The 55,668-nt window shown below is 61.8% G+C and carries 55 protein-coding genes (2 of these 55 only partly in view); 30 read left to right on the plus strand and 25 right to left on the minus strand.

All coding sequences use genetic code 11. The features are described 5' to 3' along the window. From rodA to M5B98_RS19325, 8 genes are all read left to right on the plus strand, one after another. A protein-coding gene (gene rodA, locus M5B98_RS19290) for a rod shape-determining protein RodA (protein ID WP_085712360.1) crosses the window boundary here: on the plus strand, window positions 1-172 show its final stretch. 932 nt of this gene lie to the left of the window's left edge; 172 of the gene's 1,104 nt are visible here — the last part of the coding sequence; the start codon falls outside the window, past its left edge; its stop codon occupies window positions 170-172. Between the two features lie 17 nt (window positions 173-189). Further along, the gene (gene mltB / locus M5B98_RS19295; RefSeq protein ID WP_248743661.1) at window positions 190-1,200 is read left to right on the plus strand and encodes a lytic murein transglycosylase B; all 1,011 of its coding nucleotides are present in this window, start codon (window positions 190-192) and stop codon (window positions 1,198-1,200) included. Continuing rightward, entirely contained in the window at window positions 1,200-2,210 is a 1,011-nt protein-coding gene (locus M5B98_RS19300) for a septal ring lytic transglycosylase RlpA family protein (protein WP_248743662.1), read from the plus strand. The genes mltB and M5B98_RS19300 overlap by 1 nt, the downstream gene beginning before the upstream one ends. Window positions 2,211-2,399: 189 nt before the next feature. Continuing rightward, the gene (locus tag M5B98_RS19305; protein WP_065259591.1) at window positions 2,400-3,557 is read left to right on the plus strand and encodes a D-alanyl-D-alanine carboxypeptidase family protein; all 1,158 of its coding nucleotides are present in this window, start codon (window positions 2,400-2,402) and stop codon (window positions 3,555-3,557) included. Between the two features lie 84 nt (window positions 3,558-3,641). Next, window positions 3,642-3,917 (plus strand): DUF493 domain-containing protein, encoded by a 276-nt coding sequence (locus M5B98_RS19310; RefSeq protein ID WP_007958664.1) that lies wholly within the window; start codon window positions 3,642-3,644, stop codon window positions 3,915-3,917. Beyond that, the gene (gene lipB, locus M5B98_RS19315) at window positions 3,917-4,564 is read left to right on the plus strand and encodes a lipoyl(octanoyl) transferase LipB (RefSeq protein WP_085712280.1); all 648 of its coding nucleotides are present in this window, start codon (window positions 3,917-3,919) and stop codon (window positions 4,562-4,564) included. The genes M5B98_RS19310 and lipB overlap by 1 nt, the downstream gene beginning before the upstream one ends. Before the next feature lie 25 nt (window positions 4,565-4,589). After that, window positions 4,590-5,588, plus strand: a complete 999-nt coding sequence (gene lipA / locus M5B98_RS19320; protein ID WP_162803535.1) for a lipoyl synthase — start codon at window positions 4,590-4,592, stop codon at window positions 5,586-5,588. A 174-nt stretch (window positions 5,589-5,762) separates the two neighbouring features. Continuing rightward, window positions 5,763-6,710, plus strand: coding sequence for a S66 peptidase family protein (locus M5B98_RS19325; RefSeq protein WP_248743663.1), 948 nt, complete (start codon window positions 5,763-5,765; stop codon window positions 6,708-6,710). A 42-nt stretch (window positions 6,711-6,752) separates the two neighbouring features. Here M5B98_RS19325 and M5B98_RS19330 read toward each other — a convergent pair whose 3' ends face one another. From M5B98_RS19330 to leuS, 5 genes are all read right to left on the minus strand, one after another. Next, complete coding sequence (locus M5B98_RS19330) at window positions 6,753-8,075, minus strand: lytic murein transglycosylase (RefSeq protein WP_248743664.1); 1,323 nt, start codon at window positions 8,073-8,075, stop codon at window positions 6,753-6,755. 61 nt (window positions 8,076-8,136) lie between these two features. After that, window positions 8,137-8,301 carry an alternative ribosome rescue factor ArfA gene (arfA, locus tag M5B98_RS19335; protein WP_007958672.1) on the minus strand — a complete coding sequence of 55 codons (165 nt, stop codon included), beginning with the start codon at window positions 8,299-8,301 and terminating at the stop codon, window positions 8,137-8,139. Window positions 8,302-8,443: 142 nt separating this feature from the next. Next, on the minus strand, window positions 8,444-9,481 hold the full coding sequence (gene holA, locus M5B98_RS19340) for a DNA polymerase III subunit delta (protein WP_085712276.1): 1,038 nt from the start codon (window positions 9,479-9,481) through the stop codon (window positions 8,444-8,446). A 39-nt stretch (window positions 9,482-9,520) separates the two neighbouring features. Beyond that, a complete protein-coding gene (lptE, locus tag M5B98_RS19345) occupies window positions 9,521-10,126 on the minus strand; it encodes an LPS assembly lipoprotein LptE (RefSeq protein WP_248743665.1) in 606 nt (201 codons plus the stop codon). Window positions 10,127-10,213: 87 nt separating this feature from the next. Then, window positions 10,214-12,820, minus strand: coding sequence for a leucine--tRNA ligase (gene leuS, locus M5B98_RS19350; RefSeq protein ID WP_248743666.1), 2,607 nt, complete (start codon window positions 12,818-12,820; stop codon window positions 10,214-10,216). A gap of 254 nt (window positions 12,821-13,074) precedes the next feature. On the opposite strand from leuS, the gene M5B98_RS19355 reads away from it, so the two are divergent. Together M5B98_RS19355 and M5B98_RS19360 are read left to right on the plus strand one after the other, a co-directional pair. Next, the gene (locus M5B98_RS19355) at window positions 13,075-13,398 is read left to right on the plus strand and encodes a hypothetical protein (RefSeq protein ID WP_085712273.1); all 324 of its coding nucleotides are present in this window, start codon (window positions 13,075-13,077) and stop codon (window positions 13,396-13,398) included. Window positions 13,399-13,503: 105 nt separating this feature from the next. After that, on the plus strand, window positions 13,504-14,283 hold the full coding sequence (locus M5B98_RS19360) for a YdcF family protein (protein WP_248743667.1): 780 nt from the start codon (window positions 13,504-13,506) through the stop codon (window positions 14,281-14,283). A 35-nt stretch (window positions 14,284-14,318) separates the two neighbouring features. Here the strand turns inward: M5B98_RS19360 and lnt are convergent, their stop codons facing one another. The 5 genes from lnt to miaB form a co-directional block, all read right to left on the minus strand. Further along, window positions 14,319-15,842 carry an apolipoprotein N-acyltransferase gene (gene lnt, locus M5B98_RS19365; RefSeq protein ID WP_248743668.1) on the minus strand — a complete coding sequence of 508 codons (1,524 nt, stop codon included), beginning with the start codon at window positions 15,840-15,842 and terminating at the stop codon, window positions 14,319-14,321. Window positions 15,843-15,857: 15 nt separating this feature from the next. Then, on the minus strand, window positions 15,858-16,697 hold the full coding sequence (locus M5B98_RS19370) for an HlyC/CorC family transporter (RefSeq protein WP_007909641.1): 840 nt from the start codon (window positions 16,695-16,697) through the stop codon (window positions 15,858-15,860). Between the two features lie 5 nt (window positions 16,698-16,702). Next, entirely contained in the window at window positions 16,703-17,197 is a 495-nt protein-coding gene (ybeY, locus tag M5B98_RS19375) for an rRNA maturation RNase YbeY (protein ID WP_085712270.1), read from the minus strand. Then, window positions 17,190-18,194 carry a PhoH family protein gene (locus tag M5B98_RS19380; protein ID WP_011336084.1) on the minus strand — a complete coding sequence of 335 codons (1,005 nt, stop codon included), beginning with the start codon at window positions 18,192-18,194 and terminating at the stop codon, window positions 17,190-17,192. Before M5B98_RS19380 ends, ybeY begins: the two co-directional genes overlap by 8 nt. Before the next feature lie 123 nt (window positions 18,195-18,317). Further along, window positions 18,318-19,646: a tRNA (N6-isopentenyl adenosine(37)-C2)-methylthiotransferase MiaB gene (gene miaB / locus M5B98_RS19385; protein WP_248743669.1), complete on the minus strand. Its 1,329-nt coding sequence runs from the start codon at window positions 19,644-19,646 to the stop codon at window positions 18,318-18,320. A gap of 134 nt (window positions 19,647-19,780) precedes the next feature. Between miaB and M5B98_RS19390 the strand changes: the two genes are divergently transcribed. Continuing rightward, window positions 19,781-20,110: a DUF1820 family protein gene (locus M5B98_RS19390; RefSeq protein ID WP_007958692.1), complete on the plus strand. Its 330-nt coding sequence runs from the start codon at window positions 19,781-19,783 to the stop codon at window positions 20,108-20,110. 30 nt (window positions 20,111-20,140) lie between these two features. Here M5B98_RS19390 and M5B98_RS19395 read toward each other — a convergent pair whose 3' ends face one another. From M5B98_RS19395 to M5B98_RS19410, 4 genes are all read right to left on the minus strand, one after another. Beyond that, window positions 20,141-20,695, minus strand: coding sequence for a tetratricopeptide repeat protein (locus M5B98_RS19395; protein ID WP_248743670.1), 555 nt, complete (start codon window positions 20,693-20,695; stop codon window positions 20,141-20,143). Between the two features lie 225 nt (window positions 20,696-20,920). Further along, the gene (hemL, locus tag M5B98_RS19400; RefSeq protein WP_085712269.1) at window positions 20,921-22,204 is read right to left on the minus strand and encodes a glutamate-1-semialdehyde 2,1-aminomutase; all 1,284 of its coding nucleotides are present in this window, start codon (window positions 22,202-22,204) and stop codon (window positions 20,921-20,923) included. A 10-nt stretch (window positions 22,205-22,214) separates the two neighbouring features. Next, window positions 22,215-22,838: a thiamine phosphate synthase gene (thiE, locus tag M5B98_RS19405; RefSeq protein ID WP_248743671.1), complete on the minus strand. Its 624-nt coding sequence runs from the start codon at window positions 22,836-22,838 to the stop codon at window positions 22,215-22,217. Between the two features lie 18 nt (window positions 22,839-22,856). Continuing rightward, the gene (locus tag M5B98_RS19410; RefSeq protein WP_085712267.1) at window positions 22,857-23,654 is read right to left on the minus strand and encodes a hydroxymethylpyrimidine/phosphomethylpyrimidine kinase; all 798 of its coding nucleotides are present in this window, start codon (window positions 23,652-23,654) and stop codon (window positions 22,857-22,859) included. Window positions 23,655-23,958: 304 nt separating this feature from the next. Between M5B98_RS19410 and M5B98_RS19415 the strand changes: the two genes are divergently transcribed. The 4 genes from M5B98_RS19415 (at window position 23,959) to M5B98_RS19430 (ending at window position 30,429) form a co-directional block, all read left to right on the plus strand. Then, window positions 23,959-26,307 carry a hybrid sensor histidine kinase/response regulator gene (locus M5B98_RS19415; protein ID WP_248743672.1) on the plus strand — a complete coding sequence of 783 codons (2,349 nt, stop codon included), beginning with the start codon at window positions 23,959-23,961 and terminating at the stop codon, window positions 26,305-26,307. A gap of 95 nt (window positions 26,308-26,402) precedes the next feature. Continuing rightward, complete coding sequence (locus M5B98_RS19420) at window positions 26,403-28,052, plus strand: acyl-CoA dehydrogenase family protein (RefSeq protein WP_114885722.1); 1,650 nt, start codon at window positions 26,403-26,405, stop codon at window positions 28,050-28,052. Between the two features lie 171 nt (window positions 28,053-28,223). Then, window positions 28,224-29,723 carry an AMP nucleosidase gene (gene amn, locus M5B98_RS19425; protein WP_162130486.1) on the plus strand — a complete coding sequence of 500 codons (1,500 nt, stop codon included), beginning with the start codon at window positions 28,224-28,226 and terminating at the stop codon, window positions 29,721-29,723. A gap of 70 nt (window positions 29,724-29,793) precedes the next feature. Further along, on the plus strand, window positions 29,794-30,429 hold the full coding sequence (locus M5B98_RS19430) for a pseudouridine synthase (RefSeq protein ID WP_248740497.1): 636 nt from the start codon (window positions 29,794-29,796) through the stop codon (window positions 30,427-30,429). Here the strand turns inward: M5B98_RS19430 and M5B98_RS19435 are convergent. Continuing rightward, the gene (locus tag M5B98_RS19435) at window positions 30,424-30,633 is read right to left on the minus strand and encodes a DUF2788 domain-containing protein (protein WP_003228500.1); all 210 of its coding nucleotides are present in this window, start codon (window positions 30,631-30,633) and stop codon (window positions 30,424-30,426) included. The genes M5B98_RS19430 and M5B98_RS19435 overlap by 6 nt on opposite strands. Before the next feature lie 106 nt (window positions 30,634-30,739). After that, complete coding sequence (locus M5B98_RS19440; RefSeq protein ID WP_007909658.1) at window positions 30,740-31,219, minus strand: Lrp/AsnC family transcriptional regulator; 480 nt, start codon at window positions 31,217-31,219, stop codon at window positions 30,740-30,742. 455 nt (window positions 31,220-31,674) lie between these two features. Here M5B98_RS19440 and M5B98_RS19445 point away from each other — a divergent pair, with 455 nt between their 5' ends. Beyond that, on the plus strand, window positions 31,675-32,727 hold the full coding sequence (locus tag M5B98_RS19445) for a DUF6515 family protein (protein ID WP_248743673.1): 1,053 nt from the start codon (window positions 31,675-31,677) through the stop codon (window positions 32,725-32,727). On the opposite strand, the gene M5B98_RS19450 is transcribed toward M5B98_RS19445, so the two are convergent. Both M5B98_RS19450 and M5B98_RS19455 read right to left on the minus strand, forming a co-directional pair. Next, window positions 32,721-33,617: a cation diffusion facilitator family transporter gene (locus tag M5B98_RS19450; protein ID WP_248743674.1), complete on the minus strand. Its 897-nt coding sequence runs from the start codon at window positions 33,615-33,617 to the stop codon at window positions 32,721-32,723. The genes M5B98_RS19445 and M5B98_RS19450 overlap by 7 nt on opposite strands. Window positions 33,618-33,632: 15 nt before the next feature. Continuing rightward, window positions 33,633-34,052 (minus strand): polyribonucleotide nucleotidyltransferase, encoded by a 420-nt coding sequence (locus M5B98_RS19455; protein WP_192552408.1) that lies wholly within the window; start codon window positions 34,050-34,052, stop codon window positions 33,633-33,635. 108 nt (window positions 34,053-34,160) lie between these two features. Here M5B98_RS19455 and hrpB point away from each other — a divergent pair, with 108 nt between their 5' ends. Continuing rightward, a complete protein-coding gene (hrpB, locus tag M5B98_RS19460; protein ID WP_248743675.1) occupies window positions 34,161-36,680 on the plus strand; it encodes an ATP-dependent helicase HrpB in 2,520 nt (839 codons plus the stop codon). A gap of 79 nt (window positions 36,681-36,759) precedes the next feature. On the opposite strand, the gene M5B98_RS19465 is transcribed toward hrpB, so the two are convergent. Both M5B98_RS19465 and M5B98_RS19470 read right to left on the minus strand, forming a co-directional pair. Further along, a complete protein-coding gene (locus tag M5B98_RS19465) occupies window positions 36,760-37,086 on the minus strand; it encodes a hypothetical protein (protein ID WP_248743676.1) in 327 nt (108 codons plus the stop codon). Between the two features lie 185 nt (window positions 37,087-37,271). After that, complete coding sequence (locus M5B98_RS19470) at window positions 37,272-38,186, minus strand: LysR family transcriptional regulator (RefSeq protein WP_248743677.1); 915 nt, start codon at window positions 38,184-38,186, stop codon at window positions 37,272-37,274. A gap of 237 nt (window positions 38,187-38,423) precedes the next feature. Here M5B98_RS19470 and M5B98_RS19475 point away from each other — a divergent pair, with 237 nt between their 5' ends. From M5B98_RS19475 to M5B98_RS19495, 5 genes are all read left to right on the plus strand, one after another. Beyond that, window positions 38,424-39,917, plus strand: coding sequence for an aldehyde dehydrogenase (locus M5B98_RS19475; protein ID WP_248743678.1), 1,494 nt, complete (start codon window positions 38,424-38,426; stop codon window positions 39,915-39,917). Between the two features lie 32 nt (window positions 39,918-39,949). Next, the gene (locus M5B98_RS19480) at window positions 39,950-41,320 is read left to right on the plus strand and encodes an aspartate aminotransferase family protein (RefSeq protein WP_248743679.1); all 1,371 of its coding nucleotides are present in this window, start codon (window positions 39,950-39,952) and stop codon (window positions 41,318-41,320) included. 390 nt (window positions 41,321-41,710) lie between these two features. After that, window positions 41,711-42,688 (plus strand): ABC transporter substrate-binding protein, encoded by a 978-nt coding sequence (locus tag M5B98_RS19485; protein WP_085712255.1) that lies wholly within the window; start codon window positions 41,711-41,713, stop codon window positions 42,686-42,688. A 10-nt stretch (window positions 42,689-42,698) separates the two neighbouring features. Next, on the plus strand, window positions 42,699-43,502 hold the full coding sequence (locus M5B98_RS19490; RefSeq protein ID WP_065259616.1) for an ABC transporter permease: 804 nt from the start codon (window positions 42,699-42,701) through the stop codon (window positions 43,500-43,502). Continuing rightward, entirely contained in the window at window positions 43,490-44,326 is an 837-nt protein-coding gene (locus M5B98_RS19495; RefSeq protein WP_248743680.1) for an ABC transporter ATP-binding protein, read from the plus strand. The genes M5B98_RS19490 and M5B98_RS19495 overlap by 13 nt, the downstream gene beginning before the upstream one ends. 2 nt (window positions 44,327-44,328) lie before the next feature. Here the strand turns inward: M5B98_RS19495 and M5B98_RS19500 are convergent, their stop codons facing one another. After that, window positions 44,329-45,405 carry an endonuclease/exonuclease/phosphatase family protein gene (locus M5B98_RS19500; RefSeq protein ID WP_248743681.1) on the minus strand — a complete coding sequence of 359 codons (1,077 nt, stop codon included), beginning with the start codon at window positions 45,403-45,405 and terminating at the stop codon, window positions 44,329-44,331. A gap of 73 nt (window positions 45,406-45,478) precedes the next feature. Then, complete coding sequence (locus M5B98_RS19505; RefSeq protein ID WP_248743682.1) at window positions 45,479-46,153, minus strand: YciC family protein; 675 nt, start codon at window positions 46,151-46,153, stop codon at window positions 45,479-45,481. Window positions 46,154-46,331: 178 nt separating this feature from the next. Between M5B98_RS19505 and M5B98_RS19510 the strand changes: the two genes are divergently transcribed. The 3 genes from M5B98_RS19510 (at window position 46,332) to M5B98_RS19520 (ending at window position 48,354) form a co-directional block, all read left to right on the plus strand. After that, a complete protein-coding gene (locus M5B98_RS19510; RefSeq protein WP_248743683.1) occupies window positions 46,332-47,090 on the plus strand; it encodes a DUF2076 domain-containing protein in 759 nt (252 codons plus the stop codon). A gap of 137 nt (window positions 47,091-47,227) precedes the next feature. Beyond that, on the plus strand, window positions 47,228-47,707 hold the full coding sequence (locus tag M5B98_RS19515; protein WP_007958730.1) for an NYN domain-containing protein: 480 nt from the start codon (window positions 47,228-47,230) through the stop codon (window positions 47,705-47,707). A 41-nt stretch (window positions 47,708-47,748) separates the two neighbouring features. After that, window positions 47,749-48,354, plus strand: a complete 606-nt coding sequence (locus tag M5B98_RS19520; protein ID WP_248743684.1) for a PolC-type DNA polymerase III — start codon at window positions 47,749-47,751, stop codon at window positions 48,352-48,354. 61 nt (window positions 48,355-48,415) lie between these two features. Here M5B98_RS19520 and M5B98_RS19525 read toward each other — a convergent pair whose 3' ends face one another. Beyond that, entirely contained in the window at window positions 48,416-48,871 is a 456-nt protein-coding gene (locus tag M5B98_RS19525; protein WP_248743685.1) for an Lrp/AsnC family transcriptional regulator, read from the minus strand. Between the two features lie 163 nt (window positions 48,872-49,034). Between M5B98_RS19525 and yedA the strand changes: the two genes are divergently transcribed. Together yedA and M5B98_RS19535 are read left to right on the plus strand one after the other, a co-directional pair. Continuing rightward, complete coding sequence (yedA, locus tag M5B98_RS19530) at window positions 49,035-49,973, plus strand: drug/metabolite exporter YedA (protein ID WP_248743686.1); 939 nt, start codon at window positions 49,035-49,037, stop codon at window positions 49,971-49,973. 53 nt (window positions 49,974-50,026) lie between these two features. Then, window positions 50,027-51,367: a DEAD/DEAH box helicase gene (locus M5B98_RS19535; RefSeq protein ID WP_248743687.1), complete on the plus strand. Its 1,341-nt coding sequence runs from the start codon at window positions 50,027-50,029 to the stop codon at window positions 51,365-51,367. Between the two features lie 215 nt (window positions 51,368-51,582). On the opposite strand, the gene M5B98_RS19540 is transcribed toward M5B98_RS19535, so the two are convergent. Both M5B98_RS19540 and M5B98_RS19545 read right to left on the minus strand, forming a co-directional pair. Next, a complete protein-coding gene (locus M5B98_RS19540; RefSeq protein ID WP_248743688.1) occupies window positions 51,583-52,818 on the minus strand; it encodes a TIGR03862 family flavoprotein in 1,236 nt (411 codons plus the stop codon). Window positions 52,819-52,993: 175 nt separating this feature from the next. After that, window positions 52,994-53,914, minus strand: a complete 921-nt coding sequence (locus tag M5B98_RS19545) for a histone deacetylase (RefSeq protein WP_085712243.1) — start codon at window positions 53,912-53,914, stop codon at window positions 52,994-52,996. Between the two features lie 83 nt (window positions 53,915-53,997). Between M5B98_RS19545 and M5B98_RS19550 the strand changes: the two genes are divergently transcribed. The 3 genes from M5B98_RS19550 to M5B98_RS19560 form a co-directional block, all read left to right on the plus strand. After that, window positions 53,998-54,567, plus strand: coding sequence for a GNAT family N-acetyltransferase (locus M5B98_RS19550; RefSeq protein ID WP_248743689.1), 570 nt, complete (start codon window positions 53,998-54,000; stop codon window positions 54,565-54,567). A 105-nt stretch (window positions 54,568-54,672) separates the two neighbouring features. Next, window positions 54,673-55,542, plus strand: coding sequence for an acyl-CoA thioesterase II (tesB, locus tag M5B98_RS19555; RefSeq protein WP_085712241.1), 870 nt, complete (start codon window positions 54,673-54,675; stop codon window positions 55,540-55,542). After that, a protein-coding gene (locus tag M5B98_RS19560) for an HAD family hydrolase (protein ID WP_248743690.1) crosses the window boundary here: on the plus strand, window positions 55,539-55,668 show its beginning. The gene runs 464 nt beyond the window's last position; the window shows 130 of its 594 coding nt (coding positions 1-130); it begins with the start codon at window positions 55,539-55,541; its stop codon lies off the right edge, out of view. Before tesB ends, M5B98_RS19560 begins: the two co-directional genes overlap by 4 nt.

The raw sequence follows: 55,668 nt of genomic DNA on the forward strand, positions 1-55,668 counted from the left end.
GTTTTTTGTTTATGTTTTCGTCAACATCGGTATGGTCAGTGGCCTGTTGCCGGTGGTGGGGGTGCCGTTGCCGTTCATTAGCTACGGCGGAACTTCGCTGGTGACGCTGCTGTCAGCGTTTGGGGTTTTGATGTCGATCCATACGCATCGCAAGTGGATCGCACAGGTTTGAATAAGGTGAAGAGTTCAATGCAAGTAATGCGTGACTGGGCGACACGATACGCACCGTGGCTCGGCCTGGTAGGCATCCTTGGCAGCGCGCAGGAAGTGCTGGCCGGCGATTACGAAGGCTCGCCCCAGGTGGCCGAATTCGTCGGTGAAATGACCCGCGACTACGGTTTCGCCGGCGAGCAACTGATGGCGGTGTTCCGCGAGGCCCAGCGCAAGCAGGCGATTCTCGACGCGATTTCCAAACCCGCCGAACGGGTCAAGCAGTGGAAAGAATACCGGCCGATGTTCATCACCGATGCGCGCATCGCCCGTGGTGTGGACTTCTGGCGCCAGCACGAGGCGGTACTGGCCCGCGCCGAGCAGGAATACGGCGTTCCGGCACAGGTGATCGTGTCGATCATCGGCGTCGAGACCTTTTTCGGACGTAATACCGGTAATTACCGGGTGATCGATGCCTTGTCCACGCTGGGTTTCGACTATCCTCCCCGTGCCGAATTTTTCCGCAAGGAACTGCGTGAGTTCCTGCTGCTGGCTCGCGAAGAACAGGTCGACCCACTGACCCTCAAGGGTTCCTACGCCGGGGCGATGGGCCTGCCGCAGTTCATGCCGAGCAGTTTTCGCGCCTATGCGGTGGATTTCGACGGCGATGGCCACATCAATATCTGGAACAACCCGGATGATGCGATCGGCAGTGTCGCCAGCTACTTCAAGCGTCACGGCTGGGTGGCCGGCGAACCGGTGGTCAGTCGTGCGGATGTGCGCGGCGAGCAGGTGGATGAAGGCCTGACCACGGGCATCGAACCGACGAAAACCGTCGGGGAGTTGCGAGCGCTGGGCTGGTCAAGTCATGATGCGCTGCGCGATGATATGCCGGTTACTGCATTTCGCCTGGAAGGCGACAATGGCCCGGAATACTGGATGGGCCTGAAGAATTTCTACGCGATCACGCGTTATAACCGCAGCGTGATGTACGCCATGGCTGTACATCAACTGTCTGAAGAGCTGGTAAAAGCACGGGGCGTCAAGTAATGCAGGCATTGCCTATCAACAAACCCCTGAAGCTGGTGGCATTCGCTGCGTTGGCGGTGCTGGTCGCCAGTTGCTCGACCAGCCGGGCGCCGACCCAGAAATACGCCTCGAACACCGTTCGTACCCAGCCGGGTCTGGACATCAACCGGGCCCACAAAGACGGCGCGCCATGGTGGGACGTCGATGTGTCGCGTATTCCGGATGCCACGCCGACCCTGCACACCGGCCCGTACAAGGCCAACCCGTACACCGTACTGGGCAAGACCTACTTTCCATTGCAGGAATCCAAGACCTACGTGGCCTCGGGCACCGCATCCTGGTACGGCACCAAGTTCCACGGTCAGAACACCGCCAATGGCGAGGTCTATGACCTGTACGGCATGAGTGCCGCCCACAAGACCTTACCGCTGCCAAGTTACGTTCGGGTGACCAACCTGGACAACAACAAGAGCGTGATCCTGCGGGTCAACGACCGTGGGCCGTTCTATTCGGACCGGATCATCGACCTGTCTTACGCCGCAGCCAAAAAGCTCGGTTATGCCGAAATCGGCACCGCGCGGGTCAAGGTCGAGGGTATCGACCCGCAACAATGGTGGGCCGCGAAAGGCCGTCCGGCGCCTCTGATGCTCAACGAGCCGCAAGTCGCGCAGAATACTGCGCCGGTGATCACGGCCTCGGCCGGTACCATCGAGCAGTGGACTCCACCGCCGCAACAGCATGCCTCCGACACTGTACCTGTACAGATCGGCGCAAAAAAAAACGCTTCTGCACCAGCGTCTGGCCAGTATCTGCAGGTGGGCGCGTTCGCCAACCCGGACGCTGCAGAACTCCTGAGGTCGAAGCTCAGCGGGATGGTGAGCGCTCCGGTGTTCATCAGCTCGATCGTGCGCAATCAGCAGACCCTGCACCGGGTACGCCTGGGACCGATCGGTTCGCCGGGTGAAATTGCCCAGGTGCAGAACAGCGTGCGCCTGGCCAACCTTGGTTCGCCAAGTGTGGTCACCGAGTAAGTAATACGTAGCACTTGATTGACGGTTCGCCAGCGATTGGGGGGTGAATCAGGTTGTTGGCTCGTCGAAGAACAAAAGCCCGGCAAAGGGTGACTGGAGTGAGCAACTGAACACGCGATGACTCGTTAGAAAGTCATCTGATTAATTTTGCCTGCAAGGGCAGTTTCCATTAGCGATTTCGAGAGACGGATGAACATCACCACCTTTGCCAAACGCCTGTGTCTGCTAGTCCCGCTGCTCCTCTCGCCTGCCGCCTTCGCGGCCGAGATGATGCCGTCGCCACCACAACTGGCCGCCAAGGCCTACGTGCTCATGGACGCCAGCAGCGGCAACGTGCTGGTGGAGAACAACGGTGACCAGCGTCTGCCACCGGCCAGCCTGACCAAACTGATGACCGCGTACATTGCCACGCTGGAAATCCGTCGTGGCCAAATCGGTGAAAACGATCCGGTGACCGTCAGCGAAAACGCCTGGCGTACCGGCGGTTCGCGGATGTTCATCAAGGTCGGCTCGCAAGTGACCGTCAGCGACCTGCTGCACGGCATCATCATCCAGTCCGGCAACGACGCCAGCGTCGCGGTGGCCGAGCACATCGCCGGCAGCGAAGATGCCTTCGCCGACCTGATGAACAAGACTGTCGCCGATCTGGGCATGACCAATACCCACTTCATGAACCCGACCGGTCTGCCGAACCCAGAGCACTACTCGTCGGCTCACGACATGGCGATCCTGGCGCGCGCGATCATCCACGAAGACCCGGCTCACTACGCGATCTACTCGCAGAAAGAGTTCTTCTGGAACGGCATCAAGCAACCGAACCGCAACCTGCTGCTGTGGCGCGACAAGACCGTCGACGGTCTGAAAACCGGTCACACCGACGAAGCCGGCTACTGCATGGTGTCCTCGGCCGTACGTGACGGCATGCGCCTGATTGCCGTGGTGTTCGGCACCAACAGCGAAGTGGCTCGTGCTGCCGAAACCCAGAAACTGCTGACCTACGGTTTCCGTTTCTTCGAAACCCAGACCTTCTATCAGAAGGGCACCGAACTGGCTCAGGCCCCGGTGTGGAAAGGCACCACCAGCCAAGTCAAGGCCGGCCTGGCTGAAGACCTGACCATGACCTTGCCGAAAGGCCAGCTGAAGAAGCTCGCTGCCAGCATGACCATGAACCCGCAACTGACCGCGCCAATCGCCAAGGGCGACGTGATCGGTAAAGTCGAAGTGAAACTGGACGACAAGGTGGTGCACAGCGCCGACTTGATCGCCCTGGACGCTGTCGAGGAGGGTGGTATCTTCCGCCGCATGTGGGATAGCATCCGTCTATTCTTCTACGGCTTGTTCAACTGATACGAGTTGACCCGCATGGCCCCGTTCCCTTCCGGAGCGGGGCCTTGTTCGTTACCGGGCTTACGCTTACGAGGCCGTTACGCCATGACCGATACCGAAGTAAAGGCGCCAAAGATCGAATTTCCGCAGGTTGATTATCCGGTTAAGGTGATCAGCGATACGGGCGTCGGCAACAAAGACAAGATCATCGACATCGTCAAGAAACACGCAAAGATCAATGATGAGCGTGTCGACGAGCGTCAAAGCAGCAACGGCAAGTACACCACCATCCAGTTGCACATCGTCGCGACCGACCAGGATCAGCTGTACAACATCAACAGCGAACTGCGGGCGACCGGCTTCGTACACATGGTGTTGTGATGCCGGGCACGCTGGGCTTTCGCGAACTTGGCCAGATGGCTTACGAGCCGGTCTGGCATGCCATGCAACGCTTTACCAACGAACGCGGCAGTGATGCCGCCGACGAAATCTGGCTCGTCGAACACCCGCCGGTGTTCACTCAGGGTCAGGCCGGCAAGGCCGAACATCTGTTGCTGCCGGGAGATATCCCGGTGGTTCAGGTCGACCGCGGCGGGCAGGTGACTTACCATGGCCCCGGCCAATTGGTGGCGTACCTGTTGCTGGATGTGCGCAAACTGGGTTTTGGCGTACGCGACCTGGTCACACGCATGGAGCGGTGCCTGATCGAACTGCTGGCCAGCTACGGCGTCACCGCTGTGGCCAAGCCAGATGCTCCCGGCGTCTATGTCGACGGAGCGAAAATCGCTTCTCTGGGTTTGCGGATTCGCCACGGTTGTTCCTTTCATGGCCTGGCCCTGAACGTGGATATGAACCTGGAACCGTTTCGACGGATTAATCCCTGCGGCTATGCCGGGCTGGCGATGACCCAGCTGAGCGATCACGCAGGATCGATTGAATTTGCCGAGGTAAGTGCCCGGCTGCGCGCGCAGCTCGTCAAACACCTCGACTATGCTGAGCAGACGACCCTGACGGGCGGAATCGACTGATATGACTACTGATGCAGTGCAAACCATGATCCCGACGCTCGACGTGACCGAGCGCCCGGCCCCGCGTCCCAAGGTTGAAGCCGGCGTCAAGCTGCGCGGCGCCGAGAAGGTTGCACGCATTCCGGTAAAGATCATTCCGACCACCGAACTGCCGAAGAAACCCGACTGGATCCGCGTGCGCATCCCGGTTTCGCCGGAAGTCGAGCGCATCAAGAGCCTGCTGCGCAAGCACAAGCTGCACAGCGTCTGCGAAGAAGCGTCCTGCCCTAACCTGGGCGAGTGCTTCTCCGGCGGCACTGCCACCTTCATGATCATGGGCGACATCTGCACCCGTCGCTGTCCGTTCTGCGACGTCGGCCACGGTCGTCCGAAACCACTGGACGTCAACGAGCCGGAAAGCCTGGCCATCGCCATCGCCGACCTGAAACTCAAGTATGTGGTGATCACCTCGGTTGACCGCGACGACCTGCGTGACGGCGGTGCCCAGCACTTTGCCGACTGCATCCGCGAAATCCGCAAACTGTCTCCGAACGTGCAGCTCGAGACCCTGGTCCCGGACTACCGTGGCCGCATGGACATCGCCCTGGAAATCACCGCCGCCGAGCCGCCGGATGTGTTCAACCACAACCTGGAAACCGTACCGCGCCTGTACAAGGCTGCGCGTCCGGGTTCGGACTACCAGTGGTCGCTGACCCTGCTGCAACGCTTCAAGCAGATGATGCCGCACATTCCGACCAAGTCCGGCCTGATGCTGGGTCTGGGCGAGACCGACGACGAAGTCATCGAAGTCATGAAGCGTATGCGCGAACACGACATCGACATGCTGACCCTGGGCCAGTACCTGCAACCGTCCCGCAGCCACTTGCCGGTGCAGCGTTTCGTGCACCCGGACACCTTCGCCTGGTTCGCCGAGGAAGGTTACAAGATGGGCTTCAAGAACGTCGCGTCCGGCCCGCTGGTGCGTTCGTCGTACCACGCCGACGAGCAGGCGAAACTGGTCAAGGCCGAGCTGCTCGGTTCCTGATTCAGCGCTGAATGAGAAAATGCCCGCCGGGGTTTACCGCCCGGCGGGCATTTTTTTGTCCGGCCTACACTCGTTACTGACTTTTCCTGCAATCTGCGGCGCAGCCGGACCTCTTCTGTTTGTCGCCGTTCCTGACTACTGTGTGTGCATGACTTCACACAGGGAGATCCATGGATGACCGTTCGACCGACCCACACCCTTTTTCCGCACAAGCCTGTGCCGGCGCTGCCGTCGGAAGGGCTGATAGGCGTCATTGCGCCCGCCGGTCCCGGTGCGCTGGATACCGAAAAGGCTGTTCAATGGATGCGCGCCCGGGGTTACGGTTTGCGGGTGTTTCCTGGTGTCTATGAGAAGGATGGCTATCTGGCCGGCAGCGACGAGGTGCGGCTCAATGATCTGCACGCGGCGTTCACTGATCCCGAGGTTGACGCAATCATCTGTCTGCGTGGCGGTTACGGTACGCCGCGCCTGCTGGATCAAATCGACTACGATCTGCTGGCGCGCCATGCCAAGCCGTTCGTCGGCTACAGCGACATCACCGCGTTGCACCTGGCCATCAGTCGCTACGCCGGGTTCGTGACCTTTCACGGGCCACTGTTGAACGCCGACCTGCTGGGGGACAAGGAGCCGCCGACGGTGACGTCGTTCTTCGCCATGCTGCGCGGTCAATTGAAGGCCGGCAGTGTGCTGAGTCATCCAGTGGCTTATCCACTGACCACGGTTGAGCCCGGCATCGCTCACGGGCGTTTGCTGGGCGGCAATCTGGCGATGATCGCCTCGACGCTGGGCACGCCTTACGAAATCGATGTCGAAGGGGTGATCCTGCTCATCGAGGACGTCAATGAGCCGCTGTATCGGATCGACCGCTTGCTGACCCAGATGCGTCTGGCCGGCAAGCTGGCCCGATTGCGTGGCGTGTTGGTCGGGGATATCGCGGGGGTGGATGTCGATGCGCTGAATCGCCTGCTCAAGCAGACCTTCGAGCCGTTGCGGATTCCGGTGTTGTCGGGCTGGCGCAGCGGGCACTGTGATCCGAACCTGACGCTGCCGTTGGGCGCGCTGGTTCGACTGGATGCAGGGAAGAAGGAGTTGATGCTGGAGCAGGATGTGGTGATTCGCTGACCGAGCCGCAAAAAAAACGCCGCCTCTTCAGGCGGCGTTTTTTTATTGGTTACGCAGGCTTTCGAGCAGCTTGTGCGTCGGGTAGCCATCCGCCGGCCAGCCGAATGACTGTTGTGCACTGCGGATCGCCTTGCGCGTATTGGCACCGATGATGCCGTCTGCGGTGCCCGCGTCGTAGTTGCGCGCGGTCAGCAGGTTCTGCAACTCGATGCGTTCGGTACGGCTCAGCGGCAGATCATCCTTCGGCCAGGTGCCGTTGATCAGGCCGGCACCGTTGAAGCGCTCGGACAACAGGCTTACCGCCAGGGCATAGGACGACGAGTTGTTGTACTTGAGGATCGCCCGGAAGTTGTCGAGGATCAGGAACGCCGGGCCACGATAGCCGGCCGGCAACAGCAGGGCGGCCGACAGTTGCTCGGAGCCGGCAGGGGCCTGGCCGCCGTTGGGCAGAATCACGCCCAGTTGCCGCCATTCGGCGACGCTCTTGCGAATCGCGCCATCTGCCAGGGTGTAGTTGAAACCGCTCGGCAGCTGCACTTCGAAGCCCCACGGTTGGCCACGTTGCCAGCCGGAGCTTTGCAGGTAGTGCGCAGTCGAGGCCAGAGCGTCAGCCGGGCTGCCCCAGATGTCTCGGCGCCCGTCACCGTCGAAATCCACCGCGTGGGTGTTATAAGTGGTCGGGATGAACTGGGTCTGGCCCATTGCACCGGCCCAGGAACCGAGCATTTTCTCCGGCGTGATGTCGCCCTGTTGCAGGATCTGCAGCGCCGCGATCAGTTGCGCGTGAGCAAAGGCCGGGCGGCGACCTTCATAGGCCAGGGTCGCCAGGGAGTTGATCACCGACTTGGTGCCCTGGAACTGGCCGAAATTGCTTTCCATCCCCCACACCGATACCAGCGCCTGGCGGTCGACGCCGTAACGTTGCTCGATGCGTTGCAGGATATCGGCGTACTGGTTGATCAGCGCCTGGCCTTTGCGCACCCGCAGCGGCGACAGGGCACCGTCCAGGTATTCCCACACCGGGCGGGCGAACTCCGGCTGGCTACGGTCGGCGCGGATCACGCTGGCATCGAAGCTCACGTTGGCAAAGGCGCGGTCAAACACGTCGGGGCGAATACCGGCGGCCAGGGCGTCCTTGCGGAAACCTGCCTGCCACTCGGCGAAAGTCTGGGTCGGTTGCAGGTCGAGGTCGTCACCGGACGGCACTACCGGCGGGATGACCGCAGGGGCCGTGGCAACGGGAGCAGCCTGAAGCGGTTGCGCGTCGGCGGCGGTGGGTTTCTCCGCGCAGGCGACAAGCAGTATGAAACTTGTGGCAGCGATCAGTTGGCGAACGGGCCAACGACGGGAAAGGCTGAGGGGCATGCACAGGTCCAGGGGATACGAATCAGGTGCAGACCTTAACATGAGGAAGGGGTGCTGCGCTTCAAGCGGCCAGAAAGTAAGAAGCCTCCCAGCTGTCAGACTGGAAGGCTTCGCGGCGGTAGCTGCCTTTGCCCTTGGTTGGTCGTTCCTGGCGGCTGCGGAACAGGGGTTGGGCGACGATGGATTTGGCCTTGTTGTGGCCATGTTTCGATGGCTTTTTGCTCATGAGGGTTCTCGCGAGTGAGTGGGTTTTGCGCGGCAAATGATCTGCCGATGTCGAGCGTCTGTCTATAGGACTGAAGGCGCGATGTTCTGTAGGAAATGGTCTGGGCAAAAAAAAACGGGATCGCAGTGTGCGATCCCGGGTTTCATTCGGCAGGTAACGTCAGACGCTGACCCGCCATTAACAGCGCCAAACGGCTCAGGCTCATCCACGGCGAACCGGCCGCCTGGCCCTTGATCTGCGCATCGATGCGCTGGGCTTCGAGCAACAACTGCGCCCAGCGCTGTGCCGAGTAGCGTTGCAGGGCCTTGCTCATCAGCGGTTTGCGTTTGTCCCAGACCGGCGGTTTCGCCTGACTGAAGCACTTGTCCAGCGGCGTTCCCTGACTGTACTGCAGCGAGATATTGGCCAACAGACGCAGTTCCCGAGCCAGAGCCCAGAGGATCACCGGCGGCTCGACACCTTCACCGCGCAGCCCTTCGAGCATGCGCAGCGCGTGAGCCGGTTCGCCGTTGAGGACCGCGTCGGTCAGGCCGAACACGTCAAAACGCGCACTGTCGGCCACGGCCGCCTGTACGGTTTCGACAGTGATCTGTCCGCCTTCGGCCATCAGCTTGAGCTTCTCGATCTCCTGCGCGGCGGCAAGCAAATTGCCTTCGACCCGCGCAGCAATCAGCTCCACCGCGTCCTGACTGGCCGAAAGACCGGCCTGGGACAGTCGCTGACGAATCCAGCTCGGCAACTGGTTTGCGTCCACCGGCCAGATCTGGATGAACTGGGTCTGCTGACCTTCGACCAGCGCCTTGCCCCACTTGGTCTTCTGCGCGCTGCCGTCCAGCTTGGGCAAGCTGATCAGCAACACCGTGTCTTCGGCGGGGCGTGAGCAGTATTCGATCAGTGCCGCAGCACCCTTGTCACCGGGCTTGCCGGAAGGCAGGCGCAGTTCCAGCAGGCGCTTTTCAGCGAACAGCGACATGCTGGCGCCGGCCAGCAGCAACGTACCCCAATCGAAATTGGCGTCGGCGGCGAACACCTGGCGTTCGTCGAAACCTTGCTGACGGGCAGCGGAACGAATGGCGTCGGCAGCTTCCTGGCACAGCAGCGGGTCATCGCCGCTGATGATGTAGACCGGCGCAAGGGCGCCTTGCAGGTGTTTGCCGAGTTGGGCGGGAGCGAGCTTCATAAGAGAGGGCGAACGGGGCGCCTGAGCGCCCCGGGCGTCTTACTGCTGCGGCAGTTCGAGCGGCGACTGACGCGGGGTTTCCGCTTCAGCCTTCTGCGCCGCTTCCAGGGCGTCGGCTTCTGCCTTGGCCCGGGCGTTGGCGGTCTGCTGCAGGGCATCCAGCTGGGCCGGCGTCAGTTGCTGCAGGCGCAGCATCATGCGCTGTACCAGTTCACGGCGTGTTTCGGCACGGGCATCGTTGGCTTCCTGGTCGGAACCCACCAGGTTGTTGCCGTCGTGGATGAACACTTTCTGCACTTCAAGCTTGTCGCTTTTGAGCAGCAGGTCTTTTTCGCCACGGATGTCGTAATTGAGCACGGTGGTCACCTGGTATTCGCCAGTACGACCGGCACCGGCGTAGCTGAGGATGCGCTGGTTTTCCTGCTCATCGGCCAGATAAAGCTTGTACGGTGCGCCGGAAACGATCCTGACGCCGCTGGCCTCCAGCACCTGGCGCAGTTGCGTCACGGTTTCGCCGTAGGCGTTGCGGGCGCTCAGATCGAGCTCCTTGATCGCCAGTTCGGTGGTGCCGGTGCCGCGCAGCTGGAAACCGCAGGCGCTCAACAGGACTGCGAGGCCCATCACCAGCAGATTGCGTTTGATCATTGTGTTGCTCCCCTTGAAACCATGTGGGCCGACCCTGCGGCCCGAAAGGTTTTACTGGACGCCAGGCAGACCCGGCGTCCGATCCAATTAGCTGGCGACGATATTGACCAGTTTCCCGGGCACTACGATCACTTTGCGAATAGTCAGGCCGTCGACGAAGCGCAGCACGTTTTCGTTGGCACGAGCAGCGGCTTCGACTTCTTCACGGGTCGCGGCGGCCGGCATTTCGATCTGGCCGCGCAGTTTGCCGTTGACCTGAATGACCAGGGTCAGGCTGTCCTGCACCAGCGCGCTTTCGTCCAGCACTGGCCAGCCGGCGTCGATCACCGGATCGGCGTGGCCCAGGCGATTCCACAGTTCATGGCTGATGTGCGGTGTGATCGGTGCCAGCAGCAGGGTCACGGCCTCAAGGCCTTCGTGGATCAGCGCGCGGTCCTGCTCGGTGGCTTGGGCGGCTTTCTCCAGCACGTTCATCAGCGTCATCACCTGGGCGATGGCGGTGTTGAATTTGTGGTTCTGGCCGACGTCATGGCTGGCCTGCTTGATCGCCTGGTGGATCGCACGACGAACGACTTTCTGCTCGTCATTCAGGCCGGCGATGTCCAGTTTGCCCGGCAGGCCCTGGGTGACGTGGGCCTGAGCCAGACGCCAGACGCGCTTGAGGAAGCGGTGCGAGCCTTCCACGCCGGAGTCGGACCATTCAGCGCTCATGTCAGGTGGCGAAGCGAACATCATGAACAGGCGGCAGGTGTCGGCGCCGAACTGATCGATCATCGATTGCGGGTCGACGCCGTTGTTCTTCGACTTGGCCATCTTCTCGGTGCCGCCGATTTCCACCGGCAGGCCGTCGGATTTCAGTTTGGCACTGATGACCTTGGCCTTGCTGTCGCGTTCGAGTTCCACGTCCGCCGGGTTGAACCAGGTGTAGGCGCCGTTGGCTTCACGACGATAGTAGGTCTCGGCGACCACCATGCCCTGGGTCAGCAGGTTCTTGAACGGCTCGTTGGAACTCACCAGACCTTCGTCGCGCATCAGCTTGTGGAAGAAGCGCGCGTACAGCAGGTGAAGAATGGCGTGTTCGATACCGCCGATGTACTGATCCACCGGCAACCAGTGGTCGGCTGCGGATTTTTCCACCAGGCCGCCTTCGAAGTGCGGCGAGGCGTAACGGGCGTAGTACCAGGACGACTCGACGAAGGTGTCCATGGTGTCGGTTTCACGCTTGGCAGGCTGGCCGCATTTCGGGCAGCTGCATTCGTAAAACTCGGGCATGCGCGCCAACGGCGAACCGGCGCCGTCCGGCACCACGTCTTCCGGCAGTACGACAGGCAACTGGTCTTCCGGCACCGGCACGTCACCGCAGGCATCGCAGTGGATGATCGGGATCGGGCAGCCCCAGTAACGCTGACGGCTGATGCCCCAGTCGCGCAGACGGAACTGGGTGCGCGAGGCGCCAAGGTTTTTCTTGATCAGCGCGACTTCCATGGCGTCGAAGGCGCCAGCGAAGTCCAGGCCGTCGAACTCGCCGGAGTTGATCAGCGTGCCGTGCTCGCCGTAGGCGTCCTGCCACGGAGCCGGGTTGGTTTCACCGGAGCTGGTGCGAACCACGGATTTGACCGGCAGGTTGTACTTGTGAGCGAACTCGAAGTCGCGCTCGTCGTGAGCCGGCACAGCCATGACCGCGCCATCGCCGTAGTGCATCAGCACATAGTTGGCGACCCACACCGGCAGTTTTTCACCGGTCAGCGGGTGCTCGACGAACAGGCCGGTCGGCAGGCCTTTCTTCTCTTGAGTGGCGACGTCGGCTTCGGCGACGCTGCCGCCCTTGCATTCGGCGATGAACGCTTGCAGCTCAGGGTTGTTCTTCGCGGCGAGAGCGGCCAGGTGGTGCTCGGCGGCCACCGCAACATAGGTTGCGCCCATCAGGGTGTCCGGACGGGTGGTGAAGACTTTCAGGGTGCCGCTTTCACCGATCGAATCGACGTTGTACGGGAACTGCACTTCCATCCCGCGGGACTTGCCGATCCAGTTGCGCTGCATGGTCTTGACCTGTTCCGGCCAGCCGGTCAGTTCGTCGAGACTCTCCAGCAACTCATCCGCATAAGCGGTGATCTTGAAGTAGTACATCGGGATTTCGCGCTTTTCGATCAGCGCGCCGGAACGCCAGCCGCGACCGTCGATCACCTGTTCGTTGGCCAGAACGGTCTGGTCGATCGGGTCCCAGTTCACGGTCCCGTTCTTGCGGTAGATCACGCCTTTTTCGAACAGGCGGGTGAACAGCCACTGCTCCCAACGGTAGTAATCAGGCTTGCAGGTGGTGACTTCGCGGGACCAGTCCACCGCCAGGCCCAGGCTGCGCAGCTGGGATTTCATGTAGGCGATGTTTTCGTAGGTCCACTTGGCGGGGGCCACGTTGTTCTTCATCGCGGCGTTTTCCGCCGGCATGCCGAAGGCGTCCCAGCCCATCGGTTGCAGAACGTTCTTGCCGAGCATGCGCTGGTAGCGGGAGATCACGTCGCCGATGGTGTAGTTGCGCACGTGCCCCATGTGTAGCTTGCCGCTGGGGTAAGGGAACATCGACAGGCAGTAGTAAGTCTCCTTGCCTGGCTGTTCACTGACTTCAAAGGACTTTTGCTCGTCCCAGAACGACTGGGCGGCGGCTTCGATTTCACGGGGCTGATATTGTTCGTGCATGGCTACTTTTGTACTGGATAGGGGTGGCCTAATCCTCTTCAATGCGACATCCGGAGCGGGCCGGACGGGCTGGAAGTGGAGTTACAGGAAGCGCCGTAGCATACATGACCGCGCTTGGCCTAGGGAAACCCTGATTGCAGCCGTTTGACCCGTTGAAATCGCGGCGAGGGCCGTTGGTCGCGGCGTGCAGCCGGTTTGTGCAGCGAAGCTAAGCTCTAACTGGGGAGTGAGTCTTATCTTCAATGAGGTGAGGGATGGTGGAGTCACAGCAAAGAAACATAACCAAACCCGAGTTGTACGAGCGGTTGATCGATCGTCTGGGAATGGCCCTGGACGCGGCAAAAACCGCTGGACGGCTGCGCGACGAGCGCCCCCTGGAGCTGGAATTGCGTGGCTTGAGCCCCGCCGAGTTCAATCTGGTCAAGGCTTATCTGGATCGCAGTGAGCGTGAAACCCACGGATACCTGTCACAGGCAGTGAAGCAACTCGATGCAGCCCATTCGGCCAAGGTCATCTGGCTCAAGGACAAGGCACCGGGCAGAGAGACCGTAAAAGTACGAACCCTGCAGGCCAAGTAAACGCATGGCAGGTCAAAAAACGGATCTTTTTCAACGGGATCCGACCCTACTGGTTGTCGCGTCGTATCAACCCACTTAGGCTTCGGGCATCTCTGGAGATGCTCGATGCCTTTTCGTTATTTCATTAAACAACTTCTGTTGCCGCCCGGCCTTCTTTTGCTGCTGTTGCTCGCCGCCTGGTGGTTGCGACGTTCGCGGCCGCGACTGGCCGGGCTGTGCTTCGTTCTGGGTTTTGGCGGCTTCCTGCTGATGAGCCTGCCGGTGGTCGTGCAATGGGGCGCCAAGGCCCTGGAACGCGAGCCGCCGCTGGCCCGGGACTCATGGACAAGCCTTGCGCAACGCGCTGATGCGATTGTGGTGCTGGGCTCAGGTCGCGAGCGCGGAGATCTGGCCTGGGGCGACGATCAGCCAACCGGTGTCGGACTTGAGCGACAGCGTTATGCAGCGCGGCTGGCCAAGGCCTCGGGGTTGCCGATTCTGACCAGCGGCGGCCTGCATTACGGTACACCGCCGACTGAAGCCAAGTTGATGGCCGATTCGTTACGCGATGATTTCGGTGTGACCGTGCGTTGGCAGGAAGGGGAGAGCCGCACCACCTGGGAAAACGCTGCCTTCAGCGCCAAGATGCTGCTGCCGGAAGGCGTCAAACGCATCGTGCTGGTGACCCAGGCCTGGCACATGCCGCGTGCGGTGTGGAGTTATCAACAGGCTGGATTCGAAGTGGTGCCGGCACCGGTCGGTTTTCTTGGCACCGACAATGCCCGGCCGTTCGGCGGCTGGCTGCCGGAGTTCAAGTCGATCTGGCAGAGCGGGCAGTTGTTGAACGAGGCGGTGGGGCAGATCGGTTATTCGCTGTTCTACCGAGGGGATGACAGCGCCGATTGATCACTCCCGCGCAGAACGCGGGAGTGAGCAGGTTTTCAGAGGGTCTTGGACATCCGGTTGGTCATCAGCGCCCAGCCAAACAGCACTACGCAGAGGATGATCAACGGCCACGAGCGCCACTGCAGATACGGCGTCAGGTTGTGCATCGGCACCACTTCACCGTAGAGCACGCCTTGTTCGAACTGCGGAATGCGCTCGGTGATCTGCCCGAACGGGTTGATCAGGCCGGTCACGCCGTTGTTGGTCGCACGAATCATCCAGCGCCCTGCTTCAAGCGCACGCATCTGTGCCATCTGCAGGTGTTGCAGCGGGCCGATGGAGGTGCCGAACCAGGTGTCATTGCTGATGGTCAGCAGCAGATCGCTGTGTGCCGCCAGACTTGCAGCGAACTCCGGGTACACCACTTCGTAGCAGATGAACGGCGCAATCTGATAACCCTTGGCCTGCAATAGCGGCTGATCCGCAGGACCACGGGCGAAGTCGGACATCGGCAGATCGAAGAACGCGATCAGCCCGCGCAACAGGTCCTGCAACGGAACGTATTCGCCGAACGGCACCAGTTTCTGCTTCAGATAGGTGCCGTCGCCTTCGCCGACCACGGTAATGCCGTTGAAGAAGCGTTTTTCGTGACGCACTGTCTGGCGGATCGGCACACCCGTGATCAGTGCCGATTTACGCTCGGCGGCGAAGGTGCCCATCATGTTCAGGTAACCCTCGGCGGACTCCTTGAGCACCGGGACGGCGGTTTCCGGCCAGATCAGCAGATCCACCGGTTTCGAACGGAAACTCAGGTCACGGTACAGCGCCAGTTGCGCGTTGAGCTGCGCCGGGTCCCATTTCATGCTTTGTTCGACGTTGCCTTGGATGGCGGCAACGGTCAGCGGTGCGCCGGACGGACTGGTCCAGGCGTGGCCCTTCAGCGCGATACCCGCTACCCATGGACCGATCAGCAATACCAGGCCTGCGGCGATAAAGCCTTTGCGACCGGTCTGCAACAGGCGTGGTGCGTTGTAGATCAGCGCGGCGGTCAGCGCCAGGACGAACGACACCAGCCACATGCCGCCCACCGGCGCGAGCCCGGCCAGCGGGCCATCCAGCTGGCTGTAACCGGAATACAGCCACGGGAAACCGGTGAGGAACCAGCCACGAAACGCTTCCTGACCAACCCACAACGCCGCAAAGGCCAGGGCATCGGCCAGCGGCGCCTCGTTGCGACGCAGCCAGCGCGCCCACAGCCAGGCAGGCAGGGCGAAGAACCAGGCAATGGCCGCCGTGAAAATCAGCATCAGGAACCCGGCCAGCAGCACCGAAGCGCCGCCGAAGTGGTGGATGCTGTAGTAGATCCAGCTGGTGCCGGCGCCGAACAGGCCGAAACCGAAGCACCAGCCGCGACCCAGCGCCTGGCGCGGGCTCAGCTCGCGCAGGCCGGCATAGAACAGGCCGACCGCCAGCAGGGCCAGCGGCCAGAGATCGAACGGCGCGAGAGCGAAGGTGGTGATTGCACCGGCCGCCACGGCCAGCAGGTTACCGGGCCAGCCGGGGCGGGTTGTCCAGCGCATTTCTATCCTTAATGGTTACCGGGCGATTGGCGTGAGTCGCAGCAGATGAATCCGACGGCTGTCGGCGTTCAGGATGCGGAAACGATAAGCGCCGATTTCAGTGATTTCGTTGCGTTTTGGCAAGTGCCCGAACGCGCTCATCACCAGCCCGCCGACGGTGTCGAACTCGTCGTCGGAGAATTCGCTGTCGAAGAACTCGTTGAAGTTCTCGATCGGCGTCAGGGCCTTGATCAGGAAATCACCGCTGGGCAGCGGCTTGATGTAGCTGTCTTCTTCGACGTCGTGCTCGTCTTCGATGTCGCCGACGATTTGCTCGAGCACGTCTTCGATGGTCACCAGACCCGCCACACCGCCGTATTCGTCGATGACGATGGCCATGTGGTTGTGGTTGGCGCGGAATTCACGCAGCAACACGTTCAGACGCTTGGACTCCGGCACGAACGTGGCCGGGCGCAGCAGGTCCTTGATGTTAAAGCTGTCGCCGTTCTCCTTGAGGATCAGCGGCAGCAGATCCTTGGCCAGCAGCACGCCCATCACGTCGTCATGGCTTTCGCCGATGACCGGGTAGCGCGAGTGGGCCGAGTCGACCACGGCAGGGAGAAATTCGCGGGGTGTCTGGGTCGCCTTGATGCTGATCATCTGCGAGCGCGGCACCATGATGTCGCGAACCTGCAGGTCAGCCACCTGGATGGCGCCTTCGACGATGGCCAGCGCTTCGCTGTCCAGCAGTTTGTTCTGATGTGCATCGCGCAGCAGCTCCAGCAGCTCCTGGCGGTTCTTCGGCTCGTGGGCAAAAGCCTGGGTCAGTTTACCCAGCCAGGACTTCTGCCCGTTGCTCGATCGATCTTCGCTCATAGCGATTACTCTGAATCCTTTGTTGTAACGATAGGGGATGTTTCGGTTTCGTCGTCCGCGTATGGATCGGGATAACCCAATTCGGCAAGCAACTCGCGTTCCAGTGCTTCCATTTCCTCGGCTTCCTCGTCATCTATATGGTCGTAACCAAGCAGATGCAAGCAGCCGTGAATGACCAGATGTGCCCAGTGGGCCTTTAGTTCCTTGCCCTGTTCGGCCGCTTCACGCTCAACCACGGCCACGCAGATCACCAGATCGCCCAGCAATGGAATGTCGAGAAACTCGTCGGGCACTTCGGCGGGAAAGGACAGGACGTTGGTCGCGTAATCCTTGTGGCGCCAGGTGTGATTCAGTTCGCGGCCTTCTTCTTCGTCGACCAGACGAATGGTCATTTCCGAATCGGCGGTACGCTGGCGCAGGGCCAGTTCGCACCATTGGCGGAATTCGGCTTCGGTCGGCGCAGACGCTTCGGTCGCGATTTGCAGGTCAAGCTCAAGCATCGTGGCGAGTGTCCTTTGGCGCTTCATCGGCCAGGCGCGTTTCGAAGCGCTCGTAGGCTTCGACGATGCGTTGCACCAGCGGGTGGCGCACCACGTCTTTGGGCTGGAAGTGGGTGAAGCTGATACCCGGCACATCCTTCAGGACTTCGATGACGTGATGAAGTCCGGACTTGGTGCCACGCGGCAGGTCGACCTGAGTGATGTCGCCGGTGATTACGGCGGTTGAGCCGAAACCGATCCGGGTCAGGAACATCTTCATCTGCTCGACGGTGGTGTTCTGGCTTTCGTCGAGAATGATGAAACTGTTGTTCAGCGTGCGACCACGCATGTAGGCCAGCGGTGCGACTTCGATTACCTGACGTTCGATCAGCTTGGCCACGTATTCGAAGCCGAGCATTTCATAGAGCGCGTCGTAGAGCGGGCGCAGGTACGGGTCGATCTTTTGCGAGAGGTCGCCGGGCAGGAAGCCGAGTTTTTCACCCGCTTCGACCGCCGGACGCACCAGCAGAATGCGACGGATCTGCTCGCGTTCCAGCGCATCAACGGCGCAGGCCACGGCCAGATAGGTCTTGCCGGTACCGGCCGGGCCGATGCCGAAGTTGATGTCGTTGCCGAGGATTTCCTTCACGTAGCGCAACTGATTCAAGCCGCGTGGGCGAATCATGCCTTTCTTGGTGCGCAGGGCGACGGAGGCTTCAGCGGGGGCGTGGTTGTCCAGTTGCTCGACGGCCGATTCCTGGAGGAACAGGTGAACCGTATCCGGCGACAGCTCTGAACCCTTGGTTTCCCGGTACAGGCGGCGAATCAGGTTTTCCGCGGAAGTGGTGTGCTTGGGTTCGCCGATCAGCTCGAACTGATTGCCGCGGTTGCGGATCTCGATGGCCAGGCGCTGTTCGATCAGGCGCAGGTGTTCGTCGAACTGCCCGCACAGATTGGCGAAGCGGCGAGCCTCAAAAGGCTCGAGGATGAAACGATGAGGTTCTATGGGTGCGTTCAAGGTCGTATTTAGCCGCCCTGGGGCAATTGGGATGAAATCAAGGATAACGCCAGTGGCGTGGGTGCGAAAGCTCTTAAAAAGCCTGGCCCCGATTCAGCCCTCTGGCGCGGTCTCCTTGCGGTGTTACTGGATCAGCGAGCCGCGCAGCGAGTGCGGTTGTGCCGCGTCGATATGCACGTCGGCGAACTGGCCGATCAGGGTCGGATTATCGCAGCGGAAGTTGACGATACGGTTATTCTCGGTGCGCCCTTGCAGCTCGCCAGGGTCTTTCTTCGAATAATCGGTCACTAGAATCCGCTGGACTGAACCGACCATTTGTCGGCTGATCTCGAAGCCTTGCTGATTCAAACGGTGCTGCAAGGCGTTCAGGCGTTCTTTCTTCAGTTCTTCCGGGGTGTCGTCGGCCAGGTCGGCCGCCGGGGTGCCCGGACGCTGGCTGTAGACGAACGAGTAGGAAAAGTCGAAGCCGACATCGGCAATCAGCTTCATGGTCTGTTCGAAATCTTTCTCGGTTTCCCCCGGGAAGCCGACGATGAAGTCCGAGCTGATGCAGATACCCGGCACCGCCGCGCGCAGTTTGCGCAGTTTGGATTTGTACTCCAGCGCCGTGTGGTTGCGTTTCATGGCCGCCAGGATCCGGTCCGAACCGGACTGCACCGGCAAGTGCAGGTGCTTCACCAGTTCCGGCACTTCGGCGTGGGCCTGGATCAGACTGTCGGAGAACTCCAGTGGATGCGACGTGGTGTAGCGGATGCGGTCGATGCCATCGACCGCCGCGACAACGCGGATCAGTTCGGCCAGATCCGCCAGGCGACCGTCATGGGTCAGGCCGCGATAGCCGTTGACGTTCTGCCCCAGCAGGGTCACTTCACGCACGCCGTTCTCGGCCAGGTGGATGATCTCGGCGATCACGTCGTCGAACGGCCGGCTGACCTCTTCGCCGCGGGTGTAAGGCACCACGCAGAACGTGCAGTACTTGCTGCAGCCTTCCATCACCGACACGTAAGCGCTCGGGCCATCGATGCGCGGCTCGGGCAGGTGGTCGAACTTTTCGATTTCCGGGAACGAGACGTCCACTTGCGGCAGCTTGCTGATGCGCGCGGCGTCGATCATTTCCGGCAGCCGGTGCAGGGTCTGCGGGCCGAACACCACGTCAACGTACGGGGCGCGATCACGGATCGCCGCGCCCTCCTGGCTGGCCACGCAACCGCCGACGGCGATGACCATCTCCGGGTTGGCCAGTTTCAGTTCGCGCCAGCGGCCGAGCTGGGAATACACCCGGTCCTGGGCGCGTTCGCGGATCGAACAGGTATTGAGCAGAATCACGTCGGCGTCTTCTGCCCGCGCCGTGACTTCCAGGGCCTGGTGTTCGCCCAGCAGATCGACCATGCGCGAGCTGTCGTACTCGTTCATCTGGCAACCGTGGGTTTCGATGTAAAGCTTCTTGGCCATGGAATAGGGTCGTCACGTGGTTCAAAGAACCGCGCATTATAGGGAACATGTCCCCAGGTTCCTACCGTTGCGCGTCCGGTGGCTATGCTATAGTTCGCGCCCTCATTTTTACCCCGATGTGTTGTCCGCCCGCCATGACCAAACGCGAAGCTCCAATCTACAAGGTGATTTTCCTCAACCAGGGCCAGGTGTTCGAAATGTACGCCAAGCAGATCTATCAAAGTGATCTGTGGGGCTTCCTGGAAGTGGAAGAGTTCGTCTTTGGCGAGCGCACCCAGGTGGTCGTCGACCCGAGCGAAGAGAAGCTCAAGGCACAGTTCGAAGGCGTGGTGCGCAGCTTTGTGCCGATGCATTCGATCGTGCGCATCGACGAAGTGGAACGCCTCGGCACGCCGAAAATCAGCGAAGCCCGTGGCGGTGTTGGCAATGTCATGCCGTTCCCGGTACCGATGCCCGAGAAGTAAGCGGGGCGGGAAAAGGCGCTACGACAGAAGCTACGGCAGGGGCGAGAACGGTGTGCGCCCGTCGGCGCTCTGCAGTTCCATCAGGTATTTGCGGAAAATTTGCCCGAGCACCTGGGTTGCGGTTTCCAGGTCTTCGCGGGACATTTTTTCAGACACTTCGTCGGCGGTGTCGAGCGCGTCTTCGGCGCCGTTGACTGCGGCCATCTTCAGCACGATGTAAGCCTGAATGTTGTTGGCCTGCACGCCTTCGCCGTGGAAGAACATGGTGCCGAGCTTGAATTGCGCCTGGGCGTGGCCTTGCAGCGAGGCCTTCTCGAAATAGCTCAGGGCTTGATTGAGGTCGCGCGGCGCATTCTTGCCGTCGTAGTAGAACTCACCCAACTCGTATTGCGCTTGCGCATCCCCTTCATCCGCTGCCTTTTGGCAGGCGGCGAGGGCCTGCGTGACATCTTGCGGCTGAGTATTGAGGGTGCAGCGACCCATCGCCGGGATCAACAACGAGTTGCCGCCTGCTTGTGCATGTGCGAGCAGCGGCTGAAGGAGCAACAGGCAGCCCAAGGTAAGGGTGCGGCCGGTGCGGTTCATGGGAATCGACTTACCTCTGAAGGGCGCGCGGACCCGTCGAGGGATCCAATAAGCGCGCATTATGAAATAAGCAGGGGCCACCTTACAAAGTCTTTACTCGATTTTCTGCTGTGTGGGGAATATATCACCCGGTTTGCGGGAGATTTTTGGCAGAAGCGTCGGAGAAAACGCTGGAATGTAGGTGAAAGCTGACGCTGGCAATGGCCAACGTCAGCGATCAAGCCATTACTTCAGTTTGGCGAACGCGCGCTCGGCGGCGTCGAGGGTCAGTTTCAGTTCCGCTTCGCCATGGGCGATCGAGGTGAAACCGGCTTCGAATGCGCTCGGTGCCAGGTATACGCCACCTTCGAGCATCAGGTGGAAGAAGCGACCGAACAGCGCTGCATCACTGGCCATCACATCTTCGAAAGTAACAATGTCGTCAGCGCCGCTGAAGTACAGACCGAACATGCCGCCGGCCTGGGTGGTCACGAACGGAATGCCCGCTGCGTCAGCGCGTTGTTGCAGGCCGTCGAGCAGGCGAGTGGTGTAGTCGGTCAGCTCGGCGTGGAAACCCGGACGGCTGATCAGACGCAGGGTGGTCAGGCCGGCGGCCATCGCCAGCGGGTTGCCCGACAGGGTGCCTGCCTGATAGACCGGGCCCAGCGGTGCGATGCGCTCCATGATCGAACGCTTGCCGCCGAAGCAGCCGACCGGCATGCCGCCACCGATGATCTTGCCGAAGGTGGTCAGATCCGGGGTCACGCCGTAGTAAGCCTGGGCGCCGCCGAGGGCCACGCGGAAACCGGTCATCACTTCGTCGAAAATCAACACCACGCCGTGCTTGTCGCACAGGCTGCGCAGGCCTTCGAGGAAGCCCGGCGCCGGCGGCACGCAGTTCATGTTGCCGGCTACCGGCTCGACGATGATGCATGCGACGTCCTGGCCGACTTCGGCGAGCATTTTTTCAACGGCGTCGATGTCGTTGAACGGCAGGGTCAGGGTGTGTTTGGCGAATGCTGCCGGCACACCGGCCGAGCTTGGTACGCCCTGGGTCAGTGCACCGGAACCGGCCTTGACCAGCAGGCTGTCGGAGTGACCGTGGTAGCAGCCTTCGAACTTGATGATGCTGTCGCGGCCGGTGAAACCACGGGCCAGACGGATTGCGCTCATGGTCGCTTCGGTGCCGGAGCTGACCATGCGCACCATTTCCATCGACGGCACCAGCGAGCAGACCAGGTCGGCCATCTCGGTTTCCATCGCGGTCGGCGCGCCGTAGGACAGGCCGTGCTGCAACTGGTTACGCACAGCGTCCAGCACGTCCGGGTGGCTGTGGCCGAGGATCATCGGGCCCCAGGAACCGACGTAATCCACATAACGCTTGTTGTCTTCGTCGGTGACGTAGGCGCCTTCGGCGTGCTTGAAGAACAGCGGCGTGCCGCCGACGCTCTTGAACGCGCGAACCGGCGAGTTCACGCCACCGGGAATGTGTTTCTGGGCGTTGGCAAACAGGGTTTCGGAACGAGACATGATCGGGCTCTCAGACTTTTAGTAATTCGTTGAATGCGCGGGCGCGGCGGGTCACTTCGGCGGTGCTGTCGGCGCCGAACAGGCCATGGACCACGGCCAGCAGATCGACACCGTGGGCCACCAGCGGCGCGGCGTTGTCGAGGGTGATGCCGCCAATCGCGCAGATCGGCAGGTGCAAAGTGCGTTTGGCCTCGTCGAGCAGGTCGAGGCTGCAGGTCGGCGCGCCGGGCTTGGTGTTGGAATTGAAGAAGCGACCGAAGGCGACGTAGCTCGCGCCTTCTTTGGCGGCCTGTTCGGCCAGTTCGAGTTGCGCGTGGCAGGTCGATCCGATGATCGCTTTCGAGCCGAGCAGAGCGCGGGTCGGCGACAGCGGGCCGTCGGTCTGGCCCAGATGTACGCCGACGTTCAGGCGTGCGGCCAGTTCAGCGTCATCGTTGATGATCAACTGGGTCTTGTAGCGTTCACACAGATCACGCAAGGCCACGGCCTCACGCAAACGGCGGGCTTCGTCGCTGCTCTTGTCGCGGTATTGCAGGAGAGTGACGCCGCCTTCCAGCGCCGCCTCCACGTACGGCAGAAACTTGCCCGCCAGCAATGGACCGTCGGTAATGGCGTACAGGCCACGTAGTTTCATCAGGCAGACCTCACGACGTTACGAGCAGAAATCCAGCGGCAGGCGACGCGGCACGAACTGGCCTTTGCCCAGCTGTTCGGCATCGCGCAGGGTGCGCCAGGTGTAATCCAGCGCGGTACGCACGGCGCTGGCCAGGTTTTCGCCCTGCGCCAGTCGACCGGCAAGGGTGCTGGCCAGGGTGCAGCCGGAGCCGTGGTAGCTGCCCGGCAGGCGCTGGCACTTGAAGGTTTCGCGCAGGCCGTCACGGCTGTACAGGCGATTGTGGATTTCGGTTTCGTCGCCGTGGCCGCCGGTGATCAGCAGGTTCTTGATGAACGGCAACAGTTTTTCAGCACACTCGTCCGCGGTGCCTTCTGGCAGTTCGGCGAGGATCCGGGCTTCGGGAAGGTTGGGGGTGGCGATGATCGACAGCGGCAGCAGGCGTTCGCGCATGGCGTAGCCGACTTCGTCCTTGCCCAGGCGTCCGCCGCCGCCGGCGCGCAGCACCGGGTCGCAGACCACCGGCAAGTGCGGGTGCGCCTGGAGCAGTTCGACAACGGTGTCGACCATTTCCAGGGAACCGAGCATGCCCAGTTTCACTGCCGCGACTTCGGAATCGTTGAGCACGGCATTGGCCTGGGCCAGTACCCACTCACGGTCGAGGACGCGAAAGTCAGTGACGTTGACGGTGTCTTGCACGGTCAGGGCGGTGACGGCCGGAGCCGCATGGCAACCCTGAGCGAGCAGGGCTTCGATATCTGCCTGCAGGCCGGCGCCACCACTGGGGTCGTGGCCGGAGAGACAGAGGACAACGGGGCGGGAGCTGTAGATATTCATGGTGCGCGAGCTTACCACCAAACCTGTTTTTCGGGTGTTGTGGCGCAGCGCTTGGCCGATAACCTCGATAACCGGATCCGCAAGGGTTGTAACAATCTGACCAAGCCAACAGCTCTAGCTCGGTGTTTTGCTCTGAAACGCCCGTTCTAGAGCCTTTGTCAGAAAAATTTCCATGGTGCTCAATGGCCATCAACGGCTATGCTAGAGTGGATCCAAACCAATAACAGGTAATACCGGTTTTACGTCATCTCAAAGGGAATGGGGGGCTTCCTGACACAACCGGACAAGCCACGCTGGGGCTTCAATGCGCTATTTGTTGATGTTGCTGTTCTGTTTGCCCCTCCTGGCAAACGCCGTCGAGTTCGACGAGTTCACCCAGAGCCTCCCCCTGGGTCGATCCCTGCAAGTGTTCGAAGACCCGAGCGGTCAGGCGAGCATTGCCGACGTCCGCGCGCAGGCCGCTGCCGGACAATTCAAAAAACACGATAAAGCCACGCTCAATGCCGGTTACTCGCGCTCGGCGTTCTGGCTGAAGATCGACCTGCATTATCGTCCGAGCAATCCGGCGGCGCAGCGTACCTGGCTGCTGGAGCTGGCCTATCCGCCGCTCGATCACCTCGATCTGTATCTGCCCGATGCCGCCGGCGACTATCGCCTGGTGCGCCAGACCGGGGACGCGTTGCCGTTCGCCAGTCGCGAGATCCGGCAGAACAACTACCTGTTCAACCTCACGTTCAAGCCTGATCAGCAACAGACCGTCTACTTGCGGTTGTCCAGTGAAGGCTCGATCCAGGCGCCGGTGACGTTGTGGTCGAGCACCGCGTACCTCGAAGACCAACCGGTGCGCCTGTATGTGCTGGGCCTGATTTATGGAGTACTGCTGGGGATGCTGGTCTACAACCTGTTCATCTACCTCAGCGTGCGCGACACCAGTTACCTCTATTACATCTTCTATATCGGCTCGTTCGGCCTTTATCAGCTGTCGGTAAATGGCGCGGCGGTCGAGTATTTCTGGCCGGACAATCCATGGTGGACCAACGCCTCGACGCCATTCTTCATTGGTTGCGCAGGTCTGTTCGGCAGCCAGTTCGCCCGCAGCTTCCTGCAGACCAAAAACCACAGCCGCTGGCTCGACCGGCTGTTGATCGCCCTGATCGTGTTCGGCGCGCTGGTTATCGGTCTGTCGCTGATGACCAGTTACGCCCTGGCTTTACGCCTGGCGACTACCCTGGCGCTGACCTTTACCGTGGTGATCTTCGCCGCCGGGATTCTCGCGTGGTGGCGCGGTCTGCGCGTGGCGCGCTACTTCATCATCGCCTGGTCGGCGTTTCTGCTCGGCGGGATCGTCAACACGATGATGGTCCTGGGTTTTCTGCCTAACGTGTTCCTGACCATGTACGCCAGCCAGATCGGCTCGGCCATCGAAGTGGCGCTGCTGTCGCTGGCGCTGGCCGACCGCATCAACGCGATGCGTGAACAACAGGCGCAGACTCTGTTCGACGCCGGCCAGAAACTCGAAGTGCTCAACCAGCAACTGGCCCACAGCAACAAGCTCAAGGACGAGTTCCTCGCGACCCTGACCCACGAACTGCGCACGCCGATGAACGGGGTGATCGGCTCGCTCGAGTTGATGCAGACCGTCGAACTGGACCCGGAACTGGAGCAATACCAGCAGACCGCCGCCGGTTCGGCCCGGGACATGATGCGCATGGTCAACGGCATCCTGACCCTGACCGAATTGCAGGCCGGCAAGCTCAAGGCAACGCCGGGCAGTTTCAGCCTGCGGGCGGTGGTCGAGGCGCTGCGCGTGCAGTTCGACGGCAATGCGTCGAGCAAGTCGCTGGACTTCAAGGTCGACGTGCTGCCGACCCTGCCGGACCGCCTGCATGGCGACAGCGCCAAACTCGCGCAATGCCTGGAATGCCTGCTGGAGAACGCGATCAAGTTCACCCGCGTCGGCGGTCTCGCTTTGCGGGTTACTGGCAAACCGTCGACGGACAATCGCTTGGCGCTGTCCTTTGCGGTGATCGACACCGGCATCGGCTTTACCGATCTGGGCGAAGCCACGCTGTATCAGCGCTTCTTCCAGCTCGACGGTTCCATGACTCGCGAATACGGCGGCCTGGGCGTCGGTCTGGCGATCTGCCGACAACTGGTGGAATTGCTCGGCGGCAAACTCACGCACCGTTCCGAGCCGGGACGCGGCAGTCGTTTCCAGCTGGACGTCGAGTTCGAGTTGCCCGCCGTCGAAGCCGCGCCGGCGCTTGTTCGCGATGCGATACGCGCACCGCAGGACTGCACCGTGTTGCTGGTGGACGACAACAGCGTCAATCAATTGGTGATGCGCGGGATGTTGCTCAAGCTCGGTTTCCGCGTGCGCACCGCCGACCACGGTGCCGCAGCCCTCGAATGCCTGCAGCGCGAAGCGTTCGATGCGGTGCTGATCGATTGCCAGTTACCGCCGCTCGATGGTGCGTCGCTGTGTTGCCAGATCCACGACCTGCCGGGTTGCGCCAACCTGCCGGTGTTCGTGATCGCGCTGGGGGCGGATCGAGAGCATTGCGCTTCCGCCGGCTCGATCGATTACCTGAGCAAACCGGTGAAATTCGAAGACTTGCAGGTCGCGATGCAGCGGCGGGTATTGAGTTGCTGACAGGGTGAAAGCGCCGGCATTTAGGCCGATATGACACTTTGATCGGTCCGGAGGCGGTGCTTAACTGAAGCTCTGGCCGATCAAGGAGCCCCGTCATGAACCTGCATCAGTTCGCCGAAACCCACGAAGTGACCAACCAGCCACCGTCGCTGGACGGCACCAACCTGTACCGCATCGACCTGCCGTTGCAGGAGTGGTCGCGGCGGTTCGGCGCCGGCTGGGCCGAGTCGCGGATCGATGCCTACGGCGCATTGGCCGGCGGGCCGCTGATGGAGGCCGGGTTCCTCGCCAACCAGAACAAACCGGTGTTCGCCAGTCATGACCGCTACGGTCATCGCATCGATCTGGTGGAGTTTCACCCGGCGTATCACGAGCTAATGCGCACGGCTATCGAACATGGCCTGACGTCGTTGCCCTGGGCCCATCCACAGGATGGTGCCCATGTTGCCCGAGCCTCCATGAGCTATCTGCACAGCCAGGCCGAGGCCGGCAGCGGTTGCCCGTTGACCATGACTTTCGCCAGTGTCCCCGCGATGCGCTTGCAGCCGGATCTGGCCGAACAGTGGTTGCCGAAAATCCTCGCCACCGAATACGACCCGCGCAATGTCGGCATGGCCCACAAGGCGGGCGTGACCATTGGCATGGCGATGACCGAGAAACAGGGCGGCACCGATGTGCGGGCCAATACCACCAAGGCTTATCCGGTCGGGGCCAGCGGCCCGGGTCAGGCTTATGAGCTGGTGGGTCACAAGTGGTTCTGTTCGGCGCCGATGTGCGATGCGTTCCTCACGCTGGCGCAGACCGACAAGGGCCTGACCTGTTTCCTGCTGCCGCGCCATCGCCCGGACGACACGCGCAATCAGTTCTACATCCAGCGCCTGAAAAACAAACTCGGCAACCAGTCCAACGCGTCCAGCGAAGTGGAATTCCGTGGCGCGCTGGCGTGGATGGTCGGTGAAGAAGGGCGCGGCGTGCCGACCATCATCGAGATGGTGGCCATGACGCGCTTCGATTGCATGGTCGGTTCCAGCTCGCTGATGCGTCAGGCCCTGACCCAGGCCAGCCATCACTGCGCCCACCGCAAGGTCGGCGGCAAATTGCTCAGCGAGCAACCGCTGATGCAAAACGTGCTGGCCGATCTGGCGCTGGAAAGCGAAGCCGCGCTCGCGTTGAGCCTGCGTATGGGCAAGGCTCTGGATCATCTGAATGATCGCCATGAAGCGCAATTCGCCCGACTGGTGACGGCGGTGGGCAAGTACTGGATCTGCAAACGCGCGCCGGGGATGATCAACGAAGCGGCCGAATGCATGGGCGGCGCCGGGTATGTCGAAGACAGCATTCTGCCGCGCCTGTACCGCGAAGCGCCGGTGAACTCGACGTGGGAAGGCTCCGGCAACGTGCAATGCCTCGATGTGTTGCGCGCACTGTCGAAAGAGCCGGGTGTGCTGGATGTGCTGTTCAACGAACTGGGCGACGGCCATGGCGACAAACGTCTTGCAGCGCATATCCAGCAGTTGCAGGCGTCGTTCAAGGACACCAGCGACATTCAATACCGTGCGCGGCAACTGACCGAAGACATCGCTCTGGGGTTGCAAGCGAAGCTGTTGCTGGAGGCCGGGAATTCGGCGGTCAGCGATGCGTTTATTGCCAGTCGCCTGAGCGGGGGCGGTCGGGTCTACGGCGCGTTGCCCCGTGGGCTGGATGTCGAAGCCATCGTCGCCCGTTCGACGCCGCAAGGTTTCTAAAACACCCTGTGGGAGCGGGCTTGCTGGCGAAGGGGCCGGTGCATTCAACATCAATGTTGGCTGTGCTGACGCCTTCGCGGGCAAGCCCGCTCCCACAGGGCCCTTATGTACCTGTCAGATTGATGAATAGCCACAACGCCACTGTTTCCGTGAAGCCACGATGCAGGCAAGATGAAGCTCTGCAAGTCAGAACACAGGAAGCTGATCGTGACCGAAGCGTTTATTGTCGTTCAAACCGCCGAACAAGCCGTGGATCGTCTGGCCGAGCTGCATGAGCGGGCCACCACGGCGCTGAACTCGGCGCTCAAGCGTTATCTCAAGGACCGCGTCGAGCCCGACGCCGAGCAACGTGCCCTGTTCCGTTATCCCGAACTGCGTCTGACCTACCACTGCCAGGGCGAAGTCCCGCAGACCACCCGCGCCTACGCCAAGGTGCAGCTGCCGGGCACCTACAGCGTGACCGTCACCCACCCGGCGGCGTTTCGCAAATACCTGCTGGAGCAGCTCACGCCGCTGATGCACGACTTCACCGTGACCGTGGAAGTCGGGGTCAGCGAGCAGAACATTCCGTACCCTTACGTGGTCGAGCAGGGCGATGAACTGGCCGGCTCCGGCGTCACCGCCGCCGTACTGGCGCGAGTGTTCCCGAGCACCGACCTGTCCGCCGCCACCGATGGCATCGCCGATGGTCTCTATGACTGGGAAAACACCGATCCACTGCCGCTGGCACTGTTCGATGCGGCCCGCGTCGACTTCTCGCTGCGTCGTCTGGTGCACTACACCGGCAGCGACTGGCGCCATGTGCAGCCGTGGATCCTGCTGACCAACTACCACCGTTATGTCGACCAGTTCATCGTCCATGGCCTTGAGCAACTGCGCCGCGACCCGCGCTTCGTGCGCATGGTGCTGCCGGGCAACGTGATCATCGAAAAGGGCATGGATCACGGCGAAGCCTCGGCGATTGCGGCCGGTGTGGTCTGGCACCGCTACCAGATGCCGGCCTATCACCTGATCGCCAGCGATGGCCACGGCGTGACCCTGGTGAACATCGGCGTCGGCCCGTCCAACGCCAAGAACATCACCGATCACCTCGCGGTGCTGCGTCCGCATTGCTGGCTGATGATCGGTCACTGCGGTGGCCTGCGTCAGTCGCAGACCATCGGCGACTATGTGCTGGCTCACGCTTACATGCGTCGCGACGGGATTCTCGACCGGGTGGTGCCGCCGAATATTCCGATCCCGGCCCTGGCCGAAGTGCAACTGGCACTGCAACAAGCAGCGGCCAACATCACCGGCGAGAAGGGCGAAGAGCTGAAGAAGCGCCTGCGCACCGGCACCGTGCTGACCTACGACGACCGTAACTGGGAATTGCGCTGGGCCCAGGAGCGACCGCTGATCAACCTGTCCCGCGCCGTGGCGGTGGACATGGAAAGCGGCACCATTGCCGCCCAGGGTTATCGCCTGCGGGTGCCGTACGGCACGTTGCTGTGTGTTTCGGACAAACCGCTGCACAGTGAAATCAAGCTGCCGGGTTCGGCCAACGCGTTCTACGAGCGCGCGGTCAGCCAGCACTTGAAGATCGGTATCGAAGCGGTGGACCTGCTGCGCACCGAACTCAACTCGCTGCACTCGCGCAAACTGCGCAGCTTCGACGAACCGCCGTTCCGCTGATTTGTCGATGGTCATTTAACGGTCGGGCTACTAGCATTAGCAGTCCTGACCGTTAGATGTTCTTTTCGCCATGTCCCGTCCTCAACGTCCACCTTCCCGCCGTCCCGGCGCGAAGCCAGTTTCTTCAGCCCCGCGCCGTGTCGCCAAGGCGCCACCGGCCGAGCCGAAGCTGATTCTCTTCAACAAACCGTTCGATGTGCTGACGCAGTTCAGCGACGGCGAAGGGCGGGCGACGCTCAAGGATTACATCGATGTTCCGGGCATCTACCCGGCCGGGCGGCTGGATCGTGACAGCGAAGGTTTGCTGTTGCTGACCAACGACGGCCAGTTGCAGGCGCGGATCGCCGACCCCAAGCACAAGCTGGCGAAAACCTATTGGGTGCAGGTCGAAGGCGTGCCGACGGCCGAGCAGTTGCAGCGCCTGCGTGACGGTGTCGAATTGAATGACGGCATGACCTTGCCCGCCGAAGCGCGGCAACTGGATGAGCCTGAGCTGTGGCCGCGCAATCCGCCGGTACGCTTTCGCGCGACCATTCCGACAACCTGGCTGGAACTGGTGATTCGCGAAGGGCGCAACCGCCAGGTGCGGCGGATGACGGCGGCGGTAGGGTTGCCGACGTTGCGGCTGGTGCGGGTCAGGATTGGTGACTGGACGATCGAAGGGCTCGATCAGGGCCAGTGGAAAGAAGTGCCGGCGCGCTTATAAGGCGCCGGATTCGATCAGGCCGATCACCACACTCTTGATGATGAACGCGGCCACGCCCAGGCCCAGCACGAAGAACAGAATGAACGAGCCGAAGCGCCCGGCCTTGGACTTCTTCGCCAGATCCCAGACGATGAAACCCATGAAAATGATCAGGATGCTGACCAGGCCGGTCATCATCCACTCTTCAAATACTGCTGGATCCATCGGGCATCTCCGGCGCTGTGCGGCTGAAAGGGCGGCCGGGAGTATACGCCAGCGGCGAACGACGCAGCATTGACCTGCGTCGGTGTGCCGCAGTCATTCGTCGATTTCAGCTACGCAAATGAGTCAGCGGCAGCTCGGTGCTGTTGAGTACCTGATTCAGCACAAAACTCGAGCGCACGCTGGTCACGCCTTCGATCCGGGTCAGGTGCCCCAGCAGCAGCTTCTGATAGTGATCCATGTCCGGCACCACGACCTTCAGTTGATAGTCGGCATCGACCCCGGTCACCAGGCTGCATTCAAGCACCTGCGGCAAGGTGCGGATCGCCGCTTCGAAGTTCTCGAAACGCTCCGGTGTGTGCCGGTCCATGCCGATCAGTACGTAGGCGGTCAGGCTCAGGCCGAGCATCTTGCGGTCCAGCAGGGCCACCTGGCGCGAGATGTAGCCGTCGTCCTCCAGTTGCTTGACCCGGCGTGAGCACGGGGAGGGCGACAGACCGATGCGCTCGGCCAGTTCCTGGTTGGAGATGCGGGCGTCGCGCTGCAATTCCGCCAAAATGCTCAGGTCGTAACGGTCGAGTTTGCTCATCAAACGGTCCTTGGTTCTAACTATTGCGGCGGATTATCTATCCAGGGTTAAAAATTGCGCAAGTGATGTTTAATTGAGCAATCTTCGCAATCATCTGTCGCGGCCTCAGGCCTATTCTTATCACCAGAATCACTGCTCGGTAACACAGTCCACTGCGGCCCGCCCAATCAGGCCCGCCGCGGCCGCCGCCCCCACCGGGGACGTGCCGGCCCCCGAGCTGCACACTGTCCAGAAGACGGCGTGAGGTGAGCCGACGTCAAAAGCGTCGAGCCAGGACGAAGTTCTCTAGAAGGGAGGCCGACGGGTCTCCCTTTTTTCTTGCCCGCAATTTGGCCTCGCTCGCTCAATAAATAAATGGCGTGACTGATAACCTGTTGCAGAACCCGGTGTGCCCATTCCCGGTCTTAGCTACAAACCCTCTTAATTACAGGGTCCGGCCCGCAGTGAGGAATTTCATGAAGTCGCGTATCTGGCGTCTGGCCAGTGTAGGTTTGCTGTGTGTGAGTGTCTGCGCCCAGGCGCTGGCCGATGAGCCGCAGAATCGCGGCCCCGAGGGTGGCGGTCGCGAGCGGGAACATCAGGGCCACAACGAAGGCCGTGAAGGCAACAACCAGCCACGTCCACAAAACCAGCCGCAGCAGAATCAGCCGCGGCCGCAGAACAACGAGATCATTCGCGGCGACAACAGCCGCCAGTTCGAGCACAACGGTCAGCAGCACAACAATGGGCAGTGGCAGAACCACGACCAGAACCGTCCGGCCTACAACCCCAACCCGGTCCGCCAGCCGCCACCGCCACCACAACTGCCGGCCAACAGCCTGCCGATCCAGCCGCGTCCCGACACCGTGCGCCAGACCCAGGAACCGCGTCAGGGCTACTACCGCGACGAGCGCCCGCAGAATGGCTACCACCAGAACTGGCAGACCGGCAACCGGCCCGATGACCGTCGCTGGCCGGGTCGCCCCGACGGGCATGGCAACGGTTGGGGCCCCGGCCCGCAATATCGGCCGGGCCATGTGATCGACCGTTTCCCGGATCGTGACTTCCGCGTGCCGTATCGTGGCCAGGATTATTTCTTCTCCGGCGGCTACTGGTATCGCCCGCAAGGTCCGCGATATGTCGTGGTTCAGCCGCCACGGGGGATCCGCATCCAGTACCTGCCGGATTACGCCCGCGAAGTGTGGATCGGCGGTTCGCTGTTGTTCCTGGCGGCAGGCTCGTATTACGCCTATCAGGAAGCGACCCAGGATTACGTAGTGGTCGAGCCGCCGGTGCAGCAGCCTCCGCAACCGACCAGCAACGGTTATGACGTGGAAGCCTATCCGGCCAACGGCCAGTCGCCGGAGCAGGTCCAGCAGGACGGCTACCAGTGCTACCAATACGCGGTGCAGCAAAGCGGTTTCGATCCGCGCACCGCGACCTATCAGCCCGCACCCGAAGTGGTGCAGGCCTACCGTCAGGCCCAGGGCAATTGCCTGAGCAGCCGCGGTTATCAGGTCAACTACTGAGCCCTGGCGGTTTTCACCACTTCCTGCGGGTCGGCGTGCACCAGCACTTCGGCCCGTGGGTAAGCGGCGTGGATCGCATCGGCGGCCTGATCGCTGATGCCGTGAGCGACTGACAGCGTCAGCTCCGCCGGCAATTCCAGGTGCAACTGGACGAACCAGTGATTGCCGGAAATCCGCGTACGCAGGTCATGGGCGCCCAGCACACCCGGCACGCCGCACGCCAGTTCGAGCATGTGCTGACTGACATCCACCGGCAGCTCTTCATCCATCAGCACCGAGAAACTTTCCCGGGCTATCTGGATGGCGCTCCAGAGGATGTACACGGCAATCCCCAGACCAAACCACGCATCCAGTTGATGAAAGCCCAGACCCGCCAGGATCAGGGCGATCAGGATGCTGCCGTTGAGCAACATGTCCGAACGGTAATGCAGCGAGTCCGCGCGCACGGCGTTGGAGCCGGTCTGCTTGATCACCCGGTGCTGCAACATCAACAGCGCCGCTGTCAGTACCAGCGAAAACACGATCACGCCGATGCTGATCCAGGGCGCGCCGAGCGGTTCCGGTTGCTGAATGCGTTCATAAGCCTGAAACGCAATCAGCACCGCACTGCCGCCAATGAACAGCGCCTGCGCCATGCCCGCCAGGGATTCGGCCTTGCCGTGGCCATAACGGTGATCGTCATCCGCCGGGCGCAGCGCGTAGTGCACCGCCAGCAGATTGAGCAACGAAGTGACGCCATCGAGGGCCGAGTCGGTGAGGCCGGCGAGCATGCTCACCGAACCGCTCAGCCACCAGGCGATGGCTTTGGCGATGATCAGCGTACAGGCCACCGCCACCGAGGCGCGGGTCGCCAGCCGCAGCAGGCGGGCGTGTTCGGGGCTTGTGGTCATGGGTGCGTTGATTCCTTATGCGGCAGGTTGCAGGCCGAACATCGCCAGTTGCTGGGTGCTGCCCTTGTGCTGGATCAGGCGCGGGTCGTCCAGCGGCAGGTTGCGGCCCAGTTCTGTTTCGAGAATAGCCTGCAACTTGAGGTTATCGACCTGGCCGTCCGGGCCGATGGCTTGTTTGAGCTTGGCCGGATCGACCTGCGCCGTGCGGCCCGGTTCGAAATAGATCGCGCCGGTGGTGAAGTCCACGGCAAACGCGATCACGCCGGGAAGGATATAGAACAACAGGCCCACGGCATCGAGCACGGCAATCGCCGGGTCGATCTTGCCGTCGATCTGACCGCGCCGGTCGGGATAGAAAATCGAACCGCACGCGGTGATCTGAGTGAGCAGGGTGGCAACCAGTACACCGCCGATCAGGCGAAAAGGTAAGCGCATGGGAATCTCCTGAGTCATCTGTTAACGAAGCGTCATCGTGTGAAGTTAAGACCCTGACGAACGCCTGGCAGTTCGCCGTTATACTCGGCCCTCTGTTTTGGAGCCAGTATGAATTCGTTGCCGATCGATGACGTTTTACCCGCCCTGCGTGAAGCCCTCGCGACACGCCATGAAGCCGTGCTCGAAGCACCGCCCGGTGCTGGTAAAACCACCCGCGTGCCTTTGGCCCTGCTCAATGAAGCATGGCTGAACGGGCAGACCATTCTCATGCTCGAACCCCGTCGGCTGGCCGCCCGCGCAGCGGCGGAACGGCTGGCCAGCGAGCTGGGCGAGAAGGTCGGTGAAACCGTCGGTTATCGCATCCGCCTCGACAGCAAGGTCGGCCCCAACACACGCATCGAAGTGGTCACCGAAGGCATTCTCACCCGGCGCTTGCAGGACGACCCGGCGCTGGAGGGTGTGGGCCTGCTGATCTTCGACGAATTTCACGAACGCAGTCTCGACGCCGATCTGGCGCTGGCCCTCAGTCTGAACGGTCGCGAACTGTTTCGAGCTGAACAACCGCTGAAGATTCTGCTGATGTCCGCCACCCTCGAAGGCGAACGTCTGGCCGGTTTGCTCGACGATGCACCGATCCTGCGCAGCGAAGGCCGGATGTTCCCGGTGACGATGCTCTGGGGCCGGCCGTTCCAGCCCGGCGAATACATCGATCAGCGCGTCACGCAAACGGTGCTCGAAGCCCTGCACGATGAAACCGGCAGCCTGTTGGTGTTCCTGCCGGGGCAAGCGGAAATCCGCCGTGTCCATCAGCAACTGTCGGACGCCATCGGTGAGCGCAGCGACGTGTTGCTCTGCCCGTTGCACGGCGAACTCGACCTGAATGCCCAACGTGCCGCCATCGATCCGGCCCCGGCGGGCCAGCGCAAAGTGGTGCTGGCCACCAACATCGCCGAGACCAGCCTGACCATCAACGGCGTGCGCGTGGTGATCGACGCCGGGCTGGCGCGGGTGCCGCGTTTCGACCCGGGCAGCGGCATGACCCGCCTCGACACTCAACGGATCTCCAAAGCCAGCGCCACCCAGCGCGCGGGTCGGGCCGGGCGTCTGGAACCGGGCGTGTGTTATCGCCTGTGGTCGCAGGATCAGCACGAACAACTCGCGGCCTATGGCAGTGCGGAAATCCTCTCGGCGGATCTGGCTGGACTGGCTTTGCAGCTCGGACGCTGGGGCGTGGCGCCGAGTGATCTGATCTGGCTGGACGTACCGCCGGTAGCCGCTTATGCACAGGCTCAGGATCTGTTGCAGCGCCTCGGTGCGCTGGACGGTGAAACCCTGAATCGTCACGGTCAGGCCATGGCTGAATTGCCGGCCCACCCGCGCATCGCTCATCTGCTGTTGCGCGGTCAGGCGTTGGGTCTGGCGACCATGGCGTGCGATGTCGCAGCACTGCTCGGCGAGCGGGATATCTTGCGCGGCGCCGGGGCGGATCTGCACAGTCGTCTGGTGCTGCTGTCCGGCGAAGAACGCGCGGCCCGGGGCGCTCAGGGCGGCGTGCAGCGCGCCCGGCAACTGGCGCGGCAATATCGCGGTTATCTGCGTGGTCAGCCGAGCGAACCGGTCAGCGATCCCGATCACCCACGCTGGCTCGGCGCCTTGCTGGCACTGGCCTACCCGGATCGCGTCGCCCAGCAGCGGCGTGCCGGTGGTGCCGAATATCGTCTGGCCAATGGCCGAGCGGCGTTGTTCGCCGAAGCCGACAGCCTGATGAAGGAACCATGGATCGTCATCGCCGACCTCGGCAGCCGTCAGGGCCAGCGCGAAGAGCGGATTTATCTGGCGGCGGATTTCGATCCGGCGCTGTTCGACTCAGTGCTGGCCGAACAGGTGCACGCCGTCGATCAACTGGACTGGGACGAGCGCGAAGGCGTGCTGCGGGCCGAGCGGCAGCGCAAGGTCGGCGAATTGATCCTCAGCCGCGAACCGCTGACCGGTCTCGACGAAAACGCCCGCAGTCAGGCACTGGTCAATCTGGTGCGACGCAAGGGACTTGAGCTGCTGCCGTGGACCCCGGAATTGCGTCAATGGCAGGCGCGAGTCGCCTTATTGCGCCAGCTCGATCTGGACGCCAAGGGCGACAGCCAATGGCCGGATGTCAGCGACGCCACGTTGCTGAAAACCCTCGAAGACTGGCTGATGCCTTATCTGGGCAAGGTCTCGCGTCTCAGCCATTTCGCCAACCTCGACCTGTCGAGCATCGTGCGTAATCTGCTGCCATGGCCACTGCCGCAACAACTCGACGAACAGGCGCCGCATCACTTGAGCGTGCCGTCAGGTTCGTCGATTCGCCTCGACTACAGCGAACAGCCACCGATTCTCGCCGTGCGTTTGCAGGAGCTGTTCGGCCTCGCCGATACCCCGCGCATCGCCGGCGGCCGGCAAGTGGTCAAACTGCACCTGCTGTCGCCCGCGCGGCGGCCGGTGCAGGTGACGCAGGATCTGGCCAACTTCTGGCGCAGCACTTATGCCGAGGTGAAGAAAGATCTGAAGGGGCGGTATCCGAAGCATTACTGGCCGGATGACCCGCTGGTGGCCGAAGCCACTGCCCGGGCTAAACCGCGAGGTACATGATATTCAGCGATGATTGGCAACCCGCCTGGTAATGCAAGACGGGATGCCTGGTCATCTGGTTCGTGCAGGGACCACTCCATCACATGTAGCAAGCTCGTCCACAGAAGGTGAGTCCCACGACCTTACCCGCCCCGCGCAGGCGCCAACTGGTGAATTTCCCCTTTGACAAATCCTCACGCTTAACGACTTCCAGGTGGAGAGTACGAGCCTGAGGGTCATTGGTTTCCAGCAGGATTTCATCTTCCTTCACTGAGAAATGATCATGTAGCAAGACAACTCCAAAACGGTCGGTGTTCCCATACCGTTCCAGCAATGCATAAAGCTCGCTAATGAAGGGGTTATCCTCCGGGCCAAGTGGTTTCGCGTCTGCGAAGGAAGGGGTGTTGGATTGGGTATCGTCATTCATGACATTTGACTCCCTACATTAATTAATGTGAGGACTGGTCAAATACATGGTCACAGCCTTACACCGGCCATTGCAGTCCGGTTACATCAAGCCCCTTCTCAGTTGGCGCGTCTACTGTCAGAAATAACAGGTAGGTCGATTTAGCGATCAGCGGTCGCTGATAGCGATCTTTTGATTTTTAGCTTTCAAACATTCGCCTTCGCCGTCAGCTGCTCCCGGCAATAATCGGCAAACAACTGCGCCGGTTTGGTCAGTTGCCCGCGTTTGAGCCATGCCGCTACCAGACCTGAGCCGGTGACGTCTTCGACGATGTCCACGCACACGACTTTCTTGCCGTCGTAGGTGCATTCCGAATGCGGGCGGGTGACCAGGATCGAGAAGCCGAAACCCTGGCCGACCATGCCGCGCACCATTTCGATCGACGGCGAGCTGAACTCGATGCGCGGCGACAGGCCGAGTTCTTCGAACAGGCTGACGAAGTAGGTGCGGCTCGGTTGCACGTCGAGCAGGATCATCGGCTCCAGGCACAAGTCCCGCAGCGAAACCTGCTTGAGCTGGGCGAAGCGGTGATCTGCCGGGAGCAGGGCGTAGGGCCGTTGGGCCGGCATCAGCGGTTCGGTTTCGATGGTGGCGTCGAGGTCGTGCTTGTACAGGATCGCCAGGTCGAAGGTGCCCGAGGTCAGGCCTTGCACCAGTTCCTGTTGTTCGCCGTCGCGGATGCGGATCTTCACTCCCGGATACAGCGCCGAGAAGCCGGCAATCAGTTGTGGCAAGTACAGCGGCGCCACCGTTTCAAAACAGCCGATATCGATCTGCCCGGCCACCACGTCGTTGTCGGCGAGGGCGTTCTGTTCGAACTCCTTGGCCATGCGCAGCAGTTCCTGGGCCTTGCGGAAGAACCGCGCGCCGCTCGGCGTCAGGGATACGCCCTGAGCGTGATGGCGGATCAGCAGTTGCACGCCGAAGCTGTCTTCCAGCCCCTTGATCGCCGTGGAGATCGCCGGTTGCGCGATGTACAGCTTGCGCGAAGCCTCGGCGACGCTGCCGCATTCGACGGTGGTGATGAAGTATTTCAACTGACGCAGGTTGTAAGCGGCCACGGGAACCTCAGAACGAACGGATTTCACATCCAAGCAATTTGTACGCCGCCGGCCTCCGTTCTGTCGGCGGTTTTTTTGTCCCTGAACAATAGCCCCATACGCGCGCGAGGGGGCCACCGGCTGGTTACCTTTTTTATTGTCTGCGAAGACATTTTTACTGGTTTTGGCTCGCGCCGGCCTGAGCGACTATCGACTGCAGCCGTTTATAAAAGAATAAAAGTCCAAGGAGCATCCACCGTGTTCGAACTTGCAGACTGGCAGCGCAAGGCCGCTGAATTGAGCTATCCGTACCAGGCCGTGATCGACGGCAAGCTGTGTGACGCGCAGTCGGGCCAGACTTTTGCTGCGATCAACCCGGCCACCGGCCAGTTGCTGGCAAATGTCGCCGCGTGCGGTGAAGAGGATGTCGACGCGGCGGTGCGCAATGCGCGCGAAGTATTCGAGGCCGGCACCTGGGCCGGGCGTTCACCGACCGAGCGCAAGCAAGTCTTGCTGCGGCTGGCAGATCTGATTCTGACCCATCGCGAAGAACTGGCGCTGCTCGATTCGCTGAACATGGGCAAACCGGTGACGGACGCTTACAACATCGACGTGCCGGGTGCCGCCGGGGTGTTTCGCTGGTACGCCGAAAGCCTCGACAAACTCTACGATCAGGTCGCGCCGAGCGCCTCGAATGTGCTGGCAACCATCACCCGCGAAGCGCTGGGCGTGGTCGCAGCCGTGGTGCCGTGGAACTTCCCGCTGGACATGGCCGCGTGGAAACTCGCGCCGGCGCTGGCGGCGGGCAACTCGGTCATTCTCAAACCCGCCGAGCAATCACCGTTCTCCGCTTTGCGTCTGGCCGAGCTGGCGCTGGAAGCCGGGTTGCCGGCCGGTGTGCTGAATGTGCTGCCGGGGCTTGGTGAGCAGACCGGCAAAGCCCTGGGGCTGCACCCGGATGTCGATTGTCTGGTGTTCACCGGCTCGACCCAGGTCGGCAAATATTTCATGCAGTACTCCGCGCAGTCGAACCTCAAGCAGGTGTGGCTGGAGTGCGGCGGCAAGAGCGCCAATCTGGTGTTCGCCGACTGCAAGGATCTGGATCTGGCGGCGCAGAAAGCCGCGTTCGGGATCTTCTTCAATCAGGGCGAAGTCTGCTCGGCCAACTCGCGATTGTTGGTGGAGCGCTCGATTCATGACGAGTTCGTCGAGCGACTGAAGGCCCAGGCCGAACGCTGGCAGCCGGGCGATCCGCTGGACCCGGCAAGTGCCGCCGGGGCGATTGTCGACACCCGTCAGACCGAAAGCATTCTGCGCTTCATCCATCAGGCCGAACGCGAAGGTGCGACCCGCGTCTGCGGAGGTCAGCCACTGAGTTTCAACGGTTCGGGCAACTTCGTTCAGCCGACGATTTTCACCGACGTGCAGCCGCACATGACCCTGTTTCGCGAAGAAGTGTTCGGCCCGGTGCTGGCGGTGATTCCGTTCGATGACGAGGCCCACGCCTTGCAACTGGCCAACGACAGCGTCTACGGTCTGGCGGCGTCGCTGTGGACTGACGATCTGCACCGCGCCCATCGGGTGGCGCGGCAATTGCGAGCCGGTACGGTGTCGGTCAACAGCGTCGATGCGCTGGACGTGACCGTGCCGTTCGGCGGCGGCAAGCAGTCCGGTTTCGGCCGCGATCTGTCGCTGCACTCGTTCGACAAATACACCCAGTTGAAAACCACCTGGTTTCAACTGCGCTCATGACAGCCGCTCACAACAAAAAAGGAGATCCGGCGATGACCACCTCACGTGAAACCCGCGACTACCAGGCCGCCGATGCAGCGCACCACATTCATGCGTTCGTCGACCAGAAGGCCCTCAACGACGAAGGCCCACGGGTGATGGTGCGCGGCGAACGCCTGCACTTGTGGGACAACGACGGTCGGCGCTACCTCGACGGCATGTCCGGGCTGTGGTGCACCAACCTCGGCTATGGACGCAAGGACCTGAACGCCGCCGCGAGCCGGCAGCTGGAGCAGTTGCCGTACTACAACATGTTTTTCCACACCACCCACCCGCAGGTGATCGAGCTCTCCGAACTGCTGTTCAGCCTGCTGCCGGGGCACTACAGCCACGCGATCTACACCAACTCCGGCTCCGAAGCCAACGAGGTGTTGATCCGTACCGTGCGCCGTTACTGGCAGGTGCTGGGCAAGCCCGAGAAGAAAATCATGATCGGCCGCTGGAACGGCTATCACGGTTCGACCCTGGCGGCGACGGCCCTCGGCGGTATGAAATTCATGCACGAAATGGGCGGGATGATTCCCGACATCGCGCACATCGACGAGCCGTATTTCTTCGCCCACGAAGGCAACCTGACGCCGGCTGAATTTGGCTTGCGGGCGGCGCAGCAACTGGAAGCGAAGATCCTCGCACTGGGCGCCGACAAGGTCGCCGGGTTCATCGCCGAACCGTTCCAGGGCGCGGGCGGAATGATCTTCCCGCCGGAAAGCTACTGGCCGGAAATCCAGCGCATCTGCCGCAAGTACGACGTGCTGTTGTGCGCCGATGAAGTGATCGGCGGCTTCGGTCGCACTGGCGAATGGTTCGCTCACGAATACTTCGGTTTCGAACCGGACACCCTGTCCATCGCCAAGGGGCTGACCTCCGGTTACATCCCGATGGGCGGCCTGATCCTGTCGAAGAAAATGGCCGACGTGCTGGTGGAGCAGGGCGGTGTGTTCGCTCACGGCCTGACCTATTCCGGACACCCGGTGGCGGCGGCGGTGGCGATTGCCAACCTCAAGGCCCTGCGCGATGAAGGTGTGGTGACGCGGGTCAAGGATGACATCGGCCCGTACCTGCAACAGTGCCTGCGCGAGGTGTTCGGCAATCACCCGTTGGTGGGGGATATCCAGGGCACGGGCATGGTCGCGGCGTTGCAACTGGCCGAAGACAAGGCCACGCGCAAGCGCTTCGCCAATGAGAACGACATGGCCTGGCGCTGCCGCACGATCGGTTTTGAAGAGGGGGTGATCATTCGCTCGACCCTGGGGCGGATGATCATGGCGCCGGCCTTGATTGCCAGTCGTGAAGAGATTGACGAACTGGTGGGCAAGACCTTGAAAGCGGTGGATCGTACGGCGCAGGAATACGGCCGGCTCTGAGGTATTCGTAGGGCTCAAGGCCCCCTTCGCGGGCAAGCCCGCTCCCACAGTGGACCGGCGTCGTACACAAAATTTGTGAGCGATACTGGCCCCTGTGGGAGCGGGCTTGCCCGCGATTGCGTCAGCCGATTCAACATCGTTTTTGCTGTCTTGCACCCCCTCCGTGCACCCCCGCCCGACGCGCCCTTTCGCGGTGCGCACTACCCAGTTTTTTCATCGTTCGCGTCTAACTATTTCCTCGTTTTCCTGACGCCGGGCCTGGGTCAACATCGATTTCGCCAGCCAAGGCATTGCCCGCCAGAGTCCGACAGAGACCGCAGCGTGCAATCGCGAGACCCCGGCTGGCCGTACTGCCCATGACAACTAAATCAACAGCGTTGGGAGTGCTCCATGAACAAGTCCTTGTTTACCCGTCTTGCTTGTCCTCTGGCGATTTCCGCCCTTTCCGTCACCGCCGCCCAGGCCGGCACCTTGTCGATCGGCCACACCACATGGGTCGGTTACGGCACCCTGTATCTGGCCCAGGATCTGGGCTACTTCAAGGAAAACGGCCTGACCGTCGAATTGCCGGTGGTCGAAGAAGCCTCGATGTACATGGCCGCCCAGGCGTCCGGGCAATTGTCCGGCTCGGCGTCGACCATCGACGAAGTGCTCAAATACCGCCCGCAGTTCTGCTTCAAGGCCGTGGCCGCGCTGGATGACAGCCATGGCGGCGACGGCGTGCTGGTCGGCAAGAACGTCAAGAGTCTGCAAGAGCTGAAGGGCCAAGCCGTGGCCGTCAACGAGGGTTCGACCTCGCAGTTCTGGCTGTCGTACCTGCTGAAAAAGAACGGCATGCGCATGAGCGACATCACCGTGCAGAACATGACCGCCGACGATGCCGCCACCGCGTTCATCGCCGGTCGCGTGCCGGCCGCCGTGACCTGGGAGCCGCATCTGTCGATGGTGCGCGACAAGCAGCAGGGCAAGGTGCTGATCGACAGCAGCAGTACGCCGGGCGTGATCGTCGATGTGGTGGCGCTCAACTGCACGGTGATCGAGAAGCAGCCGGAAGACGTCAAGGCGCTGGTCGCCGGTCTCTACAAAGCGGTGCAGTACACCAAGGACCATCCACAGAAAGCCTACGAAATCATGGCCAAGGGCGTCGGCGGTTACCTGTCCGATCCGAAGGAACTGGCCGCCGCCGCACAGGGCGTGCGCTTCTACGATCAGGCCATGAGCGAGAAGCTGCTGGGCAAACCGGGCGCGCCGGGTGACAGCGAGCCGCTGATCAAACTGGCCAACGAAACCGCCAGCGAACTGCAGGGCAAGCCCTACAACGTCAGCAACGACGACCTGGTGGATAACCGTTTCGTCAGCCCGCTCTAGGAGACTGGTCATGTTCAAGCGCAATTCATGGCTGAGTCGCTGCATCACGCCGAAGACCGGATTGCCGGTGCCGGTGGTGTGGAGCGCCAGCGGTCTGGCCTGGGTGTTGCTGGTCGGCCTGTGGGCCGGGTTGTCCTACGGCGGCATCGTGCCGGGGATGTTCCTGCCGACGCCCGGTGCAGTGGTTGAAGCCGCCCTGCGTCTGAGCCGCGACGGCACCCTAGGGCAGCATGTCTGGGCCAGTGTCGAAGTGGTGATGGTTGGTTTTATTGTGTCGTCGCTGGTGGCGGTACCGCTGGGCTTGCTGATGGGCAGCTTCCGCATCGTCCAGGCGTTCCTCGAGCCGATGGTCAACTTCATCCGCTACCTGCCGGTAACCTCGTTCGTGCCGCTGTTCATCCTGTGGATCGGCATCGGTCTGGAGCAGCGGGTGTCGGTGATCATCTTTGGCGTGTTCTTCCAGCAACTGGTGATGGTCGCGGACGTGTCCAAAGGCATCTCCAAGGACTTGATCAACGCTTCCTACACCCTCGGTTCCAACCGGCGTGACGCGGTGCTGCATGTGATCGCCCCGGCGTCGCTGCCCGGCGTACTCGACACCCTGCGGGTGACCATGGGCTGGGCCTGGACCTATCTGGTGGTCGCCGAACTGGTCGCCGCTTCCAGTGGCCTCGGTTACTTGAGCCTCAAGGCCATGCGTGGTTTTCAGGTCGACGTGATTTTTCTCGCCATCGCGATCATCGGCCTGCTGGGCCTGGTCACCGATCAACTGTTCCGCTTCTTGCGTTTGAGGATTGCCGCATGGGCTCAGTAACCGCTGCCAACCGTCGTTTCATCGAGCCGGTCGACGCACCGGCACAGGCCGCGCCAAGGTTGCAGGTGGACAAGGTCAGCCTGCGTTACACCAAACCCGGCGGCGGCACGTTCACCGCGCTGGAAGAAGTGTCGTTCGAAGTGCCGGATCAGCAATTCGCGGTGCTGGTCGGGCCGTCGGGCTGCGGCAAGTCGAGCCTGCTGTATCTCACCGCCGGCCTGGCCGAGCCGACGTCCGGCGAGATCTACGTCGGCGGTCAGCAAGTGCAGGGCCCCGGCGCGGATCGTGGGATGGTGTTCCAGAGCTACACGCTGTTCCCGTGGCTGACGGTGCGGCAGAACGTCGAGTTCGGCCTCAAGCGCCGGGGCATGCCGGCGGCCAAGCGCAAGGAAATCGTCGATCACTACGTCCATGAAGTCGGTTTGTCAGGATTTGCCGACAACTACGCCAAGCAGCTGTCCGGCGGCATGATGCAGCGGGTGGCGATTGCCCGTGCATTGGCCAACGACCCGCAGATCCTGCTGATGGACGAACCCTTCGGCGCCCTCGACAGCCAGACCCGTCTGCAAATGCAGCAGCTGTTGCTGCGGGTGTGGGGCAACAGCAAGAAGACTGTGCTGTTCGTCACTCACGATATCGACGAGGCGATCCTGCTCGGCGACCGGGTGTACGTGATGGGCGCGCGGCCGGGGCGGATCAAGCAGATTCTCGATGTGCCGATCGAACGCCCACGCACCCTGGACATGGTCATGGAACGCTCGTTCATCGACATGAAACGGCAGATCTTCGGGCTGTTGCACGACGATCTCGAAGAGGCTCACTGAGTTCAGTTGGGTGGTAGGAGGAACTTCGCAATCACCGGCAAATGATCGGAAATGCGCAACGTATCGTCCTGCCGCACCGTGGCTTCGACCCGTTTGATCTTCGGGCTGTAGAACAGGTAATCGACCGTGCGGTCCGGGCCGTTGAGGCCGGGGTCGTTGGGGTAGTGGGTCAGCCACTTGGCGCGGTCGATGCCGCTGGCTTCATTGTTGGTCGGGATCATCGGGTACTTGTCCCACAACAGGTGCAGCGCACTGTCCACGGAGTAGGGCGTGCGCTGTTCGACCGGCAGGCGCCGGTACTGGCCGAGCGGCAACAGGTTGAAGTCACCCCCGATCAGCCACGGCGTGCCGTGGCTTTCGTGTTTGTCGAGAACCTTGGCCACTGCCGAAACTTGCGCCTGCAAGGTTTCGTCCGGTTGCATGGCACGATCCAGATGCGTGTTGAACACCACCAGTTGCCCGCCATCGCTGAACGGCAGGGTGGTGGCGAGCAGGGCGTTTTTCGGCTGGAACTGGCGGCTGATGATATTCAGCGGCTGCACCGGCAATTGCAGGCGTTCGGCGTGTTCGATGCGGAAGCGGCTGAGGGTCGCGAGTTGCCGGCCGACGCTGCCGAAGATATGCGGATTCGGGACGAAATCGGCCTTCCAGTCGAAGGCGTGGGCGCTGCACGGGTAGAGGTCGGTGAGGCGTTCCTGCAACAGCTTGAGCTGGTTCTGATAGTCGCTGGCCTTGGCGCCGTCATCCAGTTCCTGGATCAGCACCACGTCGGGCTGCTCGTCGCGGATCACCCGGGCCACTTCGTCGAGGCTGAAGGCCATGTCTTCCGTGGTCGGGGCTTCGTCGTCGCCTTGCGCCAGGTCATTCCAGAACACATAACGCTTGCCGGCCAGGTATTGCACGTTCCAGGTCATGACCTTCAGCGCCTGGCCGGGCACCAGCGTTGGCGGTTGCCCGGTGCAACTGACCGGCAGGGTCTCCCGGGCGTCGGGGCGCCAGGTCAGGCTGAAAATCATCACGCCGATCAGGGCGACGGCCAGCAGAACAGTAAGCAGGATGTAGCGCAGTAGACGGGTCATGGCTCGGCTTATAGCGATACGGAAGTGGTCCCGAGCATATACGAGACCCCCGCATCACCCAAGCGCAGAGCGGTCAGCCCCTTCCGTCACGTTTGTCGGGCAATTCGCTGATCAACATGAACAGGCGGAACAGCACCACGCTGGTGAACAGTTGCAGGAAGCTGTGGCCACTGTCGATCAATATGGCGATCAACGGATTCTGCGGGTCGGGGTAGACCTGCAGGGTCAGACCCTTGAGCAGCCACAGCGGCCCCATCACACAGAGGATGCACACCAGAATCCGCAGGAAATGCCCACGGCTCAGGCGCAGGCTTTCCTTCATCGCCTGCAACGGGCCGTAGCCGCGCAGCACCAGCAGGTATTCACCGAAGGCCAGGGTGACCATCAGCCACAAGCCTGGCAGGAAATACAGGGACAGACCGAGCAAAATCAACAACGTGTTCAGCGCAGTGAGCACGGCGAAACGCGGCCAAAGGCGCGCCGCCATCGCCAGCAAGTCGAGGGTTTGCGGGGATTCGCCACGGGTGCGGGCGTCGAGAAACAGGATCAGCGCGGCGGTGTACAGCGGGTAGACCAGCAGGCCGACGATCACGCTGATGGCCGAATAACCGTCCGGGTCGCTTGTGTGATCGACCACCTGTTGCAACGCGGCTTCGAAGATCACCAGCGGCAGGCACAGCTGGACGATCCGCGCCAGATTGCGTTTAAAGAAATACAGCGAGTCACGCAGCACATCGAAGGCATTCATCAGTCGGTATCGCAGGTCAAAAACAGTGGCTCACTTTAACCGATGATGTGCTGCCGGGCGCAAACGTAAACGTTCGGTAAAGACCATTGAAACATTCTGTCGCTGCCTCCATTACGTAGGTGCGCCTCCTCCACTGTGGACGAGGGCAACGTTATCCCCGGCAATCTACGAGGTCGCCATGAACAGCGAAGAGCAAACCCTGATCGATGGACTGTTTTCCCGGCTGCAACAGGCCGAAACGGAGGCAGCCCCGCGTGACGCCCTGGCTGAAGCGCGGATCAAGGAACACCTGACGCGCCAGCCGGCCGCAGGCTATTTCATGACCCAGGCGATTCTGGTGCAGGAGGCCGCGATCAAGAGCCTCGACGAACAGAACAAACAACTGACTCAACAGGTCCAGCAACTGCAGGCCGAACTGCAATCGGCCAAGGCACAGAGCGCAGCCCCGGCGTCGAGTGGCGGCGGTTTCCTGTCGAGCATCTTCGGTGGCAGCAGCCCGCGTCCGGCCCCGACCCAGAGCGCCCCGGCGTCCTCCGGCGGCTGGCGTGAACCGGCTCCGCAGCAGAACTTCGGTGCCCCCGCGCCACAACAGAACTTCGGCGCACCACCACCGGGTTATGGCCAGCAACCAGCGGCCCCGGCGGCCGGCAGCAGCTTCCTCGGCGGCGCCCTGAAAACCGCTGCCGGTGTGGCGGGTGGCGTGATGCTGGCACAAGGCATCAGCAGCCTGTTCCATCAAAACCAGCAGCCGCAGGAAATCGTCGAAGTCATCAAGGAAGAGCCAGCCCAGGTCAACGACCAGAGCAACAACGGCTGGGGCGATGATCAGCGCATGGCCAACAATGATTCCTACGGTAATGATCAGGGCGGCTTTACCGACACCGACTACAGCGATGACAACTCATCGTTCTTCGATGACGACGATTCCTTCGTCTGATTCACCATTCGTCCGGGGCGCCTGAGCGCCCCGGGCCGATTATTCGCGGAACCTTCCTCCGGGCTGGCATACTGGGCGCCTTTTTCGGGCCTGGTGCCTGATCCGGCTCATGCGCGTCAGCGCTCACAGGAACTCCGGTGAAAAAAATCGCAGTGTTCGCCGATGTGCAGAACCTCTACTACACCGTCCGCCAGGCCTACGGTTGCCACTTCAACTACGCGGCACTGTGGGCGGATGTCAGCCAGCACGGGCAGATCGTCGAGGCCTACGCCTACGCCATCGACCGGGGCGACAGCAAACAGCAGCAGTTCCAGCAGATCCTGCGCAACCTCGGTTTCACCGTAAAACTCAAACCCTACATCCAGCGCAGCGACGGCTCGGCCAAGGGCGACTGGGATGTGGGCATCACCCTCGACATCATGGACGCCGCCGACCACGTCGACGAAATCGTCCTGGCTTCCGGTGACGGCGATTTCGACATGCTGCTCGAACGCATCATCAACAAACACGGCGTGCAAGCGGTGGCCTATGGCGTTCCCGGCCTGACCGCCAACTCGCTGATCCGCGCCGCCAGCCGTTATGTGCCGATCGAAGGCGCACTGCTGTTGAAAAACTGAGCACAAGCTCAAGCATTGATTTGAACGGAGTTGAACCCGGTTTGGAACGCATTGCAGTCATCGACTTTGAAACCACCGGCATCTCGCCGAGCAGCAGCTGCCGGGCCACGGAAATCGCCGTGGTCATGCTGGAAAACGGCCGCATCGTCGAGCGTTACCAGAGCCTGATGAACGCTGGCGTCCGCGTCCCGGCCTTCATCGAACAACTCACCGGCATCAGCAACGCCATGCTGCGCACCGCGCCTTCGGCCGAACAGGTGATGAACGAAGTCAACGAATTCGTCGGCTGCACGCCCCTGCTGGCGCACAACGCCGCGTTCGACCAGAAGTTCTGGGACTTCGAACTGGGCCGGATCAAACGCACCCGTTTGCAGAACTTCGCCTGCTCGCTACTGCTGGCCCGCCGCCTGATGCCGGCGGCGCCGAACCACAAGCTCGGCACACTCACCACGTTTGCCCAATTGCCGCACACCGGCAAGGCGCACAGGGCGATGGCGGATGCGGAGATGGCGGCGAATTTGCTGGCGCATCTGGCGGATGAGTTGCGGCACAAGCATGGGGTGCGGGAGTTGTCGCACGACTTGCTTTGCAAATTGCAGAAGGTGCCGGCAGCGAAGGTTGGCGAGCACTTGCAGCGTTATCGCTGAATAAGCGTGAATGATCGTTCCCACGCTCTGCGTGGGAACGAGCGGCAGTAGGTGTTTTGCCTCAGGATTTGCCGTTACCTTCAATATGCCCCAACGGCACCCGCTTCTCTATCGCACTCGACAACACGATCGACGTCTTGCTGAACCCGAATTTCGCCACCTGGTTGATCAAGTCTTCCAGCTCCGGCATTGAAGCCACCGCGGCCTTCATGATCACGCACGGATCGCCCGTCACTCGAAAGCACTCGGTCAGTTGCGGAATTTTCACCAGTTCGTCGTAGACCTTTTGACTGCCGTTCTGGTGGAGGCGCAATTCGATCACGCACTGGATCGGCAAGCCGATTTTCGACAGGTCGATGTTCGCCTGATACCCGGTGATGACTCCGGCCGCCTCGAGTTTTGCCACGCGCTCGGCGACGGCGGGGGCGGAGAGGTTCACTTTGCGGGCGAGGTCGGCGTAGGACGCGCGACCGTTTTCGAGCAGGGCGCCGAGCAGCATGCGGTCGTATTTGTCCAAGGTCGGACTCCTGAAAATGCCAGACTTTCGAAATCACGGTTTCAGCCGTCGATCTCCGTGTTTTCAAAAGTGTACCGGCGCTATAAACAGGTTTTGTAACTTATTTTTAGCGGTTGGCCTTTCTAGAATAACCAATCCCCTGTGTCTGACTTTCGAGTTGCTCATGTCTGCCTTGCGCCGTTTTTCCTTGCCCTTGATCGCTGCGTTTTTTGCGTTGTACGTGATTTGGGGATCGACCTATCTGGTGATCCGCATCGGCGTCGAATACTGGCCGCCGCTGATGCTCGGCGGCGTACGCTTCGTGATTGCGGGCACTCTGATGTACGCGTTCCTGCGCTGGCGCGGGGCACCGGCGCCGACCTGGGCGCAGTGGAAAGCGGCGGGGATCATCGGGATTCTGTTGCTCAGTTTCGGCAATGGCGCGGTGACCCTGGCCGAGCATAGCGGCGTGGCGTCGGGTGTTGCCGCGTTGGCAGTGGCAACGGTGCCGCTGTTCACTTTGCTCTGCGGTTATTTCTGGGGCGCGCGCAACACCCGTCTGGAATGGGCCGGGGTGGCGATGGGGATTATCGGCATCGCGATGCTCAACATGGGCTCCAACCTGCAATCGAGCCCGCTGGGCGCGGCGCTGCTGATTTTCGCGGCGGCGAGCTGGGCGTTCGGTTCGGTGTGGAGCAAACACTTGCCGCTACCCCAGGGCGCAATGGCCAGTGCCGTGGAAATGCTGGTGGGCGGCGTGGTGCTGTTGATCGGTAGCGCGGCGAGCGGTGAACACCTGCAAGCCATGCCGCCGCTGGAAGGCTGGCTGGCGCTGGCGTACCTGATCTTCTTCGGCTCGATCATCGCCTTCAACGCTTACATGTATCTGTTGAAAAACGTTCGTCCGGCGGCGGCCACCAGTTATGCCTATGTGAACCCGGCGGTGGCGGTGTTGCTGGGGATCGTGTTTGTCGGCGAGACCATCGGGGTCGAAGAGGCGCTGGCGATGCTGGTGATCATTGGCGCGGTGGTGCTGATCGGGTTGCCGCAGTGGCGCCGCCCTCGGCAGTTGCCGGTGGTCAGCGAGCCGGCTGCCATAGCGACGGAGCAGCGTGCGAATTAGGGTAAACTGCGCGCCATCGCACACGTGCTCTGATTTTTTCCTACGGTACTCCCATGACTTTCGCCACCCTTGGCCTGATCGAACCCTTGCTGCGCTCCCTCGAGAAGCTCGGCTACCAGACCCCGACGCCGGTGCAGGCGCAGGCCATTCCGGCCGTGCTGGCCGGTCGCGACCTGATGGCCGCGGCCCAGACCGGCACCGGCAAGACCGCCGGTTTCGCCTTGCCGCTGTTGCAACTGCTGGCGATGGAAGGGCCGAAAGTCACCGCCAACTCGGTGCGCGCGCTGATTCTGGTGCCGACTCGCGAGCTGGCCGAACAAGTCCACGAAGCTGTGCGCCAGTATGCCGAAAACCTGCCATTGCGCACTTACGCGGTGTACGGCGGCGTCAGCATCAACCCGCAGATGATGAAGCTGCGTGGTGGCGTCGATCTGCTGGTGGCCACTCCGGGCCGTCTGCTCGACCTGTTCCGCCAGAACGCGCTGAAGTTCAACCAGTTGCAAACCCTGGTGCTGGACGAAGCCGACCGCATGCTCGACCTGGGCTTTTCCGAAGAGCTGGCGAACATTTACCGTGCGCTGCCGAAGAAACGTCAGACGCTGCTGTTCTCCGCAACCTTCTCCGATGACATCCGCCTGCTGGCCGGGCAGATGCTCAACGATCCGCAGAGCATCGAAGTCAGCCCGCGCAACGTGGCCGCCAACACCGTCAAGCAGTGGGTGGTGACGGTGGACAAAAAGCGCAAGCCGGAACTGTTCGTGCACCTGATGCGCAAGAACAAGTGGAAGCAGGTGCTGGTGTTCGCCAAGACCCGTAATGGTGTGGATGCGCTGGTCGAGAAGCTCCAGGGTCTGGGCGTGAACGCCGACGGCATCCACGGCGACAAGCCGCAAGCGACCCGGCAGCGGGCGCTGGACCGTTTCAAACTGAGCGAAGTGCAGATTCTGGTGGCCACCGACGTGGCGGCCCGTGGTCTGGACATCGAAGACCTGCCATTGGTGGTCAACTTCGATCTGCCGATCGTCGCCGAGGATTACATTCACCGTATCGGCCGGACTGGCCGCGCGGGTTCGACCGGTGAGGCGATTTCGCTGGTGTGCGCCGATGAAGTGAACATGTTGTCGGCGATTGAAATGTTGACCCGCAGCACGTTGAAGCGCGAGATCGAACCGGACTTCGTACCGGAGCACCGCGTGCCGGATACCGATGCCAGTGGGCAGGTGATCAAGAAGCCGAAGAAACCGAAGAAGCCGAAGGTTTCCGGTGGCGGCGGTGGCAAGCGCAATCTGGGCAAGTGGGTGGACAGCGGCGATACCCCGGCGCCGGAGGTGGCGATCAAGCCTGTGCGCAAGGTGCCGGTGTTTAATACGGGGCCGCGTAAGCGTAAGCCTTAAGCGTCGCCGAAAGTCAAAAGCCCCTCACCCTAACCCTCTCCCAAAGGGAGAGGGGACTGATTGGGGGATGCTTCAGAGATGCACCGACCTGATCCTGCTTTACCGAATCCATAATCGACTCGGTTTCTCAGGTCGATGTATAGCGCCAGACACCTCGGTCGGCTCCCTCTCCCTCCGGGAGAGGGTTGGGGTGAGGGGAAAGGGGCGACTCGATCTCAGCGTCGTAACCAGTCCAGCATCCCCAACCCCGCCGCCCGGCCACTGGCAAAACACGCCGTCAGCAGATAACCCCCGGTCGGCGCTTCCCAATCCAGCATCTCCCCCGCACAGAACACCCCCGGCAACGCCTTGAGCATCAATCGCTCATCCATCGCCTCGAACGTCACCCCACCGGCACTGCTGATCGCTTCATCCAGCGGTCGGGTTTTCACCAGTGTCAGCGGCAAGGTCTTGATCGCCCGGGCCAGCAGTGCTGGGTCGGCAAACGTTGCGGCGTCAGTGAGTTCACGCAGCAACGCCGCTTTCACCCCATCAATCCCGACCTGACTGTGCAGATGCTTGGCCATCGAGCGCGAGCCCCGGGGTTTGCTCAATGCCGCCTGCAATTTATCCACAGGTCGGCCGGGCAACAGGTCGATGTGAACAGTCGCGGCGCCGTGCACATTGATCGCTTCGCGAATCGGCGCCGACAGGGCGTAGATCAGACTGCCCTCGATCCCGGTCGCGGTGATCACGCATTCGCCCAGACGCGGAACATCGTCGTTCAAACCAATGGCGATATTTTTCAGCGGCGCGCCGGCGAATTTGCTCACCATCACTTCGCTCCAGGCCTGCACCTCGAAGCCGCAATTGCTTGGCTGCAAGGGCGCCAGTCCTACGCCGCGTTGCTCCAATGGCAGCATCCACGCGCCGTCGGAACCCAGACGCGACCAGCTGCCGCCGCCGAGGGCGAGCAGGGTGGCGTCGGGGTTCAGGGTTTTCTCGCCTTCCGGGCTGTCGATGCGCAACGCACCCTTTTCATCCCAGCCGAGCCAGCGGTGGCGGGTGTGGATAACCACGCCGCTGTCGCGCAGGCGCTTGAGCCAGGCGCGCAGCAATGGCGCGGCTTTCATGTCGGTGGGGAATACCCGGCCGGAGCTGCCGATGAAGGTTTCGATGCCCAGTTCGTGAATCCACCGGCACAGAGCATCGGCGTCGAAGGCGCGCAGTAGCGGGGCGATGTTCGGGGCGCGTTCGGCGTAGCGCGAGAGGAACGCCGGCCAGGCTTCGGAATGGGTGATGTTCATGCCGCCAACCCCGGCCAGCAGGAACTTGCGGCCCACCGAAGGCATGCCATCGTACAGTTCGACGCGAACTCCGGCCTGGCTCAGCACTTCGGCGGCCATCAGGCCGGCGGGGCCACCGCCGATGATGGCGACGTGAGCGGGAAGGGCGGCGGAATTCTGGGTCATGGCAGCGGCAATAGCGTGGCGGAATAAGCCGCGCATTCTAGCAGCAGCGGCCGGCGTCAGGCCTGATCAAAAAATAACCAGCGGGCTGCAGGCCATGTTCAGCGTGGGCTGTAGTCCCTTTCGCTCAGGTTATCCACAGGCCGTTCCACAGCCATTGTGGGTAACGCAGCACAACTCAATGGCAACCCGATGACTGCCAGACGCGCTGCGCACTGTGATGCAGGATGCCGTGACGACGGGCGAGGGCCTGGCGATCCTTGCTGTAGCCACCGCCGATCACGCCGACCACCGGGATGTCGCGGCCCAGGCAGTGGCGCATGACGCTTTCATCGCGGGCGGCAACGCCTTCGTCGGTCAGTTGCAGATAACCGAGGGCGTCGTCCTTGTGCACGTCGACACCGGCGTCGTACAGCACCAGATCCGGCTGATACAGCGGCAGCAGGTAGTTAAGCGCGTCATCGACGACTTTCAGGTAATCGGCATCGCCCATGCCGTTGGGCAGTGGAATGTCCCAGTCGCTTTCGGCCTTGCGTGCAGGAAAGTTCTTTTCGCAGTGCAGGGAAACGGTGATCGCTTCCGGGGTGTTGTGCAGAATCCGTGCAGTCCCATCGCCCTGATGCACGTCGCAATCGAAGATCAGCACCCGGTTCACCCGGCCGCTTTGCAGCAGGTAGTGACTGATGATCGCCAGGTCATTGAAGATGCAGAAGCCGGCGGGGTAGTCGTAGTGGGCGTGATGGGTGCCGCCGGCCAAGTGGCAGGCCAGACCATGTTCCAGCGCTTTCTCCGCCGCCAGAATCGAACCGCCGACCGCCCGCACCGTGCGCCGGGCCAGCGCTTCGTTCCACGGTAAGCCCAGACGCCGCTGGTCTTCGCGGGAAAGCTCGCCACTCATGTAGCGTTCGATGTAGTTGCGGTCATGGGCCAGGGCGAGGATGTCGGCAGGGCACAGTTCAGGGCGCAGCAGGTCTTCATCGCGAGTCAGGCCGCTGTCCACCAGGTGATCGCGCAGCAGACGGAACTTGTCCATGGGAAAGCGGTGATCCGCCGGAAACTCGGGGCTGTAGTCTTCGTGGTAGATCAACGGCAATGGCATGGCGGACTATTCATAAAGGCTGTAGGAAAGAGTGCAAAGCCTACCAGCGATGTAGACTGGCGGCATGGAAACGGAGGGGCACGATGGAGCCGATACTGCAGCTGGAAAGCGCGCGACTGCTGATGCGTCAGTGGCAGGACGCGGATTTGCCGGCATTTGCGGCGATGTGCGCCGATCCGCAGGTGATGCGCTATTTTCCCGCGCTGTTGAGCCGGCTGGAAAGTGCCGCAATGATCGGCCGTGTGCGCGGCCATTTCGCCGAACACGGCTTCGGCCTGTGGGCGCTGGAGCGCAAGGACACCGGCGAATTCATCGGTTTTACCGGGCTCGGCGTGGTCGGTTTCGAGGCGCCGTTCACCCCGGCGGTGGAAATCGGCTGGCGTCTGGCGAAAGAGCACTGGGGCCTGGGATATGCCAGCGAAGCGGCATGGACCGCGCTGCGCTGCGGCTTTGACCGTCTGGCCCTGAAGGAGATCGTGGCCTTCACCGCACAGAGCAATCTACCGTCGGAAAAGGTCATGCAGGCCATCGGCATGCATCACGACCCGGCCCATGATTTCGATCACCCGAAACTGGCTGTCGATCACCCGTTGCGTCGACATCTGTTGTACCGAATCACCAGGGAGCAATGGCTGCAGACCCTGCATGGCTAAGCCGACACGGACGTTTACAATGGCGCGATCATGGCTCGCGCCAGAACCTGAATTGGCCGCCGCAGCCAAGACTGCGCGGCATAGCGTTGTGTGAGGAGAGTCTGAATGAGCCAAGTGTTGGAAGATCTGGTGGATCTGCTGACCCTCGAACCGATCGAGGAAAACCTGTTCCGTGGTCGCAGTCAGGATCTGGGCTTTCGCCAGTTGTTCGGCGGCCAGGTGCTCGGCCAGTCGCTGTCGGCGGCCAGTCAGACCGTTGAAGAAACCCGTCATGTGCATTCGATGCACGGTTATTTCCTGCGTCCGGGCGATGCCAAGTTGCCGGTGGTCTACTCGGTTGACCGCGTGCGTGACGGCGGCAGTTTCAGCACCCGCCGCGTGACCGCGATCCAGAAGGGCCACCCGATTTTCACTTGCAGCGCTTCGTTCCAGTACGACGAAGAAGGCTTCGAACACCAGAGTCAGATGCCGCAAGTGGTCGGTCCGGAAAACCTGCCGTCGGAGTTGGAACTGACCCAGCAACGCGCGCACCTGATCCCGGAACACATGCGCGAAAAACTGCTGTGCCCGAAACCGATCGAAGTGCGCCCGGTCACTGAAAAAGACCCGTACAACCCGCAACCGGCGGATCCGATCAAGTACGTGTGGTTCCGTGCCGACGGCGCGTTGGCCGACATCCCGGCGCTGCACAAATACCTGCTGGCCTACGCCTCTGACTTTGGTCTGCTGACCACCTCGATGCTGCCCCACGGCAAGTCGGTCTGGCAGAAAGACATGCAGGTCGCCAGCCTCGATCACGCCTTGTGGTTCCACAATGACCTGCGCGCCGATGACTGGTTGCTCTACGCCATGGACAGCCCGTGGGCCGGCAACTCTCGCGGGTTCTCCCGTGGCAGCGTGTTCAACCGAGCCGGGCAACTCGTAGCGTCGGTGACTCAGGAAGGCCTGATCCGTCATCGCAAGGACTGGGCATGAGTCTGGCGGAGGTGCGGCACTGGGTGTTCGACATGGACGGCACCCTGACCGTCGCCGTGCATGATTTCGCGGCGATTCGCGTGGCGCTGGCTATTCCGCCGGAGGACGACATCCTTACCCACCTCG

The organism is Pseudomonas sp. MWU12-3088, assembly GCF_023242405.1.
Taxonomy (GTDB): domain Bacteria; phylum Pseudomonadota; class Gammaproteobacteria; order Pseudomonadales; family Pseudomonadaceae; genus Aquipseudomonas; species Aquipseudomonas kribbensis.

What these genes read in the sequence shown, in the direction of transcription:
- M5B98_RS19305 (WP_065259591.1), top strand. Translation starts at nt 2,400, where the DNA reads ATGAACATCACCACCTTTGCCAAACGCCTGTGTCTGCTAGTCCCGCTG.
- amn (WP_162130486.1), top strand. Translation starts at nt 28,224, where the DNA reads ATGAAGCTCTGCAAGTCAGAACACAGGAAGCTGATCGTGACCGAAGCG.
- M5B98_RS19355 (WP_085712273.1), top strand. Translation starts at nt 13,075, where the DNA reads ATGGTGGAGTCACAGCAAAGAAACATAACCAAACCCGAGTTGTACGAG.
- M5B98_RS19455 (WP_192552408.1), bottom strand. Translation starts at nt 34,052, where the DNA reads ATGCGCTTACCTTTTCGCCTGATCGGCGGTGTACTGGTTGCCACCCTG.
- M5B98_RS19370 (WP_007909641.1), bottom strand. Translation starts at nt 16,697, where the DNA reads ATGAGCGAAGATCGATCGAGCAACGGGCAGAAGTCCTGGCTGGGTAAA.
- M5B98_RS19410 (WP_085712267.1), bottom strand. Translation starts at nt 23,654, where the DNA reads ATGAATATCTACAGCTCCCGCCCCGTTGTCCTCTGTCTCTCCGGCCAC.
- M5B98_RS19310 (WP_007958664.1), top strand. Translation starts at nt 3,642, where the DNA reads ATGACCGATACCGAAGTAAAGGCGCCAAAGATCGAATTTCCGCAGGTT.
- M5B98_RS19360 (WP_248743667.1), top strand. Translation starts at nt 13,504, where the DNA reads ATGCCTTTTCGTTATTTCATTAAACAACTTCTGTTGCCGCCCGGCCTT.
- hemL (WP_085712269.1), bottom strand. Translation starts at nt 22,204, where the DNA reads ATGTCTCGTTCCGAAACCCTGTTTGCCAACGCCCAGAAACACATTCCC.
- tesB (WP_085712241.1), top strand. Translation starts at nt 54,673, where the DNA reads ATGAGCCAAGTGTTGGAAGATCTGGTGGATCTGCTGACCCTCGAACCG.
- M5B98_RS19415 (WP_248743672.1), top strand. Translation starts at nt 23,959, where the DNA reads ATGCGCTATTTGTTGATGTTGCTGTTCTGTTTGCCCCTCCTGGCAAAC.
- M5B98_RS19505 (WP_248743682.1), bottom strand. Translation starts at nt 46,153, where the DNA reads ATGAATGCCTTCGATGTGCTGCGTGACTCGCTGTATTTCTTTAAACGC.
- M5B98_RS19510 (WP_248743683.1), top strand. Translation starts at nt 46,332, where the DNA reads ATGAACAGCGAAGAGCAAACCCTGATCGATGGACTGTTTTCCCGGCTG.
- M5B98_RS19390 (WP_007958692.1), top strand. Translation starts at nt 19,781, where the DNA reads ATGACCAAACGCGAAGCTCCAATCTACAAGGTGATTTTCCTCAACCAG.
- M5B98_RS19420 (WP_114885722.1), top strand. Translation starts at nt 26,403, where the DNA reads ATGAACCTGCATCAGTTCGCCGAAACCCACGAAGTGACCAACCAGCCA.
- ybeY (WP_085712270.1), bottom strand. Translation starts at nt 17,197, where the DNA reads ATGCTTGAGCTTGACCTGCAAATCGCGACCGAAGCGTCTGCGCCGACC.
- holA (WP_085712276.1), bottom strand. Translation starts at nt 9,481, where the DNA reads ATGAAGCTCGCTCCCGCCCAACTCGGCAAACACCTGCAAGGCGCCCTT.
- hrpB (WP_248743675.1), top strand. Translation starts at nt 34,161, where the DNA reads ATGAATTCGTTGCCGATCGATGACGTTTTACCCGCCCTGCGTGAAGCC.
- M5B98_RS19485 (WP_085712255.1), top strand. Translation starts at nt 41,711, where the DNA reads ATGAACAAGTCCTTGTTTACCCGTCTTGCTTGTCCTCTGGCGATTTCC.
- M5B98_RS19480 (WP_248743679.1), top strand. Translation starts at nt 39,950, where the DNA reads ATGACCACCTCACGTGAAACCCGCGACTACCAGGCCGCCGATGCAGCG.
- M5B98_RS19325 (WP_248743663.1), top strand. Translation starts at nt 5,763, where the DNA reads ATGACCGTTCGACCGACCCACACCCTTTTTCCGCACAAGCCTGTGCCG.
- leuS (WP_248743666.1), bottom strand. Translation starts at nt 12,820, where the DNA reads ATGCACGAACAATATCAGCCCCGTGAAATCGAAGCCGCCGCCCAGTCG.
- M5B98_RS19545 (WP_085712243.1), bottom strand. Translation starts at nt 53,914, where the DNA reads ATGCCATTGCCGTTGATCTACCACGAAGACTACAGCCCCGAGTTTCCG.
- M5B98_RS19430 (WP_248740497.1), top strand. Translation starts at nt 29,794, where the DNA reads ATGTCCCGTCCTCAACGTCCACCTTCCCGCCGTCCCGGCGCGAAGCCA.
- M5B98_RS19490 (WP_065259616.1), top strand. Translation starts at nt 42,699, where the DNA reads ATGTTCAAGCGCAATTCATGGCTGAGTCGCTGCATCACGCCGAAGACC.
- M5B98_RS19450 (WP_248743674.1), bottom strand. Translation starts at nt 33,617, where the DNA reads ATGACCACAAGCCCCGAACACGCCCGCCTGCTGCGGCTGGCGACCCGC.
- miaB (WP_248743669.1), bottom strand. Translation starts at nt 19,646, where the DNA reads ATGGCCAAGAAGCTTTACATCGAAACCCACGGTTGCCAGATGAACGAG.
- lptE (WP_248743665.1), bottom strand. Translation starts at nt 10,126, where the DNA reads ATGATCAAACGCAATCTGCTGGTGATGGGCCTCGCAGTCCTGTTGAGC.
- M5B98_RS19440 (WP_007909658.1), bottom strand. Translation starts at nt 31,219, where the DNA reads ATGAGCAAACTCGACCGTTACGACCTGAGCATTTTGGCGGAATTGCAG.
- lnt (WP_248743668.1), bottom strand. Translation starts at nt 15,842, where the DNA reads ATGCGCTGGACAACCCGCCCCGGCTGGCCCGGTAACCTGCTGGCCGTG.
- M5B98_RS19395 (WP_248743670.1), bottom strand. Translation starts at nt 20,695, where the DNA reads ATGAACCGCACCGGCCGCACCCTTACCTTGGGCTGCCTGTTGCTCCTT.
- M5B98_RS19435 (WP_003228500.1), bottom strand. Translation starts at nt 30,633, where the DNA reads ATGGATCCAGCAGTATTTGAAGAGTGGATGATGACCGGCCTGGTCAGC.
- lipB (WP_085712280.1), top strand. Translation starts at nt 3,917, where the DNA reads ATGCCGGGCACGCTGGGCTTTCGCGAACTTGGCCAGATGGCTTACGAG.
- M5B98_RS19550 (WP_248743689.1), top strand. Translation starts at nt 53,998, where the DNA reads ATGGAGCCGATACTGCAGCTGGAAAGCGCGCGACTGCTGATGCGTCAG.
- M5B98_RS19535 (WP_248743687.1), top strand. Translation starts at nt 50,027, where the DNA reads ATGACTTTCGCCACCCTTGGCCTGATCGAACCCTTGCTGCGCTCCCTC.
- M5B98_RS19300 (WP_248743662.1), top strand. Translation starts at nt 1,200, where the DNA reads ATGCAGGCATTGCCTATCAACAAACCCCTGAAGCTGGTGGCATTCGCT.
- lipA (WP_162803535.1), top strand. Translation starts at nt 4,590, where the DNA reads ATGATCCCGACGCTCGACGTGACCGAGCGCCCGGCCCCGCGTCCCAAG.
- M5B98_RS19495 (WP_248743680.1), top strand. Translation starts at nt 43,490, where the DNA reads ATGGGCTCAGTAACCGCTGCCAACCGTCGTTTCATCGAGCCGGTCGAC.
- yedA (WP_248743686.1), top strand. Translation starts at nt 49,035, where the DNA reads ATGTCTGCCTTGCGCCGTTTTTCCTTGCCCTTGATCGCTGCGTTTTTT.
- arfA (WP_007958672.1), bottom strand. Translation starts at nt 8,301, where the DNA reads ATGAGCAAAAAGCCATCGAAACATGGCCACAACAAGGCCAAATCCATC.
- M5B98_RS19445 (WP_248743673.1), top strand. Translation starts at nt 31,675, where the DNA reads ATGAAGTCGCGTATCTGGCGTCTGGCCAGTGTAGGTTTGCTGTGTGTG.
- M5B98_RS19540 (WP_248743688.1), bottom strand. Translation starts at nt 52,818, where the DNA reads ATGACCCAGAATTCCGCCGCCCTTCCCGCTCACGTCGCCATCATCGGC.
- M5B98_RS19330 (WP_248743664.1), bottom strand. Translation starts at nt 8,075, where the DNA reads ATGCCCCTCAGCCTTTCCCGTCGTTGGCCCGTTCGCCAACTGATCGCT.
- thiE (WP_248743671.1), bottom strand. Translation starts at nt 22,838, where the DNA reads ATGAAACTACGTGGCCTGTACGCCATTACCGACGGTCCATTGCTGGCG.
- M5B98_RS19500 (WP_248743681.1), bottom strand. Translation starts at nt 45,405, where the DNA reads ATGACCCGTCTACTGCGCTACATCCTGCTTACTGTTCTGCTGGCCGTC.
- mltB (WP_248743661.1), top strand. Translation starts at nt 190, where the DNA reads ATGCAAGTAATGCGTGACTGGGCGACACGATACGCACCGTGGCTCGGC.
- M5B98_RS19465 (WP_248743676.1), bottom strand. Translation starts at nt 37,086, where the DNA reads ATGAATGACGATACCCAATCCAACACCCCTTCCTTCGCAGACGCGAAA.